Here is a 56,333-nt window from a genome sequence, read left to right on the forward strand (position 1 = left end):
GAGCGAGCAACCGCTCCGCAAGCTCCTTCTGATCGATGATCTCTCCCGTCACAGGATCGATCATCACCCCTGTCATTGCGGTCGTGGACTCTGACACGGCCGTCTCCTTTCGGATCAGGCCGGACCTCACACACCGTTATTCAGACAGTCCCCGCCGCCGTCGTACAAGTGCAGGAGGGTCGCCCGAAAAGCCCATACGAGTGAGCGAGCATCGGGGAAAAGCGCCCCAAAGGTGAGCGAGCGTCGGGCGGCGGGGCCGGCCGGTCCAAGCGCTTTTTGGATAATGCAGACGTAAAATTGGAGTGTTCGCAATAGGTGGATGGAGGGCATAAATGACTACCGCAACCCCACATGCACATGGTGTTCACTTTGGACGGACGGACATCCAGAACATCGGCATGGGTGTAGGTATTCTGATGGCGCTGGTGGGCCTTCTCGGATTCATTCCGGGCATCACCATGCGGTACGGGGAATTGCAGTTCTTCGGGCCAAATTCGCACGCAATGCTCCTGGGTGTGTTCCAAGTGTCCCTGCTGCTCAACATTGTGCAGCTCGCCATCGGTGGAACCAGCTGGGCAATGTCCCGCACGGGCGGCCATAGCGCACGTAATATCCTGATGAGCTTCGGGGCCTTGTACATCGTGTTCAGCGTGTACGGGTTGAGTGTCGGGGTTGATTCGGCGGCCAACTTCCTGTCGCTGAACACTCTCGACAACTGGACGTTCATGGTTCTGGGCATTCTGATGGCTGCCGCGGGCTGGATGTTTTCACGGCATCTGGCCGACGACGCAAAATAGCCCTATTCAAAGCCCGGATTGAGTTAGCCCGGGATTACAGGAGCCGCCAATGGGTAGGATCTATAGCTAAATCTGAATAGTCATACAAGCGGTTGGTGCAGTTCTTCCGGTGAAGATGCCAGGAGCTGTGCCAACCTTCTTTGTGCCCGACGCCGTCAGATCCACTTGGGTGCCGGCGGCACCGGTCCAGCGCCAGCCCTCACCACGCCGCCAGTCCCGCGCCCGGTGGCCCATTGGACGACGCCGGGTAGCGGCCCGGTGATCACGACGGCGGCGTCCGGGTCCCCGAAGACCAGGCCGGTGCCGGCGACTCTGACCAGCAACCCGGCATCGGTGCCGCGTGTGGACCAAGCGGACGTGATGTCGCGCAGCAGCCGTTCCAGAACGGGCGCCGGGATATCGGCGAAGGCCGCCCCGTTGTCCAGGTCGACGGCGTGAACCCAGACCTCGCGCGAACGCATCCAAACCGTTTCCGATGCCCGGACGTCCCTGCCCTGTATGGTCCGGACGGTGTGCTCCCAGGCGTCGTCGGGCAGGTCGCGCCATTCCACGCTGAGGTGCACGGCGGAGTGGTCGAAGAGGTTCCGCAGCGCGATGGGAGAAAGGGTGGCGCCGAAGGAAATCTCCCCATCCCGCACCGCGACGGAGGCATACATGGGCGTCTCCACCCCGGTCGCGGCCCACTCGACCAAACGGGCGATCGCACGGGCGTTGTAGCCGATGTGTGCTACAACGTGGCGGCGAGTCCAGCTYGGCAGCAGCGAACCGCCGTCGAGCTCTGCATCGCTGAGTTCGTTGAGCTTGCGGGCGAAGAACGCGGTCCCGCGCCGGGCCTGCAGGAGCTGTTGCTGCAGGCCCGGGTCTGTGGTGAGGTCGCGGCGGGCGGCCATCAGGCTTCCTTGACCACGCGGTTGTTCAGCTGGCCCAGGCCTTCGATGGTGGTGACCAGGAGCTGGCCTTCCTGCAGGTACCGCTTGGGGTTCTGGGCGTGGCCCACGCCGCCGGGCGTGCCGGTCGCGATGACGTCGCCCGGGTTCAGCGTGATGATCGTGGAGATGTAGGAGACCAGGAATTCCGGGGTGAACACGAGGTCCCCGGTGGGGGTCTGCTGCTGGATCTCGCCGTCCACCGCGGAAGTCATGAGCGGGCCTGCGGTGAATTCGTCCTTGGTGACCAGGGCCGGCCCGAACGGCGTCGACTTCTCCCAGGTCTTGCCTTGCAGCCACTGGACGGTGCGGAACTGGTAGTCGCGCATGCTGATGTCGTTCAGCACGGCGTACCCGGCGATGTGGTCGGCCGCGTCGGCTTCGCTGATGCGCCGGCCCTTCTTGCCGATCACGACGGCGAGCTCGGCCTCCCAGTCCACCGTGTCCGATTCCTGCGGCAACGCGAGGTCGTCGTTGGGACCAATCAGCGATTCCTGGTACTTCGCGAACAGGGTGGGGTACTCGGGGATTTCCCGGCCCATTTCCTTGATGTGGTTGCGGTAGTTGTGCCCGACGCAGATGATCTTCCCCGGTGAGGGCACGACGGCGGCGAGGTCCGCGCCGTCGTACGCGTGGGTTGCGCCGTTGGCCGCCTCCGCGATGTTCACCCAATCGGGGTCCTGCAGGAGGGCCCCGACATCGGAGAAGCCGTCGATCTCGGTCAGGGTGTTCCCGTCCTGGCGGACAGCCGTCGTCGTTCCGGCGGAAGTGCGGAGGGTGAGGAGTCTCATTTGGTGCGTCCTTCGATGTACGTGCGGTTGAAGTTCAGTCGTTCGAAAATGGGGGCGTCGCTGAAGCGGAACAGGTCAAACTCCGTTTGAGAGTCAGCCTCCGCCTGCAGCGACCACAAAGCCCAGGAGGGGACCACGAACAAGTCGCCCTTCTCCAGGAACTTCGTTTCCCCGTTCAACACCACGGTGCCGCGTCCTTCGAAGACCTGCCAGACGCTCGAACCGACTTCACGCAGCGGCTCGGTGGAGGCGCCGGCGCGGAGGCGGTGGAATTCGGCGCGGATGGTGGGCATCACGTCCCCGCCGGTGGTCGGGTTCGAATACCGGATGGCGGCGTGGCCCTGAGACACGGTGGCGGGGTGGCCCTCGTCTTCGAGGAGCAACTGTTCGCGGAGGGCTGCGTCGGTGTGTTCCCAACGGTAGGCCGCGATGGGCGAGTTGGTGGTGTCGTCCAGCCCGGAAAGCGGCCGGAGGCCCGGGTGGGCCCAGAGCCGCTCGGAGCGGGAGATGTCCGGGGTGGCCTCGTCCGTGACCCGCTCCGTGCCGAATTCGAAGAACCCGGCGTCGGCGTAGTGCACGAACGGGATGTCTAGGCCGTCGATCCACGCCATCGGCTGATCGGTGTCGTTGTGGTGGCCGTGGAAGTTCCAGCCTGGAGTCAACAGGAAATCACCGCGGCGCATCGCCACCGGATCCCCGTTCACGACGGTCCAGACGCCTTCGCCCTCGACGACGAAACGGAAGGCGTTCTGCGAGTGGCGGTGCTCCGGGGCCGTTTCATGCGCGCCCAGATACTGGATCGCGGCCCACAGCGTCGGGGTCGCATACGGGGTGCCAGCCAGGCCGGGGTTGGCCAGGGCGATGGCCCGGCGTTCCCCGCCGCGGCCCACGGGCACCAGGTCCCCGGCACGCGCAGCCAACGGGTACAGATCGTTCCAGCGCCACACGTGCGGCACGGCCTTCGGGGACGGAACCATCGGCATCAGGTCCGCGATCTCCGTCCAGAGCGGAATCAAGTTCCCGGCGTCGAAGTCGCGGTACAGCTGCTCCAGCTGGGCCGATTCCTCGGGCGTCGGTTCCGGAGCCGCGTGCGCAGTGCCAGCGGAATGATCGGTGGCAACTGATTCATGTGTTGTGCTATCGGCGCTGATGGACACAGGGGCCTCCTCGGGGGTACAGGACAGTTTTGGCGTACTCCAGACCCTAGGGAAGCCCCCAAGTGATCTCCAGCATATTCTGCTAGACAGAATACGCTGGCCCAACTGACTAGCAGTAGGTGTCGTTATGGGCCCTCAAAACGACATCAACTGCGAGTCAGTTGGGTGGGTTACAGCTCGGGCTCCGCCGGATTGGCCGCAATATCTATCTCCAATTGGCGTTGGGTTTCCCGCAAGATGCCCACTAGTCCGCCGTCGAAGAGCCTTCGAAACCTTGCCACCGGAGTCGCGACGCTCAGGGCACCCACCGCAACGCCGTGCTTGTTGTGGAGGGCCACCCCCAAGGCGCTGATCCCTTCCTCGGTGCCCTCGAAATTCGCGGCGAATCCGTTGCTCCGGATCGTCTCGAGCTCGCGGAGGAAAGCCGGATATTCGGCGTCGGGAATATTGTCCCCGCCGATCTCCGCATTGTGGCTGCGGAACAACTGCTCAATCATGGCGGGCTCCAGTTCGGCCAGCAGCGCCTTGCCGCCGGAGGCCTTGTTCGCGGGCAGTACGGTTCCCTGCCTGTCTCCTACCCGCAGGGCGTTGGTCCCCTCCACCGTGGCAAGGAACCTCACCTTTGTCCCCACGCGAACCATGAGATTGACAGTTTCGTTGATCCGGCCGCTCAGGAGTTCCATGTGCGGCTGAGCCACGGTGCGCAGCAAGCGGGTCCAACTGAGGCCGGCCGGACCAACCCCCATGGCCGGTCCGGGAACGTACCGGCGGGTCTCGTCCTGGACGGCGAACCCTCGGTACACCAGCATGGCCAGCAGCCGATGGGCGGTGGAGGGAGCAACACCCAACTCCTCGGCGGCATCCTTGAGCCGAAGACTACCGCCGTCGCGCAAGAGCTGGAGGAGTTGCAGGGCGTTGTCCACGGCCTCGATGGAGTAGGCCGGTTTCTTGCGGGCTGGAAGATTCTGCACCACAGAATTCTATTGGCCCTGGCAAGCCGCGGCCACACAGTGGTGGGATGAATCACATACCTTCCGCTGCAGCGCCGGAGCGGACCCAACGGCACCACTTTCCCGAAGCCACCAGCCGGTTCTCCAGGCGTTCCGCAGCTGCGGTACTCGTCTGCTGGTTGCTGGTGGTTTTCGACGGCTATGACCTCATCGTCTACGGCACCGTGCAATCGTCCCTCATTACCGACACAGGCTGGGGGCTCACCAAAGCCACGGCCGGCACGGTCGGTTCGATGGCGTTCCTCGGCATGATGATCGGAGCCATCTTCGCCGGCAGGATCTCGGACAGCTGGGGCCGCCGCCGGACCATCATCGCCTGTGCCGCACTGTTTTCGCTCTTCACCATCCTGTGCGCCTTCGCCCCAAACGCGTTCGTCTTCGGCGGTTTGCGCTTGCTGGCCGGCATCGGCCTAGGCGGACTTGTTCCCTCGGCAAATGCCTTGGTCGCGGAACTGGTCCCGGCCAAATGGCGGTCCACGATTGCCACGCTGATGATGTCCGGAGTGCCGATCGGCGGCTCGATTGCCGCGTTGGCGGGCATCCCCCTGATTCCAGCTTTCGGCTGGCCAGTCATGTTCCTTGTCGCCGCTGTGGCCCTGCTCGTGGTGGTTCCGCTGGCCATGCGCTTCCTCCCGGAGACGCTGCGTGAGATGCAGCCGCCCGCAAAGGAGGCGAAACAAACCGTGGGTTTCAGGTCACTGCTTCGTGCACCGCACCTCGGGATGAGCCTCCTGTTCGCGATCTCCACCCTCGTCACCCTCTTTGCCTGGTACGGCCTGGGCACCTGGCTGCCGAACTTGATGCAATTGGCCGGTTACAACCTCGGATCGGCACTGACGTTCGCCCTGGCACTCAACCTTGGCGCCGTCGTCGGTTCGGTAGCCACCGCTTGGGCGGGTACCCGTTTCGGTCCGGTCCCGACGGCGATAGCGGCAGCCGCCGTCGCCGCCGTCGCGCTTGCCGTGCTGGTTATGGGCCCGCCAGTGGTGCTCGTTTACCTCATGCTGGTGTTGGCCGGGGTAGGCACGCACGGAACGCAATGCCTCATCATCGCGGCAGTGGCCAGCCACTACCCCGCACACCTCAGGGGCACCGCACTCGGCTGGGCTCTCGGCGTCGGCCGCATTGGCGCGGTGGCCGCACCCCAGGTAGGCGGGCTGCTGCTGGCGGCCGGGCTGGGCGTCAACTCGAACTTCCTGGCATTTGCCGGGGCCGCCGCCGTCGCGGCCATCCTGCTCGCCGCCATCGGCACCAAAATCAAGACCGCCAACATCGATTCCAAAAACACCATGTCTGTAGGAGCTAGCAATGTCTGACCGCAATCCGTCCACTGAAGTACTCGTCGTCGGCGGAGGAATGGCCGGCCTGGCCGGTGCTCTGGCCCTCCGTGCCAACGGCGCCGAGGTGACCCTGGTCGAACGGGCCCCCGAATTCGGCGAGGTCGGGGCGGGCCTGCAGATGGCCCCCAACGCGTCCCGTGTCCTGAAGCGTTGGGGCCTCTTGGAGAAGGCGTTGGAAATCGGAGTCCGGCCGAAGCACTTGGTGTTCCGCGACGCCCTGACCGGTGAGGAGCTCACGCGCCAGACCCTCGGGGCCGAATTCGAAGAACGGTACGGTGCGCCGTACGTCGTGATCCACCGCAGTGACCTGCACCAGATCCTGTTGGAGGCCTGCCAGGACGCCGGCGTCCGCTTGGTGAACGACGTCGTCGTGGAGGACGTGAGGACCGTCAACGCGCGCGGCGTAGCACACACCGCGAACGGCGACGTCTACGAGGCCGACGTCGTGATCGGCGCCGACGGCCTCAAGTCCACGCTCCGTGCCAGCGTCGTGCAGGACGGCCCAGTGTCGTCGTCGTACGTCGCCTATCGCGGAACCGTTCCTATCACGGCGGACACCCCGGCGGCCGATCTCGAAGACGTCATCGTCTACCTTGGCCCGGACTGCCACCTGGTGCAGTACCCGCTCCGCAAGGGCGAACTGCTCAACACGGTGGCCGTTTTCAAGTCGCCGTCGTTCGAGCGCGGGGAAGAGCAATACGGTGGCGTGGACGAACTCGCGGCCGCTTACAAGGACTGCATTCCGGCAGTGCAGGCAGCGCTGCAGAACCTTGCAACCGGTATCCGCTGGCCCATGTACGATCGCGATCCCATCGAGAACTGGATCGACGGTCGTCTGGTTTTGATGGGCGACGCCGCCCACCCCATGCTCCAGTACTTGGCCCAGGGAGCCTGCCAAGCGCTTGAAGACGCAGCTGTGCTTCAGGACTCCACCGTCGGTTCAGTGTTCACCGACGACGGCGTGGACACCGCTGCCTGGGACCGCGCCATCAGCGACTTCAACTTAGCCCGGGCTGCCCGCACGGCCCGTGTCCAGCGCACGGCCCGTGTCTGGGGCGAGTCCTGGCACGTGTCCGGCGTCGCGCGCGTCTTACGTAACCTGCTGTTCAAGAGCCGCAAGGACGGCGACTTCCAGTACAACGACTGGCTTTACGGACAAGCGGCCGACGGCGTCCCGGCAGTCCCAGCGGAAGCTGCGGAGAGGATTGAGTCGCTAGCGGGAACGCACGCTTAGGAGCATCCGTTGTGTCAATTGTAAGTAAACAAATTGCTGGACTCCTGGAGCAGACCGAAGCAGACTGACTACACGAGCCGCTTGGGTGCTTGCCGTTGAAAGGACAGTCATGTTCGACCTCGTTGCTTATCTCCCCATTCTTGTCACCGTATTGGGGATAGTTGTCGCCGTCGCCGTCATCAGGCTTCTCATCAAAATGATGTGGAAGGTGGCTGAACCAAACGAGGCACTCATCATTTCCGGCCTGACCCGGGGAAGTGTGGACACCAGGGACGGAATGGATTTCAAAATCGTCACCGGTAAGGGTGCCTTGGTGGTTCCAGGGCTCCAAACCGTGAGGACTTTGTCCCTGACACTGAATGAAACGGAGCTTCAGGTCAACTGTGTGACCTCGCAAGGTATCCAGGTGATTGTGGAGGGCGTGGTTATTTACAAGATCGGTGACGCTGCGCCTTTCATTGCGAACGCCGCGAGGAGGTTTCTCGGCCAGCAGCCCAAAATGGAAAGCCAGGTCTACAACGTTTTTGAAGGGCACTTACGCTCGATCATTGGCAGCATGACCATGGAAGAGATCATCCGCGAGCGCGACAAACTCGCTTCGCTTGTCCGCAGCGCGAGCGGCATAGAAATGGAAAAGCTCGGCCTGGTGGTTGATTCCCTCCAAATAAAGGACCTCCAGGACCCCACGGGCTACATCCAAAACCTGGCGAAACCGCACATTGCGCAGGTCAAAATGGAGGCCCGCATCGCCGAAGCCACCAGGAACCGCGAGGCAGCCGAGAAGGAAGCCGAGGCAGCTGCCCAGATCGCGGACGCCCAGAGCCTTTCGGCGATCAAGCAATCAGCGGCCCAAGCCAATGCCGAGACCGCCAGGGCCAACGCCGCCCAGGCAGGTCCGTTGGCCGACGCCACGGCACGCCAGCAAGTGGTGGTCCAGGAAACCGAGGTGGCAAAGCTGGAGGCGGACCGCGAGGAGCAGAAGCTCCAGACGTCCATCCGCAAGCCCGCAGACGCCAAGGCCTACGCCCAGCGCACCGAGGCAGAAGCCCAAAAGGCTGCCGACATCAGCGCGTCCGAGGCGCGCGCCCGGCGTACAGAACTCGAAGCCCAGGCGAACGCCCGCAAGGTGGAAGTCGAAGCGCAAGCCAACGCCACCGCTGCGGCCGCGATTGCGGGAGCAACCAAGATCACCGGCGAGGCCGAGGCGGCAGCCACCAAAGCCCGCGGTGATGCCGCAGCCTCCGCCATCAAGGCCAAGTCCTTGGCGGAAGCCGACGGCATCAAGGCGCGCGCTGAAGCACTCGGAACCAACCAAGAGGCCGTTATCTCCCAGCAGCTTGCAGAGAACATGCCCGCGATCGTCGCGGCCGCGGCTGAACCATTTGCCCATGTGGGGCAACTGACGGTCCTTAATGGCGGCGAAGGGCTCAACAGCATGGTGGGAGGAATCCTGTCCCAGGTGGGCAACTTCCTGCCATCGATCACAGCTGCCCTCAAGAACGGGCAGGTACCTCCCAAGCGGGCGCCCACCAAAGCCCCTGATGCGTAGCGAAACCGATGCACAAAGAGGTTGATCGGAGCCTGACCGGCAAGATTGGGCGGGTTACGGGGCGAATCGGGCCAGGCACCGTGGGGGAAGTCATGCTGCCGTTCCACGGCGGCACGAGCGCCTTCCATGCGTATCCCTTCGACAAGACCAGTGTTTTCAACGTTGGTGATGAAGTGCTTGTCATCTACTACGAACCACCCGGGACAGTATTCGTTGACGAGCTGCCAGACGTACTGAGGGCGGCTAAATAGATAGCCGCCCTCAGCGTTCGTTTCAGATGTTCAGTTGCTCACCCCAGTGGCGGGGCTCCCACGCTGTCATACATCGCGTAGTCGTCCGTGATGAGGGTTCCGTTGTTGAACAGGCTCAGCCCGAAACTGATGGCAGTGGCCCCCGCGGGGAGTGCCGGCGTCGTGAGGCTGGCCTGCGTGTAGGTGCTCGTGGCTGGCAGCCACGGTCCGGAGGTCCAGTACACCCAGTTGCCGGAGGCGTCGCGGTAGTACAGCGCGAACTGCGTGACTGCGGTTGACGTGTACCACGCCCGAAGCGAGTAGGTATGTCCCGCTACGGCCGCAGGTGGGCAAGTACTGGTGTCCAGGGTCGGAAGCAGTTTCGCGTCACCACTGGAGTAGCCCGTGATGGTGAGCTTCTCCGCTTTGGTGCCGGTGTGGGCAGTAGCTACGGTGCTGAACACGGCCGTGTTGGTACCGAATCCACCTGCCTGCCAGCACTGCGGGAAGGCGCCCGCTCCTGCCGTTTCAAGGCTGGGGTTTTGCACGAGGTTGGACCCAGCTGGCGGTGGTGGCGGAGGCGGTGGAGGGTTGCCGACGTCGAACATCTCGTAGTCGTCCGTGGTCAGCGTGCCGTTGCTGAACAGGTTCAACCCGAAGCTGATGCCGCTGGCGCCGGCCGGAAGGGCCGGAGTGGTCCAGGTGGCCTTCTGATAGGTTGTAGCGGCCGCGAACCACGGGCTGGAAGTCCAATACGTCCATGAACCGAGTCCAGTGCGGTAATACAGCTCGAACTGGGTATTGGTGGTGGACTTGTACCAGGCACCCAGCGAATAGGTGTGTCCCGCAGTGGCCGTTGGAGAACAACCACCCAGGTCCAGGGTCGGCAACAGTTTCGCGTCACCGTCCACATATCCGCTGACGACCAACCGTTCGGCGACGTTCCCCGTGTGCCCGGGCCTAACTGTGGAGAAGGTAGGCGTGTTCGTGCCGTAGCCTCCGGCTGCCCAACATTGCGGCGCGCCGTTCACCAAAGTTTCGAGACTCGGGTTCTTGACCAGGTTTCCGGTGCCCTGCGGCGGGGCCGGCGGCCCTGAAACCAGCGGTTTGACGGTGCCGCCGATCACTTGGGCCACCGTCTTGACGCTCGTGGTTGCAGGGCGGGCCTTGAGCCACGTGGCGAACTGGTTGAACAGAGTCGGCGTGATGTTCAGCGCGTCAGTGCTGGTGGCTGAAATGTGGTGGAAGGTCAATTGCACCCATCCGCCTGCGGGTTCGGCCTGCGTGACAGATTTCTGCAGGTCGGCAAGCGTCCAGGTTTTGTCCACCTCGTCCGGGGCAGCCGTGTTATACGGGTTCGCGGGCGGAATGGTCTCCGCGAGGGCACAGCCGTTGCAGCTGAACCGCGTCTTGATGTCCCCAAGGTTGCGAGCACTATTGAAGCCGCAGTTCTTCACTATGGTCTCAAGAGAAGCGTTCTCAGCGGCAAAGGGATAGGCGAAGTCGGTGACTGTGAAGCCCCAATTGCTGAGGTTGACTCTGTCATTGCAGATCTGCCGAGCGGCCTCATCCGACGTCACGGTGGTCAGATCCGGGTGGGTCACGGTGTGGCCGGCAATCTCATTGCCGTTCGCCACCAGACCCTGCATGTCCGCCACGGTCATGTACCCCGGGTTGTTAACGAATCCGGAAGGAGTGAAGAAGGTACCCACCAGGCCCAAGCTCTGCAGGGTCTGCGCGGCGGTGAGTTGATCTGCATTTGCATCATCGAAAGTCAGGGTTACGACGGTGGGATTGGCAGCCAGGGCTGCAGGGGCGGTGACGCCGGCGGTAAAGCCGGCGCATGCAAGTACCACCACAACGGTGGAGAACCAGGTAAACCATTTGCCCCGGATCGTCCCTCTAAACGTCCGGTGCTGGTCATTACGGTTGAAGAGTTTCATAAGGTCTGGCTCGATTCTAGGCAGCGGCCTGGCCGGACATGCGGGCGGCGGGGTGATAACAGGACAAGCCCCAGTCATGGCCACGAAGTTCACTATGGCCTCACCGTAATTCGGGCCCGTAGCGGCGGATAAGAGTAAGTCCTACCCGTCTTTCAGCTCCGTAATTACTTAGATTGGCGCATTTTCCGTCGCTCAAGGCCCTCCACTCGGGAAAGCAACATCAATTTGTTAACCAAACCTTCCCCCCAGCGTCACGCCCATTCCCCCGCTTCGCCAACCGCCGAGCACACCGTGGAGGGGTGAGGATCGCTATCGTTGCCGAATCATTCCTGCCGCTCATGAACGGGGTCACCCACTCCATCCTGCGGGTGCTGGAGCATCTGCAAGAGCGCGGCGACGAAGTGATGGTGATTGCGCCGTCGACGTCGGACACTGCTGTCTCGGACGTCGTGAACGGCGCATTTGTCCACCGTCTCCCCTCCGTGCCGCTGGCCGGATACACAAATGTGCGGGTGGCGTTGGGCGGTGTGAGCCGGGTCAAGAGAATCCTTGCCGACTACGCACCGGACGTCGTCCACCTCGCATCCCCTTTCGTCCTCGGTTGGCGGGCTGTGCAGGCCGCGCACCAGCTCGGCATCCCCACGGTGGCCATCTACCAAACCGAGGTCCCCAGCTACGCCGCGCGGTATGGCGTGCCCATCCTGGAAAACTGGGCATGGAACCGGGTGGACAACATCCATCTCCTTGCAGACCGCACATTGGTCCCGTCCACGTTCGCGCTCAACCAGTTGCGCGGCCGCGGGATCTTGAGGGTGGGCATGTGGCGGCGCGGTGTGGATACCGCGCGGTTCTCCCCCGCCAAGCGCTCGACGGCGTGGCGAGCCTCCGTGGCGCCCGACGGCGAGCGCATCATCGGCTATGTTGGCCGGCTCGCGGTGGAAAAGCAGGTGGAAGATCTTGCCGTGCTGGCCGACCTGCCGGGAGCCAAGGTGGTCGTCGTGGGCGACGGTCCGCAACGCGCGGCCCTCGAAGCAGCGCTGCCAAACGCAGTCTTCACGGGGTTCCTGGGCGGCGACGAACTGGCCCAGGTTGTTGCGGGCTTTGATCTCTTCGTCCATCCTGGCGAGTTCGAAACGTTCTGCCAGACCATCCAGGAGGCCATGGCATCGGGTGTTCCCGTTGTGGCCACCGGCCGGGGCGGTCCCCTCGACCTCGTGGAAAACTCGCGTACCGGTTGGCTCTACGAGCCGGGTGACCTTGCCCAGTTGCGCGGCTACGTGCAGGATCTGGTGGGCGACGACGCCAAGCGCCGCGCGTTCGGAAAGGCAGCATTCGCATCGGTCCAAGGACGGACGTGGCCGGTGTTGAGTGCCCAACTCGTACAGCACTACGAGGCCGTGATCGCCGGTGATGTTCTGGTTGAGCCGGCCGTTGCGCATGTCCATCCGGCCGAGCTTCAGGCGGCTGAGCTTCAGGCGGCCGAGCCCGCCATCGTTTCCGTGACTTCCAGTAAAGGACTCTCAGCATGAAAATCTCCGTTGTCGGCTGCGGCTACCTTGGCGCAGTACATGCCGCGACGCTCGCGTCGATGGGCCACACCGTGGTGGGCATCGACGTCGACGCCCAGAAGGTTGCCCACCTGAACAAGGGTTTCGCGCCTTTCCACGAACCCGGCCTCGATGAACTTCTGCGGGATGGCTTCGCCACCAAACGGCTCACGTTTTCCACTGATTTTGCTGATGCCGCCGACGCCCAGACGCACTTCCTCTGCGTGGGCACCCCGCAGTCGAAGACGTCGGACATGGCGGACCTCTCCTACGTGATCGCAGCGACGAAGAGCCTCCTCCCCCATCTGGCGAGGGGCGCCGCCGTCGTGGGCAAATCCACCGTCCCTGTGGGAACGGTGGACATGCTCCGCGGCATCCTTGCCCGCAGGCCGGACATCCTGCTCGGCTGGAACCCCGAGTTCCTTCGCCAGGGGACGGCTGTGAAGGATTCGTTGGTACCCGATCGCTTGGTGTACGGCGTGCCGGGCGGCAAGGATTCTGGCGCCGGTGCCCCGGTAACAGCCGTGCTCGACGCCGTGTACGAACCGCTGGTTTCCGCCGGTATCCCGCGGCTGGTCTGCAACTTTGCGACGGCCGAGCTCATCAAGTCCGCTTCCAATGCCTATCTCGCCACGAAGCTGAGCTTCATCAACGCCATGGCTGAACTCTGCGACGCCTCGGGTGCCGATGTCACTGAACTCAGCGAGGCAATGGGCCTGGATCCGCGCATCGGCAACCGGTATCTCCACGCTGGCCTGGGTTTCGGCGGCGGCTGCTTGCCGAAGGACATTCGCTCGTTCCGGGCACAGGCACAAGCGCTGTCCGTGCCTTCCCTTGATGAGTGGATGGGGGTGGTCGATTCCATCAATCTGGGCCAGCGCGCCCGCGCCGTGGACGTCGCCCGTGAAATGTGCAAGGGCTTCCTGTCCGGCCGCACCGTCACGGTGCTGGGCGCGGCCTTCAAACCGGACACCGACGACATCCGTGACTCCCCCGCCCTCGACGTCGCACTCCAGCTCGCAGCGGCCGGTGCCCATGTGACCGTGACCGACCCCAAGGCCATCAACAACGCATGGATGCGCTACCCGCAGCTCCGCTTCGAAGCGTCCACGACCCGCGCGCTGGAAGACGCTGAGTTGGTGCTGCTGCTGACCGAATGGGATGAGTACCGCACTCTCTCACCCGCCGCTGTCGGTTCGCTCGTACGACGCCGGATGGTGCTGGACGCGCGGAACGTCTTGGACGCTGGGGTATGGAAAGCGCAAGGCTGGACTGTTCGCGGGCTCGGAACCGGCTCCTCCGCTCAGCCTGCGGAGACCGTTGCCGACGCAAAGCCGCCTGTCCTCCCCGCCGAACCGGTCAACACGAGGCCGTTCATCGTGGGCTCGCCTACCAAGGCGACGTCAACGCGTCGGTGACCTTCTCCGCCGCACACCTAGACCGGCCCCCACGTCCACCTAGATCCAGCAATTTCACCCCTAAAAGACCGCTCAGGCACACTGGTTTTGCCCTGATCAACACCTAGACGCCCTATTTCATCGAGACAATCTGAACGGTGGATGGCTCTTCTTAAGACAGAGTCGCCGTTCTTCAAGGCCAGGTCTGCGTTGGCCGATCGTCTCGAGAGAAGGGGTTGGAGTGGAATCAGCAACGACGCGAGCAGCTGGGCTTCACGCCGGGACTGCGGCTGCGGTGGCTTCGGTTGGAATCTTCGGCGCAAGCCTGGCCGTTTCATCGATGGTGGGATCGGCCGGTATCCCTGAAGCAGCGGCATCCCAGATCAGGAGAGCCATCGACGTCGGAGGCTGGGCACTTGTTGTCCTCGGCGCTGTGTTCGGGGCCGGAATCACCAGCGCCTTGATCACAACAGTCCGGAACCTCCTCTTCCGCGCTTGCCCGACACAATCAGTCGCCGCCTCATGACAGCTCATCTCCACGGGCTTCTTCTGCGGGTCCGCTGCTTCCCGAAGGCCGCGATATTCGCTGTCGCTGAATTGTCTCACGCAGCGGCACTTGGCCCGGAGATCGGCGTCCCATTCCAGCGACCGACGTCGGTAATAGCCTCCGTCTGCGCGCCCGGCCTGGCGGTCCTCACCATTGTGGCGTTCATGGACTCGATCCGCCGGAAGCTTCCCGAGGAAGCGTAGCCGAGAAAAGTGGCTGAGTAGTTTCCATCCGCACACCCAATTCATGGATCAAGACCACTCAATGCGAGGTAGTCCACCACCTATCGGGTGATTGCAGACCTTACGGTGCTTCTACTCGTTCCCGCGTCCTGCTCAATGCAGTGGTTGCAGAAAGGAAGGAGTTGCAGATAGGAGGACTCATGCTTACGGACGAACCCGGAAGACGGCACGATGCCGTGGCGTTGGGCGCCGAGAGTCATTGGCACCGCCGGACGAATCGGTACCCCGGATGCTCCTGCCCCGAATGGCGCTATCACCCCCTCTATCCAAAGCCCACGGATCCTGATTGCAGCGAACACGGAATGAACCAGGCATGAGGTTCAACGCGCGAGATTCAACATCACCGAATCAATGGGCGGCCGGCCACGCTCAGCGCGGCCGGCCGTCGACTCTGTCGGGTCTCAGACGACAGAGGTCCGTGCCTGCAGCTGCTGGGGCTGACAGTGGCACGCCATCGTGAGGGGTAGCCCCTCCCTCAAAAGGCTATGGCCCGGAAAGTCCACTGAGTGTTGATCTCACTGAAAATGAGCGGTGCAAACCTGGCAGATTAGGTGTTGGGGGCCAGAGAAGGCTCTCAACACCTAATCCGCTGATCTTTGCCACTCAATCGAATGAATATGAACACCTAGAACCGGCCGCCACGCCTACCGTAATTCTTAGTTTCGACCGGAAACGCGGAAAGGTATTCGGAAATTGATGTCCATAGATGTTCGCAGTGAGTCAAATGGCCCAGCGGTGAAGGCGTTTGTCGAATTCGTCGATGCCATGCACGCTTGGGGACAAGGAACTATTCGGTGATCGCGCCCTTGCTAGAGAAGCGGAAGGTCGCGATGAAGGAAGTGGATGATGCGAGAGGCGAGCTCGCGAGAATCTTCGAGAAGCACTTGGTTCCCGGTAGGTGCGACCGTCGACGAATGGATTCCAACGGGATAGGGTATCCGCCCACGTACGATGCTGACCGTGATGTCATCAAATTGGAAAAGGCACTGTCCGGCGAAGTGACATTCCGGTACGTGCAGGCAACCCGGCCCAAATCGAAATTGCGGTTCACCGTGAAGCGGGTTGCCGATGGATGGCGTGTGCACAATGGCGAGATCTTCGACGCGAGGCGCTCGAAATGGCTCACATTCGTGGTCTAGCCGAAAGGCCCAGCCGGGGAGCGTCAGGAGGCGTCAAGCCGCGACGTTCCCAGGCTATACATCCCACCAACGTGCCCTGGACTCAGATGGACTATCGCATCGCATTCGTCCCAAACGCTGCCCGACGCGGAGCTGGCCTTCACTTGCATGGCACTGACGATCTCCCCACCGTGCACGACGTCCTCTTCCCGGACAACGTAGCTCAAATGAAGCTCCGTGCTTTCACCCGGCGCTAGGGAATCTGCGATCGTCCCGGGACCTTCCGGCGCGTTGTCGTAAGCGAGATTCTCCAAGTTCGCGTTGGTGAACGAACGCCGGATGAGGGAAACCCCTGTCAGGTACTCCCGCGAGTCATTGAGGATCCATGCTGTGTAGGAGATGGTTTCCCCAACTGCGGCTGTAAAGCGGTCGGCGAAGTGGATCAACGCGATCGACGGCTCGCCGACTCCATGTGATTTGCTCCGCTTCCCATTGGCGGACGAGCCAGCACGTTGGGCAATCCAGTTGCGGATGCGTTCCATGACTCTCCTAACGTTCTCCCGCACCGATTTCACCCCCGAACCCGCCATGTGGGATTAGCTTCTGGTCTCGTCCGATATCTGGTCCTCGCCCTCGTCTGTCATAGCAGTCGCCCGTCGACGCCCAGCCGGTCTATTCGTCAATCGGGCAGGGTCCAGGATGAACAGCGCAATGAGGGCCAGGCCGGCCCCGATGGCTATAACAGTTCCGTTCCTGGATTGAAGGAACTCGGCTAGGTATCCAAGAGCAACGACGTGCCACACGTACTTGCCCGCAGTCTTGACCTTGTAGGGCTCCGGATCCTCTTTGGAGTTGGCGTCTCCCTTGAGGGTGTATTCGTAAGTGCCCGGTGCGGTCTCAACTGACTTAACCAGGCGGTGTGTGACCAGTCCAAGGTTCCGCGGTCGGTCCACCGTGACGACGGTGCCCTCCTGGATTTCCCCTGCGGCTGTTTGGGCTGAGAAAACCACCGATCCGACGGGAATAGTTGGTTCCATGGAGCCGGAGACGACTACCAGAGGTCGGACACCAAAAAGGAGTGAGACTCCGAACGTGAGGATGGACGCGACCCCGAGAATGGCCCCCAGGGTCAGCACGGTGGAGCGGAACGCCCCATAGATCCGCATCGCGGGGTGCATCCGGGTTTTCGCTTGGGCCGCCTCGTCCACGGTCACTTCTTCGGCTTCCCAAACACCGTCTGGGAGAGTCACGGCGCAGCAGAAACAGCGTCGAATCGAACAGCAATTGCTGTCTGACCGCCGTTGTAGTTCTCGACTCCGGGGCCGTCCACATACTTGATGGTGAGATTCAACTTCTTCAGGGAACCATCGGCAGCCGGACTGAATTGATCTCCCTGCTTAAGGACAGCACCCCATCGCGGCTCGAGAACTCCTAGGGCTCCCTTAGCCTGATCCCATGTGACGTCGGTGAAGATGACTTTGTTGGCCTCATCCGTCGCGCTAAACCTAAGGAACGGCAGGATATTGGGTACCCCGGCAGAAACCCTCCCGTCTCCGTTCCGGAGCGCGATCTGGAAGCTCGTGTCCGCCTTGAGGTTCGACGTGTTATTGAACACGGGAATGGTAGTTGCCACTGACTTGCCGGGCACAAGGTCCGTTGCACCGGAAACTGCCCAATCGAAGCCACCGTCTTTGTCTGCCTGCTCCACGGTGCCGTTGTCCCGCACCACTCCGATATCAAACCGAGGGGATTCAACCAGGCTCTCGCCAACGAAATTCAGCCGGGCGAAATCTGTTGCGGCGGCACTGGTCCCGGCGACCGTGGCTGCCGCGAGGACGCCCGCCGCAAGCACCAGCTTGAAGCGGCCGGCACGCGGAATGGTCCATCCCTGCAGGATTCGATTCATTGTCAGCTTCCTCATTTCGCCACGATTCCGAGATTCCACGAGACCAACCGGTTTGTAGAAAAATGTCCAATGGGCAGTCCGATCGATCCTTGAGGGTTGTATCCACGGCCCCAGAACGTCCCATCGGATTTCTGCCAGAGGTAGAAGCCTTGACCGGATCCGTACTGGACCACATTGCTGTCGATCCGGGTCGGCATCTGGGGGAACTTGCCGTAGTCGTCACTGGCCCCGTAGCCCCAAAGCTCTCCCGCCTTGTTCATCATGGCAACCCCCGTAAAGCCGAACTGCATGGAGGAGATGTTGGACAACGTGGGCACGACGCCGGGAGTACGTGGTGTAAGTGTCGGTCCCCTGCCGGTTCGGGTCGAGTCCGAGCCCCAACTGACTACCTGACCGTTGGACAGAAGCGCCGCACCCATGCCGATTCCGCCGTCGACGGCTACGACGTACGGCGCGCCGGGGGCGACGTTGCGCTGGAACCACGGGGAAAGCGGGGCAAGCAAGCGGGGGTTGGCGTCTGTGTTCTGGAGTCCTGACGGGAGGCTGTTTCCGCCGATGCCGCCCCAGTAATACACGTCCCCGTTCTCCAAGATCACAAAGAAGTTGGTGTACGCGCCTTTAAGGTAGACCGGGCGGTTGCCAGCAACAGAGGGATCGGGAAGGCCCGCGAGCTGACTTGCTCCCACGCTGGCGTTTCCGCCGTAGCCGGTTGGATATCCCCAGTGCCAGATGGTGCCATCGCTGCGTATTCCGGCACCGGCATACTCAGTCGACGAGATCTTGATGATCTTGTCCAGAATCGGGCCGGGGCCGTTCCATGCGCTATTGATCCGGACTTGCTTCGCATTGCCGTTGGGTTTGGCAGCGTCCGTGCCGTCGCGGAAGTTGTATGATCCCCATCCCCATACGGTTCCGTCTTTATCGAGCGCGTTGGCGTTGTAGATCTGACCGGTCATCTGCCGCGCTATGCCCTCGGGAATGCCTGCAACCTTCTGTGGCGGTTTCTGCCACCCGGACGTGGGGACGTCTCCGTTGATCTCGTAGTACGTGAGTCCCCAAACGTAGACGTTTCCGTCATTTCCAAGGCCCAGGCCGGTGTCGACCATTCTGGCGTTCGCTATGCCCACCATGAACGGCGGCGCTGCGACGGCCGGTATGGCGTCCGAGCGGGCGTGGGTGCGGTCTTTGTACGCTGCACTGGTGGGAACCGTGGTTGCGGCCGATCCGAAAAGTGCGCTGAGGCCAAGGAGCCCGGTCGCGGCCAGGTACTCCCTGCGGCGAAGGAATGGAAGGTTACTCATGTGAGGAGTCCTTTCGACGAACGAGGACGAAGCCTAGGCCAAGGACAAGCAGCGCGACGGCCGCAATTCCTACGGGAAGCAGGTTGTTCATGCCGGTATTGGCCAGGTTTGGCCCGGAGATCGGCGAGACGGGCGTGACGGCAGGCTTATCGAGGCTGGTCACGAAACGGAACTTGAGGTTGCCGCTGGCGCCTTGATAAGAATTACCTGCTTCCCTGGGGAGCGTGACTGAGCCGACGAGGTCATAGGTCTTGCCGACTTGAAGTTCAGGCAGCTGCAGCGACTGGCCAAGCACCTTTCCTACCGGAACACGCTCGACGACGGTCACGCCGTCGGCCGCTTTTATGCTGAGTTCCATGGGTGTCGCCCCGGAAAACAGGACGTTTGATGCGCCCGTAATCTCGAGGCCAAGGGGCAACGCGGAATCAACCGAGTTGCTGACTGACATCTTCCAGGTCTGGGTCTCGCCTGGCGCTGGAGCGTCTATCGCAACGGACGTAGGAGTGGCGTTGATGAGGTCCGACGTGACTGCCGATGCTCCTACGGACTGCAAAAGGAGGAGCAGCCCGGCTCCCATCAGGGCGATCAACGTTCGGCCGCGACGCAGGGCGATCATTTGCTTTCTCCATTAGTGAGTACGCCAAGCTGTGTGGACTTGCCGGTTACCTGCGCTCCGCTATTCTTGGCGAGAACCACCGAGAGCTTGACGCGATGTTCTTGGCCCGGGGCCACGTCCTTGAAGATCAGGCCGGCCTGGTTCACTTGGGCCGCCGTCGCATTGTTGATGGCCGGTGTCGCTGAACCGTCAAGGTAGACCGAGAACACGAGGCTTTCGAAGAGGTCGCTGTTCTGGGGGTCCGGGTCGTAGACGGAGACAGAGAGATCTCCGATGATGCCGGGCTGCCGGTTCGCGACCGTCATGTCGAACTGCACTGCTTTGGTCTCCGAGAACTCGGTCCCGGAGGACAGTGGAAGCACCACGGCCGTTGCTTTTGTGTCGGCGTCGCGAAGGATCCCGCCAGCGTCTTTCACCGCGATATCAAATTTGTTCGGATTTCCGATACCGGAATTGGCGGCGCCGGTGCCAAGGTTGACGACGGCAAAGTCGGTGTACGCGGCCGCCGTCACGCCGACCCCGAGGACCAAAGCGGAGGCGCCGAGAGCGAGCGCGAATCGCTTCCGCCCGCTTGCCTTGAACGGACTCGTTCTCACAGGTTCACCGCCTCGAAATTGAATTGGATGTCGGTTGAGGCCTGCTGCCACCGGTTGTCCACCGAAGACGGCATCTCGATCCGAACATCCAGCAGCTTGTGTTCTCCTGAGCGCAGGGGATCCGGCCAACTGATGCTGCTTAGCCGATCTGCGGGGACTCGATCGAGCAGGACTTTGCCACCGTCTGCCACAGTGAAGACAAGCTGGTCAAAAAGTTCAAGGTACGTGCCGGTCACGGGATTCTTGGCATCACCGCGTGGTTGTGGATCCAGGATCTTGAGGCTCAGATGACCAGCGAGACGAGGGCTGTTATTTTTCGCGGCGATGCGCAGGTCAAGGGCGCTACCGGGCGCCATGGTGTAACCGCTGCCATCGCCAGTCAAAGCAACTCGAAACGCCTTGGGATTCGCTTGAACCCAATCGGAGTCTCTAGGCAGCCAGGAGCTGTCAGCTTTCCCCGTGGCCACGATGTCGAAGGTGTTTCGTGAGCCATCGATGTTGACGTCGACATCGGCGTAGTCCGTAAATGTGGCGGCCGTGATGAGCGCGCCCGCAGCAACCAAGGTCCCGGTTGCAAGCGCTACCCGCATTCGACCGCGGCGTTGAGTCCTCATACTGTTCTGTCCTTCATGGATCCAGCTTTTGGCTTGTTGAGGCAGGCGATGGGTGCTGGTGGAGGCTCATGGGGAACCTCCACCAGCGGTTCAAATCGACTACGGCTTGACGGAAGTCGCGTCGAAGTGTGCCTGAACGTATGAGATCAGGCCCTGCATCGCGTTGTTGGCCGCGGGGCTGCCCTGGTCAGGAAGGGTGACGCTCACGCCGAGGACTCCCTTGGCGCCCTTGGCGTAGGTACCCAGGTTGAGGGCATCCACCGAGGACTTCGGAACGTTGGTAACAAGCGCGGTACCATCCAGGGTGACCGTGTAGCGAAGGGCGGCATCCAGGGCGGGGCTGGACGTGTAGCCGGCCCGGTCCTTCAGGGAGAAGGAGATGCTGGCGCTGAGTTCAGGGCTCTCGTTGCGGAACGGGATGTCCACCGAGACGGTGTCGCCCGGGGTGATGAGGTCCGCACCGGGGATCTTGATGTTCACACCAGCAGCCGTGTTTGCTTCCTGCCACGTTCCTGCCACCGGGACGCCACTAGCGTTGGTGCCAACAACCTGGATGTTGAAGCGGTTGTTGCCGCCGAATCCTGAGTCATCCGTGCCGTTGCCGAGGTTGAGGTTGGCAAAGTCGGTGAACGAAGCCGCGGTCAGGAGCGCGGTCACTCCCAGGAGTGCGCCTCCTGCCAGGAAAGTGCGCTTGCGGCCCGAGCTAAGTTTTGTCTTCAAAATGGTTCCTTTCACGATAAGCCGACGCGTTGCCGGCTGGGTCGAGGGCAGTGCATCGGCAAAGGAACTAAAGCGCTTCCCCCATATACGCCGTGCAACCAAAAGGAGACTATGGTTGGCCGAAGCCCACTGAGTGGTGGAAAAGCCATTTTGAGTGGTGGAAACGGGCCTACTAGGTGTTTACAAAAAATCTCACAGACCCAGAGAGCGATCCCTCCAGCTGAAAGCCGCTTCTATCGGAAGGGAGACGAATCCCGGACAAGGTCAAAGAGGGCAGCGCGGGTCGGGCTTCCGGTCTTTCGGAGCGCGTTGGAAATGTGGTTTTCCACAGTCCTGATGCTGATTCCCAGATGCTCGGCGATCTCAGGGTTGGAACGATGACCGGCCAGGGCTGCTATCTCAATTTCCCGGACGGTCAGTGGCGAGTAGCTTCCGGAATTGAATGCCATGGGCTCATCTACCGACGGGAATCGAGTCGCGAAAATGGAGTACGCCCGGTCCATCTCGGCGGCTCCCACGGTGTCGTCCACAAAGGCATACCGCTTGAACGCACCTCGGAGCAGCATCCGTACCTGGTAAAGATCAGAGTCTGGCTCGTAATGCTTGAGAAGCACCTCAAGCAATTGGTGGTCTTCCTCCACCACCGCAGCTGCAATTGCTACAAGCTGATCGTGTGCGGTGAAGGCACGTTCCTTCAAGGTATGCCGGAGGAATTCGAGGACCTTGCGACCAGGGAGAAGGCAGGTGAAGAAGAGTGCGGAGTACGTCGCTTCCAGAACATAGCCGCGTTCCAACTGCCGCCGAATGAGGCGGGCGGCTTTCCTGTCGAACACAGCGGGGATGAGTGGGCGCCCGGCGACGAGTTCGTAGACTCCCTTTGCGGTTCCCGGGAGTGGGCCGATGTCTTCAGCCTCGCGCCGCGCCTGTGTTGCAAGCGTCGCGGTGGGCAATATCGCCGACGTCGCTGCCCTCAGTCCGGCGAGCCGCAACATGGCGTCGTGGAGGGAATCCACCAGGAAACCCGGCCGTCCCATGGCAAAGGCGCTGCCCATCAGGTATTCGGCCTCGTCGAAATGGCCGCTGTAGACAAGTGCCTGGGCAGCGACGTAGGTGTTTGACACCATCCCGAATTGATCCAGGTTGCGGCGAGCTTCTGCGCGTTGGTCGAGTGCAAAGACAATTGCCTCCTCGATCCTTCCGGAGCTGAACAATGCCAGTCCCCGGATGAACGGTTCGATGCGTGGAAAGCCCCTGAATCCGCCTGAGGAGTCGATGGCGTTGAGCGCCGCGGAAGGGTTGAGGCGGTAGAGTTCCAGCATCCCCCGGACGCAGGCTACGACTCCGCTCCCGGGATGGCGATCGTGTAGACGTGCCAAGGTGTCGTCGAGATTGTGCGGCATTCGGTCGTATGACGCCACAAGGAAGACTTCTACGGCTTCCGCCTCGGCCGACCATTCGGGGCGTTCCTTCCGAAAGCTGCTGAGGGTGTGCGCCGCATTATCCAGTCCCTTGCCTGAGTGGATCGCCCAAAGCGCTTTGGTAACTGCCAAGAAGAGGAGGTCGCACGTGTCTCCTTCCGAGCTCAAAGTCTGGGAAAGCACACGCTCAATTCTCGATGCGTCAATCGGCGAACCCCAGTACACGCTTAGCAGTGCCACGGCGTTCGATACCGATTTTTCGTCATCCCACAAGTCATAGCGGTGGCGTTCGAGAACCGAGACTTGCTCATGAAAATGGCGTGCCGCGGCCGCGTCGTCTGTACTCCGTTCAAGGCGCAACGCGGTCAGCACCCTCATCAGGGAATCGGCTGGCGTGACGTCCACATGGGGTTCCTGTGGCAAGGCGCTCAAGGTCCGGGTGATTCGATTCTTCAGGACCCGTCGGCTCGTCAGCACTCTTTGAGCACGGAAATAGTCGGCTAGCACCGGTGGGGTGATCGCAGCGCTGATGTTGGTGTCGGGATCATCCATGACCGAGATCAAACCGTGCTGTTCGAGCCTGTCCAAAACGTCAGCGGGGACTACTTGTTGCAGCACATCGATGGGCGCCGTGCCTGCGATGGCCATGGTCTGAAGGCCCGTGAGCTCGTCGGACTCGAGTCCTTCAAGGAGGGACTCCACGGTGCCGTGGAGGTGCTCATTCCACAGGGTGTCGCCTGTCATGTGCCATTGACCATCGCTCAGGGCAAGCAGATTACTGAGCGAGGCTGTTTCCGCGATCCTGGCCACGAGCCTGGGGTTCCCCGCCGATTTCGTGAGGATGCGGGCAGTAGTGTCAGCGTCCGCGGGTGCCCCCAAAACGTCGGTGATGAGCTCGCTCACGTGCTCATAGCGAAGCGGATTCAAGTGGACCCTGGCTTCAGGGCCAGGACTGAGAACGGCCGGGCGCCCCTTTGCGTAAAGGGAAGAGTCAGTCATTGTCACGATAATGGGTCGCTTCGTCCTGCGCCGGACGGCATCCAGGACCGCCAAGGTCTCGGTGTCGACGAATTCCAGGTCATCGACTACAAGCACACGCTCGCCCGGCCTGGCGAGTCGTCCTGCCAGTGTGTCAACCACACCCAACACGCCCAATTGACCTATTCGAATATCAAGTCCCAGACCGTATATTCCACCAAACGGTATTTCGCGATGTGAGCGAAGGGCCGAAATAGAGTAAACCGTAGCCCCGGTTTTCTCGAGATCGGCTATAGCCTTTTGCACGACGCTCGTACGGCCGCTTCCAGGCGCACCGACAATTCGAACCATCATGCCGCGAGCAACATAGTCCAGCGTTCGCCGAACTTCCTGTTCGAACACTCGCGATCCAACTTTCTCTGATGCGCTAATCCAGCACTCTCCGGCTCCTAGGAGGTGCATGTCCAGGTCATCCGGCGGCTTCCCGCCCAAGGATGGCCGTTTTGCCGGGTGGATTCCCATGCAAGCCGAGGAACCCCCAAGGCTCTTCCACGAGCCCCTTTCCCATGGGAACCATAGATTCCGAAACAGTCGTCTAGGTGGTCTGATGGCGAATCTCCGTGTGCCCAAGCAAGCGTCTAGGTACAGCGACCTGCGGTTTTGTTAGGCATCTGAGTGTGCTCCCGCGAAAACTAGGTGGTCCCCTGACTACTACGGAGACGGGGTTCGGCGATATCAGGTTCTTCATGGTTCTCCTGGTGGTGGTCTCTTGCTTGAACGCTACGGAGACTTCGTGACCACCTCTAGGTGGAATCTCGCGCATGTGGATATTTGTTCGAATCAAGATTTCTTCGATCGAAGATACATTCGATAATCAAATACGCCCCCGCCTCACCCAGGCCAAGTCAAGGGGCTTCTTCACTCATGTGAACAACTTCTTCTTTTCTCGCATTTCGGATGCTAGAATCTGCTGACATTTGCATCAAAACAATTTCATGGGGGCAATAAATGAATACTCGCGCGCCGAAAAATAACGAGACAGCAAATCACGCGCCGCATGACTTCTTGAAATCTCGGAAGGCAACCATTCGGCTCTTCGCGATCGTCGCGTCAGCGGCCGCAGCACTCTCGCTGACTGCATGCGGCGGAGCCGGCTCCACAATCTCGCACGCGGGCGCCACGCAGTCGGCTTCATCTTCAGCTTCAGCTTCGCCAACTCCCACTGCGACTCCTACCGCGCCGAAATCCGCGTCCTGCGTGACGGAGAACGCCACTGAGAACTACCCACCTAAGGAATTCATTTGCACGAAGTCCGACGCGGGAGTCCTGCTCTGGATGGAACGATCAGAGTCCAAGAAAGTAACGGACGCGCGTGCCGCAACGGCAGCAGCGGCGAAGGCTGCGGCAGAAAAGGCGGCGGCGGACAAAGCGGCGGCAGAAAAGGCGGCCGCAGACCAAGCAGCAGCAGACAGGGCTGCAGCCGACGCCGCTGCACAGGCAGCTGCCGCAAGGGCAGCTCAAGAAGCCGCAGCACAGGCGGCCGCCAAGCAAGCGGCTCCCGCAGCGCCGTCGGGCTGCGACCCCAACTATGCATGGGCGTGCGTTCCCATTGCTTCAGACGTCGACTGCGCGGGCGGGAAAGGCAATGGGCCCGCGTATGTGCGTGGGCCCGTCAAAGTTATCGGAACTGACATCTACGGCCTCGACAGCGACGGCGATGGTATCGGCTGCGAGAAATAGGCACAAAAAAGCAGGGCCGGTCATTGACCGGCCCTGCTTTTTGAAATCCGAAGCTTAGAGAGCCTGGATGTTTACTGCCTGGGGACCCTTGGGGCCCTGCTCTACGTCGAAGGAAACCTTCTGGTTCTCTTCGAGGGAGCGGTAGCCGCCCGAGTTAATTGCAGAGTAGTGAGCGAAAACGTCCTGGCTGCCATCTTCCGGGGAGATGAAGCCGAAGCCCTTTTCGGAGTTGAACCACTTGACGATACCTGTAGCCATTTTTTCAGTTTCCTTACTGAAGGTGGAGGTTGTCCCGACTGTCGGGCCTCCGGTGTGGGGTGTTCTCCACCGTTACTTCAGAAGGTCGCGGTTGATGAACCGCGGGAACTGCCTGAACTACCAAATGCCAAACACAACAACAGCTACTAGCATACAGGGGTTTGGACGGATCGCTAGTATTTGCCAAAATTCTTCATCTACTGCCCGCCGCCCACCGGGCGAACGCGGAACCGGTGAATACCGTACTCGGCGGCATCAATCCGGTCGATGTTGCTCGCTCTGACCTGATGTGCGCGGCCACCCTTCCTGGCCGCTTGCGAAGTGCTGACGCGATCCATCTCGCAACAGCCATCAGGCTCCAGGCGGATCTGATGATCGCTTACGACGTCGACCTCCTTGCCGCGGTCGTCGATGCCGGTGTCGCTGTCCTGTCGCCCGGAAAATAGCCCGCCTCCCCCTCCTTTGGCGCACCAATCGGCGTAGAGTTCCGCCATGGAGCCGATTCGGGTGGTTCTTCTTCCAGGGAGCGTTCTTCCAGCCCAACCCGCTTATGGCGCGCTGATCGAGGCGTTGGGGCCCGACGTCGACGCCGTCGCGAAGGACCTGGAGCTGTACGACGGCGATGAGCCGCCGCCGGGCTGGAGCCTGGACACTGAGATCGACGGCGTGCTCCGCGAGGCGGACGCGCGAGGGTGGGAGACGTTCCATCTGCTTGGCTATTCGGGAGGCGGAGCCGCCACTTTGGCGTTCACTGCCAAGCACCCCGAGCGCCTACTTAGCCTCACGCTTCTGGAGCCCGCTTGGGCCGGCAGTTGGGACTGGAGTCCGGCGCACGCCGAGCTCTGGAAGGAGTATGAGGCGCTGGAGTCGCTGCCACCTGCGCAGTTCATGGCCGCGTTCATGAGGCTGGGAGTGAAGCCCGACGTCACCCTTCCGCCTCCGCCCGAAGGTGGACCGCCGCCGTGGATGGCCAAGCGGCCCGGTGGGATCAGGGCGTTCTTGCGGGACTTCAAGATTTACGATYTGGACCGGGCTCGGCTGGTCGCGTTCAATCGGCCGGTGTTCTTCGTCCTCGGCGGCCTAAGCAATCCAGACGACTATGGCGAGGTTGCCGAGCGGCTGTCGACGGTATTCCCGGACTTCCGACTTGAGGTGTTCCCGGACCGCCACCACTTCGATCCCCCGCACCGGATCGAGCCCGACCGGCTGGGCGCATTGCTGCGCGAACACTGGGAACGCGCGGATCGCGTCGTTTGACGTGGTCGAGCCGCGGCCAAGCAAGCTATTCCTGCGAGCTATTGCTGCGCTTGTTACACTGGATGATGAATCCATAAAACAGTAAAGCAAGTGTTATTTGTGTTGGGCAGGGAGACAGGCATGGAAGAGTTCTCGGATTTCCGGGCACCGCTGTACGAGGTGAAGGCCAATCTGTTCAAAGGACTGGCCCACCCGGTGCGAATCCGGGTACTGGAGCTGCTGTCGGCGGCGCCCGAGGTGTCGGTGACGGAGCTTCTGGCCGCGACGGGGCTGGAGGCCTCGCATCTGTCCCAGCACCTGGCGGTGCTGCGCCGGTATCACCTTGTCAAGGGAGAGCGGCGGGCGCTGCAGATGTTCTACACGCTGGCGTACCCGCAGGTCGCGGAGCTCCTTTCCGTGGCGAGACTGCTGCTCAATGAGATACTGCGTACCACCAGGGAACAGCTTGAGTCCTCAGAGGCGGCCCTTCCAGCAGCAACAACGGCCAGCACACGGTGAAAATCCTGGTCGCGGCCCGGGCATTCTTGCCCGGTCGGCAGGACTACGTGCTTATGCCGCGTACCTGGAAAGGGGATCTGGTTGCCGGTGTCACCGTCGGTATCGTCGCGCTGCCGTTGGCTCTGGCGTTCGGTGTCAGCTCGGGCGCGGGTGCGGCAAGCGGGCTGATCACCGCCGTTATCGCCGGCGTGATCGCGGCCGTATTCGGCGGCTCCAACATTCAGGTTTCCGGACCCACCGGAGCCATGGTGGTGGTTCTGGGGCCGGTGATCGCCGCCCACGGGCTCGGTGCGCTGGCCGCGGTCTCGGTCCTTGCCGGGGTGATCGTGGTTGTCGCCGGGCTGCTCAAACTCGGGCGGGTCGTGACGTTCTTGCCGTGGCCGGTGATTGAGGGCTTCACGGTCGGAATCGCGGTGATCATCTTCCTGCAACAGGTTCCTGCCGCGTTCGGCGTCAAGCCGGGGCCAAGCAGTAATGCTGTCGTCTCAGCCGTGCAGGGCCTCGGAACCGCGTCCCTGGCCTCGATTCTTGCCCCGGTTGCCGTGGTGGGCTTGGTGGCGGTGATCATGGTAGCTGCGCCGCGGATCCACCCTCGGCTCCCGGGCTCGCTCATCGCGATCATCATCGCCAGTGTGGCCGCGCAGCTGCTGGATCTACCTGTGGCCAGGATCGGGGCCCTGCCCGATTCCCTGCCTGCCCCGCTGATGCCTGCCCTGGACCTGCCGACGATCACGGCGCTGGCCGGGTCTGCGGGAACGATCGCGGCCCTTGCAGCGATCGAGTCGCTGCTCTCGGCACGCGTCGCGGCGTCGATCTCCGATACCGGCCCCTATGACGCGGATCGTGAACTCCTGGGCCAGGGCTTGGCGTCCGTTGCTTCCGGGTTCTTCGGCGGCATGCCAGCCACAGGGGCCATCGCCCGCACCGCAGTGAATATCCGCTCGGGCGGCAGGACCCGTTTGGCCGCCATCACCCATGCACTGGTCCTTCTGGCCGTGGTGTACCTGGCCACGGGGCCGGTTTCCCGCATCCCGCTTGCCGCCCTGGCCGGGGTGCTGATGGTCACCGCGACACGCATGGTTTCTTTCAGGACTCTGCGCAGCGTAATCGGTTCAACCCGGGCCGACACGGTCGTGTTCTTCGTTACCGCTCTCATCACTGTGTCCTTCGACCTGATCGAAGCCGTGGAAATCGGGATCGCCGTCGCCGCTTTCTTCGCCCTGCGCGCCCTGGTCCGTTCCAGCGGCGTTCACCGGGAAGAAATCCCCGGCCCGGTCCACGAAGGAGATGAGCACATCGCCGTCTTCCGGCTCGACGGGGCACTGTTCTTCGCCGCGGCCGAGCGCGTCCTGGAGCGGGTCAGCGCCATCCGGAACGTCGACGTCGTGATCATCCGCATGTCACAGCTGCAGATCCTGGACGCAACCGGAGCCAGAACCATCACAGACATCATCCAGGCCCTGGAACGCCGAGGAATCACCGTGCTGATCAAAGGAATCCAGGACCGCCACCTTCGACTCGTCACCCAAGTGGGGGTCCTGGACTCCCTTCGCCACCACAAGCATCTCTTCACCGAACTTGCCCCCGCCGTGGAACACGCCCGCAGCCACGTGGCCCGCGCAGCCACCGCGCGAGCTGGACAAGGTCCCGAGCTAAACCCGGCACCGCGTCCCGCCATCGGTTCCGACACCACCGAGGAATGAATCTGATGGAACCTCTGAGAACCATCCGCGTCCCGTTGACCGACCCCCGCGCTTGAAAGAAAACAAATGCCTTCCTTGAATGAAACCTTCGCCCGGATCCGGGCCGCCCACCTGCTCGTGCGCTCCGTCGAGGAATGGGACACCCTCGCTGATGAGTTGCTCCGCGCTTACGACCTCAAAGACAATGAGAAATTCGAAATGCTCCGCGAATCTTTCGTTGCCGCCTGGAAGTCGGTCACTCGCAACCTCCTCACCGACACGATGAACGCCATCGGCATTACAGTCTCCCCCGCGAACCATCCGTGGGGCGTCGCCACCTTGGAAGTAGAGGGGCGCAGCTGCGAGCCGCTCTTGTGCTCCCCCGAAGAACTAGCTGCTCCCTCCGAGGCAGGCGACCTTTACGGCTGGCCGCGCTTACGGAGCTTCGAGGCGGTCATGGCCGGCTACGACCGGTGTCTAATTTCACTGCTCTGGCAGTCCGAGCCTGACTTCAATTCGGCGTATGAAACCAACAAGTGGTCCTAGCTGGGACTTTGATGCGTTGCGCCGATCGGCAGGTGCCGAATGGACGTGACTCGATCCTGCCACGGTGGACATGCTTGCCAGCAAAAGGGTCCGCTGCTCTGAAGTAACGGACCCCTTGCACCTCCCACAAATCCTGAGCGCGAAGTCTCGACCATGATCGGCCGCAAAATTACTGTCGGCGGCGAATGCGAACTAAGACGATTATGGCAACTACTGCCGCTATCAAGATGAGTGGTAAATGTGCGCAAACTGAGTGCTCATCCGGCTAGGTTTAAGTGGCAAACGGCCGCTGCCGTGCACACCTGCGGACTCTCACGAAAGATCAAGCTCCCGCATATAGACTCGTCGCAACGGTGCCCTGCCATGTGGCGGGCTCGGCCACCCTGAGGGGGATGCGGTCTCGATGAGTGAAGTGAATATGCCGGCACAACCGCCGGTTTTGGACATCAGCGGCTTGCGCGTCGCCTATGGCGAGCGGACCGTCGTCGACGGCGTGAGTTTTCAGATTCACCGCGGTGAGATCTTCGGCCTGCTTGGCCCCAACGGTGCAGGGAAAACGAGCACACTCAGTGCCATCGAGGGGCTGGTTAGCCCGAAGTCCGGCCAGCTGCTGGTGGACGGACTCGATGTTCGACAAGAGCCTTTGGAAGCGAAAGCGCGTCTCGGAGTCCAATTGCAGTCTTCCAGCTTCCAGGCCGAGCTCACTATTCAGCAGATCGCAAGACTCTATGGCGGCCTCTATGGGGTGAAGCTCTCGCGGGAGCAGATCCGCGAGAGCATGCGGACTATCGGGCTTGAGCAAGAACTGGGCAAGAGATTCAAACAGTTGTCGGGCGGCCAGCAGCAACGGCTCGCGTTGTTCATCGCCACCATTCACAACCCCCTTCTTTTGCTCCTGGACGAGCCGACGGCGGGGCTGGACCCGCAGTCGCGCCGCGGACTGTGGCGTCGCATCGAGGAGCTTCGCGGTGCGGGCAACAGCATCCTCCTCACTACCCACTCAATGGAGGAAGCGCAGGCCGTGTGTGATCGGGTGGCGATCATCGACCACGGGGTGCTCCTCACGATCGGAAGACCATCGGAGCTGATCGACAAACATCGCGACGATCCACGTGTGCTTTCAGTCGCCCACGGCGCGCCCACCCTGGAAGACGTCTTCATCGGACTGACAGGAAGTGAGATCCGTGACTAACACCGGCGTCGACACTGCCCGCCCCCCGCGCGGCCCTGCCATGAACTCGCTGCTTCGCGCGGACTCCATCGTCATGCTCAACAGCAAGACCTCGCTCGTCTTGAGCGCCCTCCTGCCGATCGTCATCCTCGTGGTCACAAGCTTCGGCAAGGGACAATCACGGCTCGGCGGATCAAGCCTCCTCGTCAGTTTGGCCTTGACACTGGGCCTTCTCACCTCGTGCCTCCTCGGATACACCTTGGCCCTCGCCCACGACCGTGAGATCGGTGTGCTGCAAAGGCTCCGGGTCACGCCAGCTCCCAACTGGATGATCATGACCAGCCGCCTCGTCGTGCAGGTGGCCACGAACCTTCTCGCTTCCATCATTGTGGTCATCGTCGGCGCTATCGTTCATGGGCTGACGCTCAACGTTGGCCAGTATCTCTTGGTGATCGCCATCGCGGTCATCGGAGCAGCCATGTTCCTGGCCATCGGGCAAGCCCTGGTCGGCTTGGTTCAGTCCGCCAACGCCATTAGTGCGATCGGCCGGCTGCTCATGATCTTCCTGCTGCTCCTCGGCCTCCTCGGAAGCAGCGGCATCCTGGGCGACACGATGAAAACCATCGCCGACTGGTCCCCCGTCGGGGCCCTCCTGACACTCTTCTCCGACCTTCTGAACCAGTCTGTCTGGAGCGGTCAGGACACCGGATCGCTTCTGGCTTGCGTCGGATACATCGTCGTGTTCACCTCCATCGGAATCCGCTGGTTCCGATGGAACTCGCGTTAACGCCCGACGGCGGTTCTGCCCGGCCAGCGGTCTGCGGCACCACTTCGGCACCTAGCCCGCGGGAACGGAGCGCACTCACCGAGGCCGCGAGCGCTACCCAATTTCGCCTCCGCAGCACCCATTTCGGGAGAATCGTCCACCTAGTTGCGTCTTTGAACGGTAGCCTTCAGGAACAAACAAGGGGAATCATGATTCGACTCAACCCGAGCGGTACCAATCTGTCCGTGATGCTGACTTCATCTGATCCGGTTAACCCGGGCGCCAGCTCCTGGGCTACTCCTGTTCTCGGACTCGTCTATTTGGCCTTCGTCATCGTCGCACTCGCTCTTCTGGTGGCATCGAAGCGGATTTCTCCGCCAGTCAAAGTAGTACTAGCGGTGACCGTTCTTGCGTTGCCGTTTGCTGGTGCAGTCGCATCGATCACCTACTCGCTCGTCCGGCAGCGGAGCACTAGAAAACAGTACGTGGACTCCTAGACTGCCCTCACTCGACTGGCTGCGGCACCCTGTCCTAGGCACCGTACGGGGGCTATGCTCTGACCATTGGGGGGCGCAGGTGCTCCTGCACACCAGAAGGAGCGCTTCGGATGAGTGACTACCAGCGGCCCGACTACCAGCCCGACCAGCGCCCGTGGCCGCCCCAGCCAACCGCGCACTACGAGACACAGCCAAGTCCGTGGCCCGATCTGCGGCAGGCCTATCCCCCACCGACTCGACGCACCGAACCGCTGGCCATTGCCTCCCTCGTCTGCTCTTTCGTGATTAGCCTGCTAGGCATTGTCTTCGGGCACATCGCCCTCGCGCGGATCAGGCGGAGCGGCGACGGCGGCCGAGGCCTCGCCGTCGCCGGTTTGGTTGTCGGATACATAGGCCTTGCGGGCGGCGTGCTCGCGGCCGTGCTCGCACTGACGCTCGTGTCCACCGGGTTCACCATGACCGCCGGGCAGTGGATCGGAAGCGGGCCGATCGGAAGCCGCCCCTCGGCCACTCCCCTACTCCAACTCCCCGATCGGGGGCCGAGCCCGGCGAACATGAACGCCAACGGCGGGATCACCCTGGCCGCGGGAGGCAAAGTGGTGCCTGTCGCGGCGTCCACCGTCGATACCACCACGCTCCCGTCGCCGGATCCTCTCGCGACGCCGAACGAACAGCCCGCGCATGCGCCAGGCGTCGAGGCCGCACCGAAAGGGCAGCCGGCCAAGGTGGTCGTGTACTTGGACTTCATGTGCCCGTACTGCGCCGACTTTCACAGCTCCTACGGGCCCAGTCTCGACCGCTTGCGCAACGAGGGAAAGATCACCGTGGAATACCGTCCCGTCACCTACCTCGACCGCCAGTCCACCAATAGGTACTCGTCACGTGCGGCCGCCGCGGCAGCGTGCGTCGCCGATGCCCACCCGGATAGGTATGCGGACTTCCTTTCCCAGTTGTATGCCCACCAGCCGGCCCAAGGGTCCTCGGGCCTGAGCGACCAGGAGCTGAAGTCCCTCGTGGCGGCGGCGGGCGCCGATGCGGCCAAGTGCATCGACAGTGGCACGTTCCTCGCGTGGGCGCGGTACTCCAACAGGCTCGCCGTGGACAGCGGGATCAACGGCATCCCGACGGCATTCGTCGACGGCAAGCAGTGGGGCGGCGGCACGTCGACCGGATTGGACTTTATCCAGTTCCTCCAGGTCAATCTCAACGCCCGCGCGAGCGCCGGGACCTAGCGGGCCTGCGCTGACGTCTTGCACGGATCACACTGATGAGGCCTCCCATGCGAAGCCGTCCGGATCTGTGAACGGGCCGACGTCGCTGCTGATCGCGAGTCGGTGCGATCCGTTGCCGTCGGGAGAGACGCCGGCGTCCTTGGCGAGGGCGCGGCGCCCGTAGAGCCCCAGCTTGACGGGACTCGACGGCATGGCGAACTCGACGTATTTACCGAAGCTCTTCCCTACGGCGAGGCCGCGGTCAACGTAGAAGCGTTTGCTCGCGGCAACATCCGCGGCCGCCATCAGGAGCACGATCTTGTCGACTTCCCGGGTAGCCGGATCGGTGTCCTTCTTCGCCGACGTCGCGACCTTCCAGATCGCGCCATCCGGAGCCTGCACGACGCCGCCGTAGCCCCACAACGACTTCTCGGCCGGCTTCAGCGTGGTCGCGCCGGCTTCCACAGCGGAGTCGATCAGGCTGCTGACGGTGGACGGCTGCGCTACTACGAGCGACAGGGTGAACCCACGGAACCCGGTAGTAGGGGCGTCCGAGGCCCGGACGCGCACCCGCGGACCCAATCCGAAGGCGGCGTCGTAGAAGGCGGTGGCGGCCGCGGGGTCAGGAACTTCGAGGGTGACTGATTCGATGGAGGTCATGGCAGGTCCTTCAGTGAGTTGGGCAGCTTCGTACTTTTGACTTTATTCCGCGGCTTCCCGGATCGCTTCTCCGATCCTGACCGATCCGTTCCGTACCTAAGATGGCGACGACGGGTGGCGGACACCGCCCCGGTGATCGCAATCGCGACGACGGCGAGGATCCCAAACCCGGACACTCCCTGTTCCACCCAGCCGGCCCAGAGAGCAGCGCTCGGCAGCATGGCCATCGCAGGGATCGCGGACGCGGCCAGCGCCGCAACGTTGACCGCCAACCTCGCCCGTCTTCCCGTCCTCTGTTCATGTTGGACCGCCCCGTGCCTCCAGTCCTCCGCGATGGCCCTGGGTACCCGTGCCGCATAGGCGGCGACGTGGACGAGGATGAGCGCCAGCCAGGCCAGGAAGCTGATCACATGGATCCGCAGCAGGACCGCAGGAGCCGGCCCGGTGGCCGCGAGCGCGACGCCGCTTGCGATCACGGCCAAGGTGGAGGCCAGCAGGAGCGGTGACAGAACCCGCATCGCGGGGCGGGGCGGTCCCTTGCGCCGGTACGCCGGATCGCGGGCGTAGTAGCGCAGGAACCGCCAGCCCGTGCTGGCGGTTTTGACTGCCACGGGTCCGATGAGCAGCACGCCGACGAGAAAGTGGACAGGCATCAGGCCACGCAGCAGGACCACAGTGACGATCTCCACCGCGAACAACACCAGCAATACGGCACCGGTCAGCGCAGTGAGGCGCTCGTTGCCGGTCACACCGGAGTCACCGAGGGCTTGGGCTTCCGGGTCCTCACAGGGCGAGAGGGAATCCATTGGCATGACGGTTCCACCTCCCTGTCACGCGTTGATGTCCTCTCACGCGTTGATGTCTTGCCGCGGGAGAACGAGGGCGCTGGCCGCGGCAAAGCCGGCAATCCACAGGACACTCGCGAGCAAGGCCGCCGGATATCCCTGGGCAGGGGCAGGGCCAACCAACGGCACCGTGGCTCCGACGATGGTGTTGAACACCCGGCCGGGAAACCATTGGGACACCTGCGGCGCCACCACGGCGATGATCCCCTCGAGCACCAGGATGTAGGCCAGGGCGATCCCCACAGCGGCAACGACCGAACGGGTCAGCACTGCGATGAGCATTCCCAGGGCGCTGACGCCGATGAGGCAGAGCACTTCGTTGCCGAGGAACTCCAGGAAGATGCGCAGCCCTTCGGCTGAGGTCCAGGCCGCGGTCTGGATGCCCTGTCCCTGGGCGAGGATGARCACGAAGGCGCCGCTGACCATCAGGGTGAGCAGCATCGAGAGCAGAACGAAGAGCACGACGGCGAGCATCTTTCCCGCCAGCCACCGCAGGCGATGCGGCTCACGCACCAGCAGGTTGCGCAGGGTCCCCTGGGTCCATTCCGCCGCGAGGTTTGCGCTGACCAGAACGAGCGCAATGGCGATGATCAGGGATCGTGCCTGGCCTATGATGGCGACCAGTCCTTGGGGTGTGTGGAATGCCGCAATGAGGCCGGCCATCTCTTTGCCCGTGGCTCCGGAAGCGATCTGGTGGAAGGTCAGGTAGGCGATGAAAGTGCTCACTGCCACCATCGCCCCGGCACCGGCGAGGACACTCCAGCGCCGGAATTTCAGGACTTCGCTGAGAAACGCTCGGATGACGGAGGTCATGGACGGTCTCCTTTCACGAGAGCGAGGAACAGTTCTTCGAGACTGCCCTCTTTGACCCGGATGGCCAGATCAGTCACGCCGGCTTCGCTGGCCTTCCGGTTCAGGGTCTCGGCGAAGCTTGCGGGGCAGGCGATGCGCAAGGTGCGCTCGTCCCCGGTGACGGTATAACCGGTGCCCTCTGCGATCTGGACCACCAGTTCACGTCGGACAGGGTCTTCGGCTTCGACCGCGAGCTCGACGCGCTGGGCCAGCAGGTCCCGGGCCGGGCCGCAGAACAGCGCTTTCCCCTCGTGGAGGATGACCAACCAGTCCGCGACCTGTTCCAGTTCTCCGAGCAGGTGGCTGCTGAGCAGGATGGTCTTCCCTTGGTCGCGCAGGTGGCGCAGCAGGTCACGTATCCAGATGACGCCCAGGGGATCAAGGCCATTGGCGGGCTCGTCGAGAAAGAGCAGATCCGGATCGGGCAGCAGGGCCATCGCCACACCGAGCCGCTGCTTCATTCCCAACGAATACGTTCCGACCCGATCGCGCGCCCGATCGGAGAGTCCCACCATCTCCAGCATTTCGCCGACGCGGGAACGGGAATAGCCGCCGAGGCGGGCGAGCACCCCCAGGTTGGTGCGCCCCGACAGGCTCGGGTAGAAGGCCGGGGCCTCGACTAACGCCCCTACGCGTGCAAGGTAACCGTCAGGCTCAGTCAGGGGCGAGCCCAGGATAGCCGCGCTGCCCGCATCGGCCCGCACGAGTCCCAGGAGAAGACGGAGGGTGGTGGTCTTCCCAGCCCCGTTGGGGCCGATGAAGCCCGCGATGGACCCTGCAGGAATGGACATGGTCAGGCCATCGACGGCGGCACGCTTGCCGAAGTGCTTGCTCAGGCCCTGCGTCTCGATGGCATTCATGGGACATCTCTTCTTTTCGGACGATTGGCGATCCCGTCGAAGAAGATGCTGACCAGAGAGACTGCCCGATCGGGCGTCTGCAAGCCCTTCGCCCCCCGCATCATGCCCATGTAGAGGCCGACCAGAACGTTGACCGGCAGATCAGGGCGCACCTCGCCCGCCTCCTGCGCTTCTTCAAAGAGACCGGTGACGCGTCGCTTGATCCGGTCGAGCAAGGACAGGATCACCTGCTGGTGCTCCGGGTCTTTGAGATGTTCCCTGGCGTCGCGCAGCAGCACACTCAAACGATCATCCAGAGGCAGGGCGAGGAGTGCGGTGGTGAGCTTGGTCAACCGTTCCCGGGCGCCCTGAGCCCCGGCAAGGGCCTGATCAATCCCGCCCACGCCCTCGTCCACGAACACCGTCCGGATCATCGTGATGAAGAGCTCTTCCTTCCCTTTGGGAAAGTGGTAATACAAGGCCGCGGACGTGACCTCGACCGCTTCGGCAAGCAGTTTCATGGACACCCCCTTGTAGCCCCTTGCCAGGAAGAGATCCGCCGCTTTGCTCAGGATCTGGCGCCGCATCTTCTGGTCCCCCGGATAAGCAGGATGATGCGTCTCCTGCTGCAATGCGCCCGCCATGATGCCCGATTCACCCGCTGTTTACTAATCGATCAGTAAGTACGCGCAGAGTAACACGCGTGGACGGGGCGGGGAAGGCCCGTGTCACTTGGTGGTGGAGTCTTCGACGGCGATGTAGCGCATGACGGTTGGTACGGGCCGGAGGGGTTTCCGTCCGTCCACGGGGCCTTGCACGTAGTCTTCTTCGGTGGCAAGAATGCGCCCTGAGGTGGGGTCGATGACGAGGATGTTTCTGGAGGTCCCGTAGCGTTCGTCCTGGGTCTCGATGCTGAGCGCGATCCCGTGACGCCCGAGCCGGTCGGTGACCTCGCCGAGGACCTTCACACCGGGAAGCTTGGCGACGGCGCCTAGGACGGCGTGTTCTTGGGCGCCGGAGAGGTTCCAATACCCGAGGAAGAACCCGATGGTCTGGAACACACCTTGGGGGCCTTCGTTGACCATCGCCGAGGAACGGACCTGGTAGTCGGCGATGTAGGCGGCCATGCCGGCGTCGTCGGTCGGTACCGGTTGGGGCAGCGGCAGGGCGGGGAACTGCCCTGGCCCGAAGGTCTCCTGTTTGCTCTGCCCGGGCTGGACGTCCATCGGCCAGCCGACGGCCTGGAACTTCACATCCGATCGGGTTGGGGAGAAGGGCTGACCCACCGCCAGGGTCCGGGTACCAGACCCGTCGGCCTCCCGTCGAGTCTCGATCGTCACTGGGAGGGCGACGTCCATAGCCGGGGAGTTATCAGGGGTTTGCATGATCCCGGCTTCCCAGTGGTGGATCGTGAAATAGCCGGGCCTGTACCCCGGCCCGTCGGGAGTCTGGAGTTTCTGGCGGGCCTCCTCAAGCACGGTGGCGGCGTCCTTTGCGATGGGCTTGGGGTCGAGCATCGCCGGTGTTGCGGCGAGGACGGGTTCCGGGATCGGGGTGCCCTGCGCGTTCGGCGCGCCGGGGGTGGCTGCCTTGGTGGCCAGGACGACGCTGGCGGCCGCAGCGGCGGCAGCGGTGCCAGCGGCGAGGAGGAGAGTCCGGCGGTGGAGGCTTCGCGGTCCGCCAGTTCCGACGGTGGCCGTGTGTCCAAGGATGGCCGCCAGATCGTGTTCAGCGCGTTCGTCCAGCGACCGACGGGCGTCAACCGGTGTGGGGTTGGCGCGGCAAATGAGGTCTTCAAGAGTTTCCATGCGAGTGTCCTTTCCGCTGCAAGATGTGCTGGAGTGCCTTCCGGGCTCGGCTCAGGCGTTTCCAGGCGGTGGCTTCGGAGCATCCGAGCACCGCCGAGAGATGAGCGGCACTGAGTTCTTCCCAGTAGGTGAGGTAAAGAATGTCCCGGTCCTTGTCCCGGAGTTCGAGTAGTGCCTCTCGCACTAGGCCCCCGTCCGTCTGGACGGGGCCGGCAGCCAGCCCATCTCCGACGCGGCGCAGCAAGGCCTGTTCCCTGAACTGGCGCCGGTACTCGTTACCTAGGAGATTCCGGGCGATCCGGTAGAGCCAGGCGAGCTCGTGGGCTCCGCGCTGGTGCATCTTTGACCACGCGATGCGGAAGGTGTCCGCTGCGACTTCGCGCGCCGTCCCCCCTTGCTCAGGATTACCTTCCCATGACACTGGCTTTATTTCCGGCCGGCTCCGCATCCTGACACATGCATGAAAAAACCTTCCGGCAGCACCGAACCGACGCCCGCAGCCAGCGCCTCCGGCGAAAGTGGCGCCTGCCGCTAGGACCACGGAGAGGACTCCTATGCCAGCTGCCCGGTATCTCGTAGACTCAGGGGAATCCAGGGGGTGGGGCGATGAAGCTCAGGGTTCTGATTGCACTTGGGAGCACGCTGGCGCTGATTGCGGTGGAAATCCGCGAGGCCTTCTCGTCGGTGGCCGGAGCGGCAGATAGATACCAGTCATTCCTTCTAGGCCGGCCGACCATGGATGAGAGTGTCGAGGAAGCGGCCCAGCACACCATCACGGACAAGTTCACCACCGGCGAGTGATCTCTCGCCTGAGCGATGGTGAAGGGGAGAAGGGATCGAATCATGGAGACTGACCCGCTCGGACCCGCACCGGACAACCACGCGCGAAAAGTCGACACCCTTATAGTCGGCGGAGGCCAAGCGGGACTGGCCACGAGCTACTTCCTCAGCCGGGCCGGCGTCGGGCATTATGTCCTTGAACGGCGAGCCGCGCTGGGCGGCGCGTGGCAGGATCGCTGGGACGCGTTCGTGATGAACACCCCGAACTTCTCGCTGGACTTGCCCGGCATGCCGTACGCCGGCGCGGAGCCGGGGGCGTTCATGGCGCGGGACGACGTCGTGGACTATTTCCGGGATTACGCACAGAGGATCGAAGCCCCTGTCCGGACCGACATGGATGTCACGCGGATTTCGACGTCGGACGGCGGTTTCAGCGTTGAAACGTCAGGCGGTAGCTGGCGGGCACGCAATGTGGTGCTGGCGACCGGCGCGTATCAGGAACCGAAAATCCCGGCCCTTGCCGCCGGGCTTCCAAAGAGCGTCCTGCAGCTTCACACTCACGACTACCGCAATCCGGAGCAACTGCCGGACGGCGCGGTGTTGATTGTCGGGACCGGGCAGTCGGGCGGGCAGATCGCGGAGGACCTGCTCGCTGCCGGCCGTGAGGTACACCTTGCGGTGGCCACCTGTCCGGAGGCGCCGCGCCGCTACCGCGGGCACGACATCATCTACTGGATCCTGCGGGCCGGCATCCACGGACCGGAGTACGGGCTCAACACCCTGACGGTGGGGCAGTTGCCCTCCCCCGCGGCCCGGTTCGCCTGCAACCCCCTGCTCTCGGGCACCGACGGCGGCCACACCATCCACCTCCGCGAACTCGGCCGCCAGGGCATCCGGCTGCACGGGCACCTGGAGGCAGCCGACGACGGCGAACTCACGTTCACGGACGACCTCGCCGAACGCCTGGCAGCAGTCGAGGCCGGGTTCGGCCAGCGCATGGGTCGGGCGCTCGACGCCTACATCGCTGCCGCGGGGATCGACGCACCTGAACACCAGCCGGCACCGGCGGACGACTGGCTCCCCGTTTCCCCGCCCCGGGTCAACCTGGCCGCCGAGAACATCACCTCGGTGCTTTGGGCCACCGGCTACAAGCTGGACCTCAGCTTTGTGGACATCCCCGTTCTGGACGCATGGAGCTATCCACGCCACGTCCGCGGGGTCACCGAGCAGCCGGGGCTGTATGTGGTCGGGCTGCCGTGGTTGACGGGACACTACTCGTCGATCCTCGGCGGCGTGGGCGTGGATGCGGAGTATGTCGCGGGGTGCGTCGCGGGGTGCGTAGCGGGGCGGTGAGCCTGCCATACCCGAAGGTCTTTGGCCAGTATTCCACCGGCGAGCACATCGAGATTGAACGAGAAGTCTGAACTCACTTGGCGCCTGCAGGCACCTAGTATCGTCCTTTTCGACACTCATTTTCAGTCTTTTGGCACTCATTTTACGACTTTCACCACCTAGCTGCCGATTCTGGTCATAGCATTTGCCCACGGAAACTGTGGGTCTCGCTGGGACTTGTCACTGCGAGCCGGTCGCCGTGTGACAGCAAGGAAAATGACACGGCACGAGAGCGCCTTCTGAGTATCGTGCCCACGTCTGAACCTAAACCACTCATAGGGGGATTGAATGCAAGGAAAGACAAAAGCCGGACGAGCAGTCGCAGCCGGCATTATTGCACTTGGGTTGTGCCTCGCCCAGCCCACCGGTGCATTTGCAGCTTCACCCACATTGGAAGACGCTAACAACCGTGAAGCAGGGCAACGCCAAGGACTCGGCGGCCAATGTCGTCCCCACGACATTGGAAATTAGCTCTACTACCATCACCCAAAAGGCACAGCCGACGAGTGCAACGGTGTATCCGCTCGTCATGGCCGCTCCGTCGTGGGTGTACAACTTCGAGTTCCCGCTAGGCCACGGCAACAATGTAGAGCCATTTAATCTGCTCCGAACCTGTTTCAATTGCTATTTCCCGATCAACGGCGCAACATCAACCTACCCCTATGTCGGACAGGTCTTGAATCTAAAAATCCTGGTTGCCGGCGCAATTGAAGTCCCAGCACCGGTGAAGATTGGGTATGCGGGAGACTTTTATTTCCAATTCACGGCACTGGCAGGACATTTCGACGGCGAAGGATCCGTCATCAACTTCGCATCGATCCCCAAGCCCAACGGCGAGAGGGCATTGAACGTCAACGCGGCCATCGTCATTGACCGCGGGGTGTGGAACGCCGGGAACCAACTCGCCGCGCATGGCCAGTGGTACCAATTTGCCAGCAACATGTGCATGGGGCTTTGGAGGACGAATGCGTCAGCCTGCAACTGGCCTGCATTCTATCCGCCCTACTAACTAATAGGCCGTGGTTGGGGAGCCTATCGGGACTCCCCAACCACTGTCCTCTCCCGAGGCCACGCCAGTCCACCAATAACAGCTGCAACACCCGCCGGAACAAGATGCGTCCACCATGGCCACTTTGAATCCGAAACCGACGCCAAAGCCACAAGGATCAGCAAAGTCGAAGCCCCGGCAATCAAGGCCGCAATGGCCTTTTCACGGTCACGTCGAATTCTGGTCAGCCGACCGATGCCAAGGGCCAACGCAGCGATGATACAACCTGACACGGCACCGACCAGCGCGCCACCTAGCCCGCTGAGTATCGCCAAGCCCGGGCCACTGGACCCGCCCAAGAGAAGAACCACCAGCGCGTAGGCGCATCCGAACCCGGCCCCGAAGAATAACCCCCTGCTTACTGGACTGTTCAACGTTTTCTCCATCTCTGGCGGGTGTTCTGAATGCGGCAATAGTCAAAGTCTATTGCTGGCGCCACCCAAGTCGGCGCTGCACGATATCGGAATGGCAGACTCTGAAATAGTTGGGCTCTTCCCCGGCGTGGTGACGGGCGGCCCGTGCTGCGATGTGGACAAGACCGGGATTAGACAATTGTCGATCAAATCCCAGTTGGTGGCCCCGAGGACTCCGTGGGGATGGTTGTGCTTTTTTCGTGGCGTTGGTGTCACGTCGGCGGACAAAGAAGCAGTCGGGACTAGCCCGACGGGCGTCGAGGACTTCCCCCGAAACGCTCAGGGCACAATGCCTTGACGCTGGCAGCCCACATCCCGCCGTCGTATGCTTCAGGCAGTCTAGGCTTTCGATCCCCTACCCCGGAGCAGGCACATGCAGATCCCCAAACCGTCCGACGCCGACAAAGACCGCTTCCGCGCGGTGGTGCCAGACAACCCCGAAGTGGCCGTCAAGCCGATGTTCGGCAACCTGGGCGCCTTCGTGAACGGGAACATGTTCGCCGGGCTGTTCGGCCCGATGATCGGCGTCAGGCTTTCCGACGCCGACAAAGCGGCGCTGGAGGCCGAGCACCAAACGCTTCCGTTCGGCCCGGAAGGTCGTGCCATGGGCGGCTACGTCGGCCTGCCCGAAGCCTGGAGCGACAACGAAGAGCAAACGGCGGAATGGGTCGAGAAGGCCTTCGAATACGTCGCAACTCTTCCTCCGAAAGCCGCGAAACCGCGCTCGTCGAAGAAGTGATCGCCACGTTCGGCGACCGTCAGGTGCATCCGGCGCTGTCTACCCAAATAATCAGTTCGCCAGGACCCTCAGCGGATTGGCGATGCGGAGCTGCCCGCGTTCAATCAGCCAGGTGATGGATTCCCGGACAGCTTGTTCGGGCTCGTACCGGGGAGCGTAGCCCAACAGGGACTTGGCCTTTTCGATCGTGAAGCAATGGCTGCGGTAGAGGTGGTCCCAGCTCGACTCGGCATACTCCGGTGTGGTCGATTCCCGGAAGTGTTCCCACGTGACCGTCGCCAAGGTGGCGGACTGGCCGAACCAAGCGGCGGCGATGTCGGCGTATCCGCGGACGTTGAGGGCAGTGGGGGCGACGATGTTGAAGTCCTCGCCGGCTGCCGCGTCGCGGTTCTGGATGGCTTTCTCGAACGCCTGGGCGACGTCGTCCGCGTGCACGTGGTGCATCAGTTCAGCGCCGCTTCCGGGGACTTGCAGCGGCTGGCCGGCAGAGAGTGTGTACCAAACGGCGGGGTCGAGGTTCCCGAGCGGACTGATCGGGTGCCAACCGGGCCCGACAATATGGCCAGGGTGCACGGACGTGGTGACCAGACCGCCGTCGTCGGTCTCCTCTTTCAGCATCCGCGCGATCCGGTCCTTCTGAATGCCGTACTCGCCGAACGGGGCTGCCGCCGATCCGGAACCCTCGGCGATCGGCAGCTTGAGGCTCTGGCCGTACCGCCACACCGAGCCGCAGTGCAGTAGGTGCCCGGCCTCCCCGCGGAGCCGGTTGACCAGCGAGCTCGCCGACTCGAACGTGAAACAGACCAGATCGACGACGACGTCGGCCTGCAGTGCCGCAACCCTGTCACCGAACGTGCCGTCCCGGTCTTCCTGCTGCCGGTCGGCGACGACCTGACGCACCTGCTGCCACTCGGGCGCCTCGCCAAAGCTTTTGTGGGTGCCACGGCTGATGTTGATGACTTCATGACCGGCGCGCACCAGCCGGGGGACGAGGAAGGATCCGATGTGACCGCTGCCGCCGATGACGATGACCTTCATTGCTCTCCAGTGCTTCGTGATGATTTAGCTGTGAGTGTTTGGTTCTGGGCGCCTGTTTGGGGCTGGGCGGGGTGACCGGACGACGGCGGCGAGGGCCTTCGCGCGGCAAGCTGGTCGTTAGTGGCGGCCCAGCTGGCGAGGAGCGCCAACTTCTCCGCGGATTCGCTACCCTCCTCGACGCTGTAGATCCCGATCCAGAGCCCCTTCTCCCCCGGCATCTCAAAGACGTCGTAGGTGACGTCCACGACCCCCACCACCGGGTGGTTGAACAGCTTCCGACCGGTGCGGTGCTCGTGCACGTCGCGCTCAGCCCAGTTCGAACGGAACTCCGGGCTGCGGGTGGAGAGCTCCCCGATCAATGCGGTCAGCTCGGCGTTCAGCGGATCGCGTCCCGCTTCCATGCGTAGCATTGCCGCTGTCATCTGCTTGGCCAGCGGCCAGTCCACGTAATAGTCCTTCGCCCGGGGGTCTAGGAAGATAAACCTCGCGAGGTTTGGACTGTCGGATTCGAACTGCGGTGAGTACAGCGCCCGCCCCATGAGGTTCGAGGCGACGAGGTCATGTTGACGGTTCCACACCACGGCCGGAACACTCATGCTGTCCAAAACCCGTTGCACCGATTCGCGCACTACCGGCTTCTTCTGCCCTGCCCGGGCAGGGGCGGCGGTCGTGGCGGTGCGGGCGAGTCCGAAGAGGTATTCCCGTTCGAGCTCGTTGAGCTGCAGGGCATTGGCGAGGGCGTTCAGTACATGCTCTGACGCCCCGCGGAGGTTCCCCCGTTCAAGGCGGGTGTAGTAGTCGAGGCTAACCCCTGCAAGGATGGCCACTTCTGAGCGTCGGAGGCCGGGTACGCGGCGCTGCCCGCCGAAATCCTGCAGATCGGTCTGGGCTGGGGTGATGTTTGCGCGGCGGGACATCAGAAAAGCTCGCACTTCATCTTTCGAACTCATACCTTCCACGGTAGGGGTTGGACCGGCAACAGTGGGAGGCCCTGTCGGGGCCCCCTTTTGGGCCTGGGTGGGGGGTCCTCAGGGGGCCTCTCAGTGTGCGCCTCGATTCGGATACCGTGAATTTGACCCTCCCCCATCCTCAGCACGCCTCGGGCGTTGCCTTCTGTGTTCCCCAAGAAAGTGGTGCCTCAAAGCATGTCATCAACGGATCTGAAAACGGCCGGGTTGAAAAGGGCCGGGCATTCACGCGGTGGACTGCCTCCGGTGGTGTTCGTTCTCACTGCCGGGACGTTTCTGATGCAGACAACCGAGTTCTTCATTGCCGGTCTGCTGCCAGAGCTGGCGAGCGACCTCGGGGTCAGTGTTCCTCATGCGGGCCTCCTCATCACCATCTTCGCCGTGGGGATGATCATCGGTTCCCCGGCGATGATCATTCTGACCCTGCGCCTCCAACGTCGGCTGACCTTGATGCTCTCGCTACTTCTGTTCGCGGTTGGCCACGTCCTGGTCGCCGTCAGCCCGAGCTTCGAAGTCATCTTCGCAGCCCGTTTCGTCACAGCCTGTGCCACGGGCGCTTTCTGGTCCGTCGCCGTCGTGGTGGCGACCCGCGCGGCAGGCCCCGCGGCCGGATCGCGCGCGCTCGGCGTCGTCATGGGTGGAGGAAGCCTGGCGACAGTGGTTGGCGTCCCGCTCGGGGCGTTCGCGGGGCAGATCGCCGGGTGGCGGGCGCCTTTCTGGGCCTTGGCCATCCTCGCGGCCGCCGCGGCGGTGTTCATCGTCCGCTTCGTCCCGCACGAAGAGCCCAACGGGGCGACGCCGTCCCTGAGCTCGGAGTTCGCAGCGCTCCGGTCTGGACGATTGTGGCTGGCCCTAGCGTCCTGCGCCTTGATCATGGGAGGCGTCTTGGCGACCTATAGCTATATCGCGCCCCTGTTGACGGACCGTGCCGGCGTCCCGTCTGCGATGCTGCCGTGGGTGCTGTGCTGCTTCGGCGTAGGTGCGCTCCTCGGCAACTACACGGGAGGCAAGCTCGGAGACCACCGGCCGTACGCCACCACGATCACCGCCGCCGTTGCGGCCACGGTTTTCCTGCTCGCATTGTGCGTGTTCTCCGAGCAGGCCCTACCTGCTGTCATCCTGATCACTCTGGCAGGCTTTGCAGGCTTTGTGGTGAATCCCGTCGCGTTCGCACTTGCGGTCAAGTTCGCGGGGAAGGCCCCGACGCTTGCCTCCGCGCTGACCACAGCCTCGTTCAACTTCGGCATTGCCGCTGGCTCGTGGGCGGCAGGCCTCGCCCTCAGCTCCGCGGCAGGCGAGACCGGGCCACCGGCAGTTGGAGCGGCGATTGCGTCTTTGACCATCGTTTCGCTCGGGATGCTGGCGGCGAAGCAGCGACCTTCGGCATCGCTGTCCGGCGGGAACGCTGGCAGCGAGCCATCCGAGGAAACGCCGGAAGCTGTTGGCTCGTCGCGGTAATCATTCGGGCCACCGAACTCACCTTTCACGGACGACTTCCCAGAACGTCTGGCATCAGTCGAGGCCGGGTTCGGCCAGCGCATGGGGCGGGAGCGCAAACCTAACCGACAACGTGTACGTGACGTCTACACTGAATGCAGCCGACTGCACAGTTGGCGGCCCAGCGCAAGCGGGAATTGCTTTCTCTTACGAGGCAAATCGTGGTGGAAGTATCGCTAACGTGTCTGTTGGTTGGGGTTTCTTGAACATTGGATACAACAACCAGGGCGATGTCCGGCGAAAGTCTCTCAACCAATCTATGGAGCTCTCTAACTTGGATCTTACTCTGACGCTATTCGTGCCGATGATCTTTGCTGCGATATTCCTGTACGTCCTCTATGGTGTCATTTATCGTGCCGTAAAGAATGCAATCAGGGACGCTCGACGCGAACTTGATCAAACAGAACTGCCCGGTCATGATTCCGGCGGTAACGAATTGTAGGGTCTAGTGAGAAACGCATGAGTAGCAGTAATAGCAATGGCGATTCTGGCTTTGCCCCTTGTAGGCGCAGTCACCTGGATCGCTTACTGGCTGGTCCGGCGGCGTAATACGGTAAAGCAGCGCGAATCCCGAGCCCAAAGCCTTCGGTGAAGTTCGCACAGCCAGGAAGCGCCTCGGTGCATCCGAAAACTACGCCGCTACCTTCCGTCGCCTGCGGGCTGGAAGCCTTGGACGCACCGGACGCCCCGGGACAACCGCGACAACAGCCGCGCTGAAGCGGGAGGCGCGGCGGGAGATGTGGTGCGTATCCGGCCGACGACGGACAGGCGTGGGAATCTCCGGAAGCTGCTGCGCCGCCCGGGCGAAGAACCACTGCTTGGCGAATTCCACCATGACCATGTAAACAACGATCATTCCCAGTACCGCCAGGAAGAACGGGACCGGCAACGGGTCGAAGCCGAGCACGCCCGCCAGCGGTGACAACGGCAGGAAGATCCCCGCGGCCACGACGCCCAGGGATGCACTCAACAGGCCGGCCGAGGGACGGCTGCGGAAGAAGGGAACACGTCGGGTCCTGATGGCGAAAATGATGAGGGTCTGCGTGGCGATGGATTCGATGAACCAGCCGGCCCGGAACTCCCCTGGGACGGCGTTGAAGACGAACAGCATGAGCGCGAAGGTCGCAAAATCGAAGATCGAGCTGATCGGCCCGAAGAGGAACATGAACCGCCTGATGAATGCGATGTTCCAGTGCGACGGTGCCAGCAGCTGTTCCTTGTCCACGCGGTCACCGGGGATGGCCAGCTGGCCGCTGTCGTAGAGCAGGTTGTTGAGCAGGATCTGCCCCGGCAGCATGGGCAGGAAGCTCAGGACCACCGACGCCGTGGCCGCGCTGAACATGTTGCCGAAGTTGCTGGACGTTCCCATCAGCACGTATTTGATGGTGTTCGCGAAGATCCTCCGGCCCTCCATCACGCCTTCGGCCAGGACGCCCAGGTCTTTTTCCAAGAGCACGACGTCGGCCGCGTCCTTGGCGACGTCGGTTGCGCTGTCCACGGAGATGCCGATGTCCGCTTTGTGAAGGGCCAGGGCGTCGTTGACGCCGTCGCCCATGAAACCCACGGCCCCGCCGCTTTGGCGCAGCAGCCTGATGATGCGGGCTTTCTGCTCGGGTGAGACGCGGGCGAAGATGGTGGCTTCCCGGGCGGTGGCGGCCAGCTCGGTATCCGATAGGGCGTCCACGTCCGCGCCGGTGAGGGTTCCGCCGGAGAGTACGCCGAGCTCGGAGCATACTTTTTCGGCGACTTTGGCGTTGTCCCCGGTGGCGATTTTCACGGAGATGCCTAGCGTGGCCAGCCGTTCGAGGGACTCTTTCGCGTTTGCCTTGGGCCGGTCGAGGAAGATGAGGAAGCCGGCCAGGACCAGGTCCTTTTCGTCATCGGGAGTGATGCGGCTCAGCCCGGCGGCTGGGCGGGTGGCCACCGCGACGACGCGCGATCCGGCGTCGAACTGTTCGTCCAGCATTGCCTGCACGGCGGGCGACGTCGGCCCGCAGAGGGCAAGGACGTCCTCGGGGGCACCCTTGGTGACCAGGCGCGCCGGGCCGCCGGCCTCCCGCACCAGCACGCTGGTGCGACGGCGCTGGTGGTCGAAGTCGATCAGGTCGAGGCGCTCGAAGCGGGCGGGATCGAAGGCGGCCGCCCCGGCGCTTTCCCAGAGTGCGGCGTCGAGCGGGTTTTGCCCGGCCGTGGATTGTTTGGCCTCGGAGTAGTCGGTTTCGGTGGCCAGCAAACCCAAGGTGAGGAGTTCGGCGTCGGACACTTCCGGTGAGGCGGGCAGCGCGCCGGTGAAGCTGATCCGCCCCTCCGTGAGGGTGCCGGTCTTGTCGGTGACCAGGATGTCCATGTCGCCCAGGTCCTCGATGCAGACCAGTCGTTTCACGAGGACTTTCCGCCGGGCGAGCTGACGCGTGCCGGTGGCGAGGCTGGTGCTCACGACGGCGGGCAGCAGCTGCGGCGTGATACCGACGGCGATTGCCAGGGAGAAAAGCAGCGACTCGATCAGCGGGCGGTGCAGCAGCAGGTTGGCGATGAAGATCAGCGTGGTGAGCCCGATGGCCACCTGCAAAAGAAGGAACGAGAACCGCTTCAGCCCGAGCTGGAATTCGGTTTGCGGCTGCCGTTCTCCTAGGCCCAGCGCGATGCGGCCGAATTCGGCGCGGCCGCCGGTGGCCACCACCACGCCGGTGCAGCCGCCGGACTGGACGACGGTTCCCATGAAGACACAGGATGCGAGGTCGCCCAGGGACGAGCCGGTCGCCACCGCGGCCGGATCCTTGCCGGCCGGGAGGGACTCCCCCGTCAAGATGCTTTCGTCGCAGAGGAGGTTCTTGGTGCTGAGGAGTCGGATGTCGGCGGGGATGATGGCGCCCAGACTCAGGTGCACGACGTCGCCAGGCACCAAGGCGGTCACGTCGACATCCTGCGTGGTTCCGTCGCGGAGCACGACGGCGCGGTGGGTCACCCGGGAATGCAAGGCTTCGGAGGCCCGTTCGGCACGGAATTCGTTGGTGAAGCCCAACCCCACGCTGACCAGCAGGATCACGCCGATCACGATCGAATTCGTGGCATCGCCCAGGAAGAGGGACAGCCCGGCCGTAATGATCAGCAAGATCAGGATGGGGCTGGCGAACTGCCGGCCCAACACCGCCCACCCGTTGGCCCGGTGGGTCCGCACGGCGTTCGGGCCGAGTTCTTCCAGTCGTTCCGCGGCTTCTTGGTTTGTCAGGCCCGCCGGGCTGGAGCCGAGGTGATCCAGTACTTCGTCCGGTTGGAGGCACGCGGCCTCGGTGATCGGCAGCTGCGTGGAGTGCCGCTCCTGGACGTTGAGATCTGACATGCCGTATCCGTTCGAATGCGTCGCCTGAGGGAGTCGCCCTTGGGATAAGGGTACGGCTTGGGGCTGGGTGGGTGGGGTGGAAGGGTGTCATGGGTTGGGATGGGTGGGAGGGTGTCATGGGTTGGGATGGGTGGAGCGGTTGGGAGCGACCGACGACTGCGGACTCGGCCTCTCAGATGCGGTAGGACCCTAAGCGACGGCGGATGAAGGTCGGCACCAACACTCGGACACGCAGCATACTCATCAGGCTCTTGAACGCCACCTAATTTCGCCTCCGCACCACTCATTTCGGGGGCTTTCTCCACCTAGTTGCCAATTTGAACCATAGCCTCTCTCGCACGGAGACACTGTCTTTCGTCTGAATCCGAGTCCGTTGGGAGAAGACATGGCGATATCTGAAACCAGGCCAGCGCGTAGTCCCAAAGCTTTGGTCTGGAATTGCCGGCCAATCAGTAATCGTCGTTGCCTTATTTGCCGAAGCCGGAGGCATCCTTCCTGGCGGCCCGCTGGTCGCCCTCGGCATCTTGGCCGTGACCTGGCCAATCGTTCATGCGACCGTCTCCATCGCCTCCGCGGAGAAGAACATCGTCGTATTGGAGCCGCAAACCGCCGATGGATCATCTCCGCGCCCCATCCCGAGGAGGTCGCGTCAACAATTCGAGATCAAATGACAACTAAGTGAACAACTGCACTGTCTAAGAAGATGAATCAATTCGAACCATCTGGGGGAACGAAATGAAGTTCAGAGGAAAACTGTTATCGACCGCGATGCTACTAGCCGCAGGGCTTTTCGTGTCCGCTCTTCCTTCCACGGCGGCCGAGCGGCCTTCGGATCAATCGGCGAGAGCGCTCAGTGCATTGGAACGAGCCGTCAAGCATTCCGGGATCGCACACCAAAACTCAAGCACGAGTTCCGCGCCTCTGTCATCTGTCGAGGGAAAGCGCGATGTCGGCTCGCAGTCGGCTCTTGGGCGCTCAATTCGTCTCGTTGATCGAGGAACGGAAGCCGATCTGCCGGGTGGCACGCTCCAGATCCGCTTCCGCGACGATTCCGTTCAGGACGCCGATGCCAGCAATGGGACCTTGACCGTATTCGGATCGAAGTCCTCGGATTACAACTACGCGGCAGGTTCCGTGGACGGTCGGCTCGCGGGATACACCATCATCAACTCTGCTAATAAGAGCGGATTCGAATACGAATTTATTGTCAACGGAGCTCCAGCCGTCCTCGAGCCGCGAAGCAATGGCGGTGTCGCGGTCTACTCCGTCGACGGCGTACTGGTCAACGCGATACTCCCGGCCTGGGCCGTGGATGCCACTGGCAAGAATCTGCCTACGTCTTACTCCGTCAAAGGAAACATCCTCCGACAGGACGTCAATTTGCACGGGGCGACTTTCCCGGTGGTTGCCGACCCACAGACGGCCTGTGACCTCTGGTTTTGCACAGTGGAGTTCAATAGATCCGAAACCAAGACCATCGCGGACAATGGATGGCAGGCGACTGGGGTAATCTCCCTCGGGTGCGGGCTGCTGACGCCGGGAATGGCCGTGCTGTGCGGGGCCATTGGAGGGGCCGTCACAATTACAGCGTCGCAGGCATACAACCAAGGCGAATGCATAGGCATCCGGGCGCCTCGGTTTGCTAGTCAGGCTGCCTTCCCTGTCATCTACAATGGCAGAAACTGCAGGTAATCAGGGGCAAAGGAGCCGTGAAATGATCACCGCAGAACAAGCCCGACACGTCATGCTTCACGGTTGGAGCGGCTGGCTGACGCTCGCAATAGCGCTCTTGGGCGTAGCCATGATTTTCATTAGCCCCCTTCGCGAGTTGCTTGGACCACTCTGGACGGGATATCCGGCGATAGCGTTTGGGTACATCTTTCTTGGCGTCCCGGCGATTCACCGATACCGGTTAGGAAAAGCCGGTCAGAGCCGCTCTCTTTAGGGCTATCTACTGGCAAAGACACAGCAAACCGGCTGTCGCTCTGAGCCCCAAGAAGCAGCTTACTCAACCCGGAGCGGCCACCCTTGCCTCTACTGCTAATTCGCGGGCAACGATCACCACCGCAGGCTAGTCGGGCCGGTCCTGCTGGCAAGGGGGGTTCGCCATGGGAGGCTATTCGGCTGCGACTGGGGCGATCTGCGGGGCCGTCGGGGCGTTCAGTCTCGGCATTGGATGGGTAACATGCGCCGGATTCGGAGCATTCGGCGCGGGAATAAACTGGAATGACGCTTGCAGATAAGACGGGAGCCGCAGAATGTCGGCCAGACCTAAGTTAACGACCCCAAAGACCGTGTGGGGACGAATTTATGTCTACCTCGCTTCGGTGGGCGGTATGTGGGCAGCGCAATGGTTTCTTTACTGGGCCACCTCTGGTTGGACACCCAAGCCGACTCTAACCAGCTTGGTAATGTTCAGCATCATCTTCCTGTTCTTCGTCCGTGCCATCAAACCAGGAGTTCCTTGGTTCCCGACAAGAAGGAAGTAGGCAGGTTAGTTCGGTCGGGCGAGTAAGTCCTGGACTAGGACTGTAGGCGCTTTACTACCCGGTACTGATTATCGCGGACCGGTCAGTCGCTTGTAGATCCGAGTGACCTGTGAGCGGCTGACCGGCAGGTCGCGTGATGAGTAAGTCTGGCTCGCTGACTCGGGTCGAATCTAAAGCGTCGCCCGGCACCAGAGCGGTCACGTCCACGTCCTGCGTGGTTCCGTCGCGGAGCACAACGGCGCGGTGGGTCACCCGGGAGTGCAGGGCTTCGGAGGCGCGTTCGGCGCGGACTTCGTTGGTGAAGCCCAAGCCCACGCTGACCAGGAGGATCACGCCGATCACGATCGAATTCGTGGCATCGCCCAGGAAGAGGGACAGCCCAGCCGTGATGATCAGCAGGATCAGGATGGGGCTGGCGAACTGCCGGCCCAACACCGCCCACCCGTTGGCCCGGTGGGTCCGCACGGCGTTCGGGCCGAGTTCTTCCAGGCGTTCCGCGGCTTCTTGGTTTGTCAGGCCTGATGGGCTGGAGCCGAGGTGTTCGAGCACTTGGTCCGGCTGAAGGCATGCGGCTTCGGTGATCGGCCGCTGTGTGGAGTGCCGCTCCTGGACGTTGAGATCTGACATGCCGTATCCGTTCGAATGCAAGCCTGAGGGAGTCGCCCTTGGGATAAGGGTACGGCTTGGGGCTGGGCGGGTGGGGTGGGGCGGGAGAGTGTTGTGGGCTGGGTTGCGTGGGGCGGTTGGAAGTGGTGGGGCGACGGCGGACTCGGGTTCACGGATCAGCTCGCCTTTCAGCACGGAGTTTCGTTCGTCCAGCACTCAATTTCGATGGAAACGACACCTAAATCGGCCCGGATCGACACCTACTTGGGGCGAGGGCGCCTTATTTTGCTCTTGATGAAATTTCTAACTCTCTCAGCGGCGGTCACCTCCTTGATCGTCGCCATCATTGCGTTCTTCCTCAACAACCTGGCCATGGGGGTCTTATCCATGGCTGCGGCGGGGGCGAGTCTTGCGACGTGGTTTGTCTACAAGAAGCAAGCAAAGTGAGACTGCGCTGCTTCGCCGTTGCAGCTTCGGTATACAGATTGGAGCCGGACCATTGTCGGTCAAATCAAAATTGCAGACGCCGAGGACCCTGCGGGGACGGCTGTACGTACTTGCGGCCTCGGCGGGAGGGCTGTGGGGAGTGCAATGGCTCGCTTTCTGGGCCACGTCTGGTTGGATACCCAGGCCGACAGTCGCGAGCCTGGAGATGTTCAGCATCATCTTCTTGTTCTTCGTCGTTAGCCTCAAACCAGGCGTTCCTTGGTTCCCGCCGCGAAGGGATTAGGCAGGGTATGTAGCGGCACCAACCCAGCCCGTTCCTTACGATTCCTCAACAGAAAATTGCCGCTCGAATCCGCTGTGTAGCCGAACGTTTGGCGTTACGATCTGCCTAACGGGGCACGTCGCATGCGGCACAAATTGAGCCGCTTTCTTTGGGTGCACGATGTTGGAACTGAACCGCATCTATTGGACCCGCAAGTCGCTCCACCTCGGCATGCTCCGCGCAGTTGCGTGGTTCTTTGCCGCCGGCATCCTTGCCGTTACTCATTCTCCGATTAGCCAGCGACCCACCTCACTTATCGATATCCTGCGTCCGATTTTCGACGCCGCTCTTGCTGCGGTCGCCGTACCGTGCCTGATCTTCGTTGCCCTCGTTGCGGTTTCCGCCGTCATTCGTGGCAGCGTCGTCCGGCGTCGCGACCCTCTAGGTCGCGTCCTCCCGTCCGCATCGACGTCAAAGGGCAACGCGTGATAAGGATGAGTCATGTACCCGGTCTCAAGCCCTGAGCTGTCAAAAATCCTTCCGGTCGGAACAACATTCTGGACGCCGAAAGGATCTGACATCGATGAAGAAGGCTTTGGCTATTTTAGAGATGTCTTTGATCTGAGGGGTACGAGTGCCAAGGAAGCTCGGTCGTATCTGAGAGCTCACCAGCGCGTGTTGCATTTCGTTTGTGATCACGCTAGATCCGACGAAGAATTCGACAAATATGCGCAAGCTTTCGAAGCTGGCGAGGCGGCCGATGTCGGCTTGTCTGGAATTGTCGCCGATCAAATCGATGATCTTATCAATTCAGAAGACTGTGATCTCGGAGGTTTGGAGCTTGGAGTCGGAGCTCTGGCCTATGCACTCTCCGCAGCCAAAACGTTTCCGGCTGCTAGCTGCAGGAGCCATATTGAGCGAACTTGGTCACCTTTTCCGGTTCTGTATCTTGCAGCTAACCAGCCACGATCGCTTCTTCTGGAAGAACTCGTCGGAGAAACGAACTGCGGATTCGTTCAGGACACGAACCGCCCCGATTTCATCGTCATTGCAGCCCCATCTCTGCAGAGCATCTTGGACCTCGCCCAAGCTCTCGTGGACCATCTGGCCAGATTCAAAGCCCTGACAGCTCGAAAGCAGACCACCCGAAGGGTTGGAACAAAATATGTTCAGCCATCGATGCTGGACGGCTGATGTTCCCCGCGGCCCCAAAGATGTTGACAAGCAAACTTCGCCGTCGCCGCCAGCTAGTATCCAAAGGACCGAGCATCCTTATCGGCACGAACTACGACTGGGGGGTCAGTGACAACCGAGCAAATCCTTCCGCCGGATCCGCATCTCATGGAATCCATGCGCGCCGTCGGATACACACTTCAGACAGCCGTTGCCGACCTCATCGATAACTCGATATCCGCCGGGGCCACTAACGTCGACATATTCTTTGGCGATCAGCCTGATCCGTACGTCGCCTTGGTCGACGACGGCAAAGGGATGACGGCCGAGGATGCCATTAAAGCGATGCGCCTAGCGGGTGCCAGCCCGATGAATACAAGAAATCCGAAGGACTTGGGACGCTTTGGTCTCGGACTGAAAACTGCGTCGTTGTCGCAGTGCCGAGACTTGGTCGTCGTTTCCAAACGTGACGGCGTCTTGTGCGGCTTCGAATGGAACATCGATCATATGATCGGACAGCAAACCTGGAGCCTCCTCGTCCTTGCTGAAGAAGAACTGCCGAGTCTCCCCAGATTCAACGAACTTGCCGGGCTCGCCTCAGGGACACTCGTCGTTTGGCGAAATCTTGACAGGCTAGCAGCGACCGTTGGGGACCTCAGCTCGTCGTTCGATGCCGCCATGATGGACGTCAAAGCCCATTTGGCCCTCGTATTCCACAGATTTCTTGCCGGTGAACCTGGCCAACGCTTTGGCATCTCGCTGAACCGCGCCCCTGTACAAGGCTCCGATCCTTTCCTAGAGTCCAACAAGGCGACCCAACTCGGGCCATCCGAGTCTTTCACCGTCGACGGGGAACGGATTGACGTCCAGCCGTACACGCTGCCGCATCTAAACCGAATGACGACCGCAGAAAAGAAACGGGCTCAAGTCGCGGGCCGGGTCCGCGACAGCCAAGGCTTCTATATTTATCGCGGAAAACGCTTGGTCATTTGGGGCACGTGGTTCCGTATAGCACCCAAGGACGACCTGGGGAAACTCGCCAGAGTCAAAGTCGATATCCCGAACACGTTGGATCACCTGTGGTCTTTGGACATTAAGAAGGCTTCAGCGGCCCCACCACCGCAGATTCGGGACAATCTTCGCCGGATCGCAGGGCGAATCGTAGAGCCAAGCAGACGTGTCCACCTCTACCGTGGCCGCATCGTCCAGGAACAGTCCCGCACGAGTCCCGTGTGGAACGTGGTCGATGACCGTGGCACCTTCAGATATGAAATCAATCGGCAGCACCCAGTTTTGGAGATGTTGGCCGATCAGATCAGTCCCGACGATGTGGCGCAGATGTCGATGGTTTTGTCGCTTCTGGAATCAACATTCCCAGTTGAGGATGCATACAACAGACTCGGCCAAGACGAGAGCCACTCGCCGCAGCAACCATCTGCTCCAGAACTCGAAGCCTTGGCATCGGGCCTTTGGAAGGCCCACAACGCCAGCGGAGGGGATCCAGAGCAGTTTGTCTCTTCCATGGCTTCGATTG

Annotated in this window: 57 protein-coding genes (1 of these 57 running past the window's edge); 30 read left to right on the forward strand and 27 right to left on the reverse strand. The window is 62.3% G+C overall.

Going from position 1 to position 56,333, the window contains the following annotated elements; all coding sequences use genetic code 11:
* Positions 1-332: 332 nt before the first annotated feature.
* Positions 333-797 (forward strand): DUF4383 domain-containing protein, encoded by a 465-nt coding sequence (locus AC1DLO_RS17985; protein ID WP_476891108.1) that lies wholly within the window; start codon positions 333-335, stop codon positions 795-797.
* A 155-nt stretch (positions 798-952) separates the two neighbouring features.
* Here the strand turns inward: AC1DLO_RS17985 and AC1DLO_RS17990 are convergent, their stop codons facing one another.
* The 4 genes from AC1DLO_RS17990 to AC1DLO_RS18005 form a co-directional block, all read right to left on the reverse strand.
* Positions 953-1,687, reverse strand: coding sequence for a maleylpyruvate isomerase family mycothiol-dependent enzyme (locus tag AC1DLO_RS17990; protein WP_476891109.1), 735 nt, complete (start codon positions 1,685-1,687; stop codon positions 953-955).
* Positions 1,687-2,514 carry a fumarylacetoacetate hydrolase family protein gene (locus AC1DLO_RS17995; protein ID WP_476891110.1) on the reverse strand — a complete coding sequence of 276 codons (828 nt, stop codon included), beginning with the start codon at positions 2,512-2,514 and terminating at the stop codon, positions 1,687-1,689. Before AC1DLO_RS17995 ends, AC1DLO_RS17990 begins: the two co-directional genes overlap by 1 nt.
* Positions 2,511-3,671, reverse strand: a complete 1,161-nt coding sequence (locus AC1DLO_RS18000) for a cupin domain-containing protein (protein ID WP_476891111.1) — start codon at positions 3,669-3,671, stop codon at positions 2,511-2,513. The genes AC1DLO_RS17995 and AC1DLO_RS18000 overlap by 4 nt, the downstream gene beginning before the upstream one ends.
* 170 nt (positions 3,672-3,841) lie before the next feature.
* The gene (locus AC1DLO_RS18005) at positions 3,842-4,642 is read right to left on the reverse strand and encodes an IclR family transcriptional regulator (protein WP_476891112.1); all 801 of its coding nucleotides are present in this window, start codon (positions 4,640-4,642) and stop codon (positions 3,842-3,844) included.
* A 47-nt stretch (positions 4,643-4,689) separates the two neighbouring features.
* On the opposite strand from AC1DLO_RS18005, the gene AC1DLO_RS18010 reads away from it, so the two are divergent.
* The 4 genes from AC1DLO_RS18010 to AC1DLO_RS18025 all read left to right on the forward strand — a co-directional run bounded on the left by AC1DLO_RS18010 (position 4,690) and on the right by AC1DLO_RS18025 (position 9,055).
* Complete coding sequence (locus tag AC1DLO_RS18010; protein ID WP_476891113.1) at positions 4,690-5,997, forward strand: MFS transporter; 1,308 nt, start codon at positions 4,690-4,692, stop codon at positions 5,995-5,997.
* Positions 5,990-7,255, forward strand: coding sequence for an FAD-dependent oxidoreductase (locus tag AC1DLO_RS18015; RefSeq protein WP_476891114.1), 1,266 nt, complete (start codon positions 5,990-5,992; stop codon positions 7,253-7,255). The genes AC1DLO_RS18010 and AC1DLO_RS18015 overlap by 8 nt, the downstream gene beginning before the upstream one ends.
* Positions 7,256-7,364: 109 nt before the next feature.
* The gene (locus AC1DLO_RS18020) at positions 7,365-8,804 is read left to right on the forward strand and encodes a flotillin family protein (RefSeq protein ID WP_476891115.1); all 1,440 of its coding nucleotides are present in this window, start codon (positions 7,365-7,367) and stop codon (positions 8,802-8,804) included.
* A gap of 8 nt (positions 8,805-8,812) precedes the next feature.
* Positions 8,813-9,055 (forward strand): hypothetical protein, encoded by a 243-nt coding sequence (locus AC1DLO_RS18025; protein WP_184736644.1) that lies wholly within the window; start codon positions 8,813-8,815, stop codon positions 9,053-9,055.
* 38 nt (positions 9,056-9,093) lie between these two features.
* On the opposite strand, the gene AC1DLO_RS18030 is transcribed toward AC1DLO_RS18025, so the two are convergent.
* A complete protein-coding gene (locus AC1DLO_RS18030) occupies positions 9,094-10,977 on the reverse strand; it encodes a polysaccharide deacetylase family protein (protein WP_476891116.1) in 1,884 nt (627 codons plus the stop codon).
* A 299-nt stretch (positions 10,978-11,276) separates the two neighbouring features.
* On the opposite strand from AC1DLO_RS18030, the gene AC1DLO_RS18035 reads away from it, so the two are divergent.
* The 5 genes from AC1DLO_RS18035 to AC1DLO_RS18055 all read left to right on the forward strand — a co-directional run bounded on the left by AC1DLO_RS18035 (position 11,277) and on the right by AC1DLO_RS18055 (position 15,849).
* The gene (locus AC1DLO_RS18035) at positions 11,277-12,506 is read left to right on the forward strand and encodes a glycosyltransferase family 4 protein (protein ID WP_476891117.1); all 1,230 of its coding nucleotides are present in this window, start codon (positions 11,277-11,279) and stop codon (positions 12,504-12,506) included.
* On the forward strand, positions 12,503-13,942 hold the full coding sequence (locus AC1DLO_RS18040; RefSeq protein ID WP_476891118.1) for a UDP-glucose dehydrogenase family protein: 1,440 nt from the start codon (positions 12,503-12,505) through the stop codon (positions 13,940-13,942). Before AC1DLO_RS18035 ends, AC1DLO_RS18040 begins: the two co-directional genes overlap by 4 nt.
* Before the next feature lie 220 nt (positions 13,943-14,162).
* Entirely contained in the window at positions 14,163-14,447 is a 285-nt protein-coding gene (locus AC1DLO_RS18045; RefSeq protein ID WP_476891119.1) for a hypothetical protein, read from the forward strand.
* Entirely contained in the window at positions 14,444-14,671 is a 228-nt protein-coding gene (locus AC1DLO_RS18050; RefSeq protein WP_476891120.1) for a hypothetical protein, read from the forward strand. The genes AC1DLO_RS18045 and AC1DLO_RS18050 overlap by 4 nt, the downstream gene beginning before the upstream one ends.
* Positions 14,672-15,504: 833 nt before the next feature.
* Complete coding sequence (locus AC1DLO_RS18055) at positions 15,505-15,849, forward strand: NTF2 fold immunity protein (RefSeq protein ID WP_476891121.1); 345 nt, start codon at positions 15,505-15,507, stop codon at positions 15,847-15,849.
* 23 nt (positions 15,850-15,872) lie between these two features.
* Here AC1DLO_RS18055 and AC1DLO_RS18060 read toward each other — a convergent pair whose 3' ends face one another.
* The 9 genes from AC1DLO_RS18060 to AC1DLO_RS18100 all read right to left on the reverse strand — a co-directional run bounded on the left by AC1DLO_RS18060 (position 15,873) and on the right by AC1DLO_RS18100 (position 24,139).
* Positions 15,873-16,370 (reverse strand): DUF7507 domain-containing protein, encoded by a 498-nt coding sequence (locus AC1DLO_RS18060; protein ID WP_476891122.1) that lies wholly within the window; start codon positions 16,368-16,370, stop codon positions 15,873-15,875.
* Between the two features lie 54 nt (positions 16,371-16,424).
* A complete protein-coding gene (locus AC1DLO_RS18065) occupies positions 16,425-17,078 on the reverse strand; it encodes a signal peptidase I (RefSeq protein ID WP_476891123.1) in 654 nt (217 codons plus the stop codon).
* The gene (locus AC1DLO_RS18070; protein WP_476891124.1) at positions 17,075-17,734 is read right to left on the reverse strand and encodes a hypothetical protein; all 660 of its coding nucleotides are present in this window, start codon (positions 17,732-17,734) and stop codon (positions 17,075-17,077) included. Before AC1DLO_RS18070 ends, AC1DLO_RS18065 begins: the two co-directional genes overlap by 4 nt.
* A gap of 11 nt (positions 17,735-17,745) precedes the next feature.
* The gene (locus AC1DLO_RS18075) at positions 17,746-19,035 is read right to left on the reverse strand and encodes an RCC1 domain-containing protein (protein ID WP_476891125.1); all 1,290 of its coding nucleotides are present in this window, start codon (positions 19,033-19,035) and stop codon (positions 17,746-17,748) included.
* Positions 19,028-19,651 carry an LPXTG cell wall anchor domain-containing protein gene (locus AC1DLO_RS18080; protein ID WP_476891126.1) on the reverse strand — a complete coding sequence of 208 codons (624 nt, stop codon included), beginning with the start codon at positions 19,649-19,651 and terminating at the stop codon, positions 19,028-19,030. Before AC1DLO_RS18080 ends, AC1DLO_RS18075 begins: the two co-directional genes overlap by 8 nt.
* Positions 19,648-20,247, reverse strand: a complete 600-nt coding sequence (locus AC1DLO_RS18085; RefSeq protein WP_476891127.1) for a hypothetical protein — start codon at positions 20,245-20,247, stop codon at positions 19,648-19,650. The genes AC1DLO_RS18080 and AC1DLO_RS18085 overlap by 4 nt, the downstream gene beginning before the upstream one ends.
* On the reverse strand, positions 20,244-20,861 hold the full coding sequence (locus tag AC1DLO_RS18090) for a hypothetical protein (RefSeq protein ID WP_184736668.1): 618 nt from the start codon (positions 20,859-20,861) through the stop codon (positions 20,244-20,246). The genes AC1DLO_RS18085 and AC1DLO_RS18090 overlap by 4 nt, the downstream gene beginning before the upstream one ends.
* Before the next feature lie 99 nt (positions 20,862-20,960).
* A complete protein-coding gene (locus tag AC1DLO_RS18095; protein ID WP_476891128.1) occupies positions 20,961-21,581 on the reverse strand; it encodes a hypothetical protein in 621 nt (206 codons plus the stop codon).
* Between the two features lie 233 nt (positions 21,582-21,814).
* Positions 21,815-24,139 carry a helix-turn-helix transcriptional regulator gene (locus AC1DLO_RS18100; RefSeq protein WP_476891129.1) on the reverse strand — a complete coding sequence of 775 codons (2,325 nt, stop codon included), beginning with the start codon at positions 24,137-24,139 and terminating at the stop codon, positions 21,815-21,817.
* Between the two features lie 903 nt (positions 24,140-25,042).
* Here AC1DLO_RS18100 and AC1DLO_RS18105 point away from each other — a divergent pair.
* Positions 25,043-25,717, forward strand: a complete 675-nt coding sequence (locus AC1DLO_RS18105; protein ID WP_476891130.1) for a hypothetical protein — start codon at positions 25,043-25,045, stop codon at positions 25,715-25,717.
* Positions 25,718-25,771: 54 nt separating this feature from the next.
* On the opposite strand, the gene cspE is transcribed toward AC1DLO_RS18105, so the two are convergent.
* Both cspE and AC1DLO_RS18115 read right to left on the reverse strand, forming a co-directional pair.
* Positions 25,772-25,975 (reverse strand): transcription antiterminator/RNA stability regulator CspE, encoded by a 204-nt coding sequence (gene cspE / locus AC1DLO_RS18110; RefSeq protein ID WP_028266315.1) that lies wholly within the window; start codon positions 25,973-25,975, stop codon positions 25,772-25,774.
* 197 nt (positions 25,976-26,172) lie between these two features.
* Positions 26,173-26,469, reverse strand: coding sequence for a hypothetical protein (locus AC1DLO_RS18115; RefSeq protein ID WP_476891131.1), 297 nt, complete (start codon positions 26,467-26,469; stop codon positions 26,173-26,175).
* Between AC1DLO_RS18115 and AC1DLO_RS18120 the strand changes: the two genes are divergently transcribed.
* The 8 genes from AC1DLO_RS18120 (at position 26,468) to AC1DLO_RS18155 (ending at position 33,624) form a co-directional block, all read left to right on the forward strand.
* Entirely contained in the window at positions 26,468-27,232 is a 765-nt protein-coding gene (locus AC1DLO_RS18120) for an alpha/beta fold hydrolase (RefSeq protein WP_476891132.1), read from the forward strand. The two genes, AC1DLO_RS18115 and AC1DLO_RS18120, sit on opposite strands and share 2 nt — an antisense overlap.
* A gap of 120 nt (positions 27,233-27,352) precedes the next feature.
* On the forward strand, positions 27,353-27,730 hold the full coding sequence (locus AC1DLO_RS18125) for an ArsR/SmtB family transcription factor (protein WP_476891133.1): 378 nt from the start codon (positions 27,353-27,355) through the stop codon (positions 27,728-27,730).
* Between the two features lie 53 nt (positions 27,731-27,783).
* On the forward strand, positions 27,784-29,433 hold the full coding sequence (locus AC1DLO_RS18130; protein WP_476891134.1) for a SulP family inorganic anion transporter: 1,650 nt from the start codon (positions 27,784-27,786) through the stop codon (positions 29,431-29,433).
* A 66-nt stretch (positions 29,434-29,499) separates the two neighbouring features.
* Positions 29,500-29,958 (forward strand): hypothetical protein, encoded by a 459-nt coding sequence (locus tag AC1DLO_RS18135; protein ID WP_476891135.1) that lies wholly within the window; start codon positions 29,500-29,502, stop codon positions 29,956-29,958.
* Positions 29,959-30,361: 403 nt separating this feature from the next.
* Positions 30,362-31,150, forward strand: a complete 789-nt coding sequence (locus AC1DLO_RS18140; protein WP_476891136.1) for an ABC transporter ATP-binding protein — start codon at positions 30,362-30,364, stop codon at positions 31,148-31,150.
* Positions 31,143-31,916, forward strand: a complete 774-nt coding sequence (locus tag AC1DLO_RS18145; RefSeq protein WP_476891137.1) for an ABC transporter permease — start codon at positions 31,143-31,145, stop codon at positions 31,914-31,916. Before AC1DLO_RS18140 ends, AC1DLO_RS18145 begins: the two co-directional genes overlap by 8 nt.
* Before the next feature lie 188 nt (positions 31,917-32,104).
* Complete coding sequence (locus AC1DLO_RS18150) at positions 32,105-32,392, forward strand: hypothetical protein (protein ID WP_476891138.1); 288 nt, start codon at positions 32,105-32,107, stop codon at positions 32,390-32,392.
* A gap of 110 nt (positions 32,393-32,502) precedes the next feature.
* The gene (locus tag AC1DLO_RS18155; RefSeq protein ID WP_476891139.1) at positions 32,503-33,624 is read left to right on the forward strand and encodes a thioredoxin domain-containing protein; all 1,122 of its coding nucleotides are present in this window, start codon (positions 32,503-32,505) and stop codon (positions 33,622-33,624) included.
* 27 nt (positions 33,625-33,651) lie between these two features.
* Here AC1DLO_RS18155 and AC1DLO_RS18160 read toward each other — a convergent pair whose 3' ends face one another.
* The 7 genes from AC1DLO_RS18160 to AC1DLO_RS18190 form a co-directional block, all read right to left on the reverse strand.
* Positions 33,652-34,263 (reverse strand): VOC family protein, encoded by a 612-nt coding sequence (locus tag AC1DLO_RS18160; protein WP_476891140.1) that lies wholly within the window; start codon positions 34,261-34,263, stop codon positions 33,652-33,654.
* A complete protein-coding gene (locus AC1DLO_RS18165) occupies positions 34,260-35,075 on the reverse strand; it encodes a hypothetical protein (RefSeq protein WP_476891141.1) in 816 nt (271 codons plus the stop codon). The genes AC1DLO_RS18160 and AC1DLO_RS18165 overlap by 4 nt, the downstream gene beginning before the upstream one ends.
* Before the next feature lie 36 nt (positions 35,076-35,111).
* Complete coding sequence (locus AC1DLO_RS18170; RefSeq protein WP_476914553.1) at positions 35,112-35,921, reverse strand: ABC transporter permease; 810 nt, start codon at positions 35,919-35,921, stop codon at positions 35,112-35,114.
* Entirely contained in the window at positions 35,918-36,820 is a 903-nt protein-coding gene (locus AC1DLO_RS18175) for an ATP-binding cassette domain-containing protein (protein ID WP_476891143.1), read from the reverse strand. The genes AC1DLO_RS18170 and AC1DLO_RS18175 overlap by 4 nt, the downstream gene beginning before the upstream one ends.
* Positions 36,817-37,443, reverse strand: a complete 627-nt coding sequence (locus AC1DLO_RS18180; RefSeq protein WP_476891144.1) for a TetR/AcrR family transcriptional regulator — start codon at positions 37,441-37,443, stop codon at positions 36,817-36,819. Before AC1DLO_RS18180 ends, AC1DLO_RS18175 begins: the two co-directional genes overlap by 4 nt.
* An 84-nt stretch (positions 37,444-37,527) precedes the next feature.
* Positions 37,528-38,607, reverse strand: a complete 1,080-nt coding sequence (locus tag AC1DLO_RS18185; RefSeq protein ID WP_476891145.1) for a CU044_5270 family protein — start codon at positions 38,605-38,607, stop codon at positions 37,528-37,530.
* Entirely contained in the window at positions 38,594-39,028 is a 435-nt protein-coding gene (locus AC1DLO_RS18190; protein ID WP_476891146.1) for an RNA polymerase sigma factor, read from the reverse strand. Before AC1DLO_RS18190 ends, AC1DLO_RS18185 begins: the two co-directional genes overlap by 14 nt.
* Positions 39,029-39,213: 185 nt before the next feature.
* Between AC1DLO_RS18190 and AC1DLO_RS18195 the strand changes: the two genes are divergently transcribed.
* The 4 genes from AC1DLO_RS18195 to AC1DLO_RS18210 all read left to right on the forward strand — a co-directional run bounded on the left by AC1DLO_RS18195 (position 39,214) and on the right by AC1DLO_RS18210 (position 42,979).
* Positions 39,214-39,408, forward strand: coding sequence for a hypothetical protein (locus tag AC1DLO_RS18195; RefSeq protein WP_476891147.1), 195 nt, complete (start codon positions 39,214-39,216; stop codon positions 39,406-39,408).
* A gap of 42 nt (positions 39,409-39,450) precedes the next feature.
* Positions 39,451-40,740 carry a flavin-containing monooxygenase gene (locus AC1DLO_RS18200; RefSeq protein ID WP_476914554.1) on the forward strand — a complete coding sequence of 430 codons (1,290 nt, stop codon included), beginning with the start codon at positions 39,451-39,453 and terminating at the stop codon, positions 40,738-40,740.
* 448 nt (positions 40,741-41,188) lie between these two features.
* The gene (locus AC1DLO_RS18205; protein WP_184737538.1) at positions 41,189-41,788 is read left to right on the forward strand and encodes a hypothetical protein; all 600 of its coding nucleotides are present in this window, start codon (positions 41,189-41,191) and stop codon (positions 41,786-41,788) included.
* An 825-nt stretch (positions 41,789-42,613) separates the two neighbouring features.
* Positions 42,614-42,979: a TfoX/Sxy family protein gene (locus tag AC1DLO_RS18210; protein WP_184737540.1), complete on the forward strand. Its 366-nt coding sequence runs from the start codon at positions 42,614-42,616 to the stop codon at positions 42,977-42,979.
* A 51-nt stretch (positions 42,980-43,030) separates the two neighbouring features.
* Here AC1DLO_RS18210 and AC1DLO_RS18215 read toward each other — a convergent pair whose 3' ends face one another.
* Both AC1DLO_RS18215 and AC1DLO_RS18220 read right to left on the reverse strand, forming a co-directional pair.
* The gene (locus AC1DLO_RS18215) at positions 43,031-44,017 is read right to left on the reverse strand and encodes an NAD-dependent epimerase/dehydratase family protein (protein ID WP_476891149.1); all 987 of its coding nucleotides are present in this window, start codon (positions 44,015-44,017) and stop codon (positions 43,031-43,033) included.
* On the reverse strand, positions 44,014-44,967 hold the full coding sequence (locus tag AC1DLO_RS18220) for a helix-turn-helix transcriptional regulator (protein ID WP_476891150.1): 954 nt from the start codon (positions 44,965-44,967) through the stop codon (positions 44,014-44,016). Before AC1DLO_RS18220 ends, AC1DLO_RS18215 begins: the two co-directional genes overlap by 4 nt.
* A gap of 195 nt (positions 44,968-45,162) precedes the next feature.
* Here AC1DLO_RS18220 and AC1DLO_RS18225 point away from each other — a divergent pair, with 195 nt between their 5' ends.
* Positions 45,163-46,443 (forward strand): MFS transporter, encoded by a 1,281-nt coding sequence (locus AC1DLO_RS18225; protein WP_476891151.1) that lies wholly within the window; start codon positions 45,163-45,165, stop codon positions 46,441-46,443.
* A 118-nt stretch (positions 46,444-46,561) separates the two neighbouring features.
* Entirely contained in the window at positions 46,562-46,924 is a 363-nt protein-coding gene (locus AC1DLO_RS18230) for a hypothetical protein (RefSeq protein ID WP_476891152.1), read from the forward strand.
* Positions 46,925-47,113: 189 nt separating this feature from the next.
* On the opposite strand, the gene mgtA is transcribed toward AC1DLO_RS18230, so the two are convergent.
* Entirely contained in the window at positions 47,114-49,822 is a 2,709-nt protein-coding gene (mgtA, locus tag AC1DLO_RS18235; protein ID WP_476891153.1) for a magnesium-translocating P-type ATPase, read from the reverse strand.
* A gap of 792 nt (positions 49,823-50,614) precedes the next feature.
* Here mgtA and AC1DLO_RS18240 point away from each other — a divergent pair.
* Positions 50,615-51,514: a hypothetical protein gene (locus tag AC1DLO_RS18240; protein WP_476891154.1), complete on the forward strand. Its 900-nt coding sequence runs from the start codon at positions 50,615-50,617 to the stop codon at positions 51,512-51,514.
* A gap of 851 nt (positions 51,515-52,365) precedes the next feature.
* Here the strand turns inward: AC1DLO_RS18240 and AC1DLO_RS18245 are convergent.
* On the reverse strand, positions 52,366-52,938 hold the full coding sequence (locus tag AC1DLO_RS18245; RefSeq protein WP_476891155.1) for a cation-transporting P-type ATPase: 573 nt from the start codon (positions 52,936-52,938) through the stop codon (positions 52,366-52,368).
* A gap of 273 nt (positions 52,939-53,211) precedes the next feature.
* Here AC1DLO_RS18245 and AC1DLO_RS18250 point away from each other — a divergent pair, with 273 nt between their 5' ends.
* From AC1DLO_RS18250 to AC1DLO_RS18265, 4 genes are all read left to right on the forward strand, one after another.
* On the forward strand, positions 53,212-53,364 hold the full coding sequence (locus AC1DLO_RS18250) for a hypothetical protein (protein WP_476891156.1): 153 nt from the start codon (positions 53,212-53,214) through the stop codon (positions 53,362-53,364).
* Between the two features lie 442 nt (positions 53,365-53,806).
* Positions 53,807-54,115: a hypothetical protein gene (locus AC1DLO_RS18255; protein WP_476891157.1), complete on the forward strand. Its 309-nt coding sequence runs from the start codon at positions 53,807-53,809 to the stop codon at positions 54,113-54,115.
* 12 nt (positions 54,116-54,127) lie between these two features.
* Positions 54,128-54,820: a hypothetical protein gene (locus tag AC1DLO_RS18260; protein WP_476891158.1), complete on the forward strand. Its 693-nt coding sequence runs from the start codon at positions 54,128-54,130 to the stop codon at positions 54,818-54,820.
* A 108-nt stretch (positions 54,821-54,928) separates the two neighbouring features.
* Positions 54,929-56,333: the 5' portion of an ATP-binding protein gene (locus AC1DLO_RS18265; protein WP_476891159.1), read on the forward strand. Its footprint extends 62 nt past the window's final position; only the first 1,405 of its 1,467 coding nucleotides appear in the window; its start codon is at positions 54,929-54,931; the stop codon falls past the right edge of the window.

The sequence above is a fragment of the Arthrobacter sp. 01T419 genome, assembly GCF_056398865.1.

Coding starts and splice junctions, on each gene's coding strand:
- AC1DLO_RS17985 (WP_476891108.1), top strand. CDS start 333: ATGACTACCGCAACCCCACATGCACATGGTGTTCACTTTGGACGGACG.
- AC1DLO_RS17995 (WP_476891110.1), bottom strand. CDS start 2,514: ATGAGACTCCTCACCCTCCGCACTTCCGCCGGAACGACGACGGCTGTC.
- AC1DLO_RS18010 (WP_476891113.1), top strand. CDS start 4,690: ATGAATCACATACCTTCCGCTGCAGCGCCGGAGCGGACCCAACGGCAC.
- AC1DLO_RS18015 (WP_476891114.1), top strand. CDS start 5,990: ATGTCTGACCGCAATCCGTCCACTGAAGTACTCGTCGTCGGCGGAGGA.
- AC1DLO_RS18020 (WP_476891115.1), top strand. CDS start 7,365: ATGTTCGACCTCGTTGCTTATCTCCCCATTCTTGTCACCGTATTGGGG.
- AC1DLO_RS18025 (WP_184736644.1), top strand. CDS start 8,813: ATGCACAAAGAGGTTGATCGGAGCCTGACCGGCAAGATTGGGCGGGTT.
- AC1DLO_RS18030 (WP_476891116.1), bottom strand. CDS start 10,977: ATGAAACTCTTCAACCGTAATGACCAGCACCGGACGTTTAGAGGGACG.
- AC1DLO_RS18040 (WP_476891118.1), top strand. CDS start 12,503: ATGAAAATCTCCGTTGTCGGCTGCGGCTACCTTGGCGCAGTACATGCC.
- AC1DLO_RS18050 (WP_476891120.1), top strand. CDS start 14,444: ATGACAGCTCATCTCCACGGGCTTCTTCTGCGGGTCCGCTGCTTCCCG.
- AC1DLO_RS18060 (WP_476891122.1), bottom strand. CDS start 16,370: ATGGAACGCATCCGCAACTGGATTGCCCAACGTGCTGGCTCGTCCGCC.
- AC1DLO_RS18070 (WP_476891124.1), bottom strand. CDS start 17,734: ATGAATCGAATCCTGCAGGGATGGACCATTCCGCGTGCCGGCCGCTTC.
- AC1DLO_RS18075 (WP_476891125.1), bottom strand. CDS start 19,035: ATGAGTAACCTTCCATTCCTTCGCCGCAGGGAGTACCTGGCCGCGACC.
- AC1DLO_RS18080 (WP_476891126.1), bottom strand. CDS start 19,651: ATGATCGCCCTGCGTCGCGGCCGAACGTTGATCGCCCTGATGGGAGCC.
- AC1DLO_RS18090 (WP_184736668.1), bottom strand. CDS start 20,861: ATGAGGACTCAACGCCGCGGTCGAATGCGGGTAGCGCTTGCAACCGGG.
- cspE (WP_028266315.1), bottom strand. CDS start 25,975: ATGGCTACAGGTATCGTCAAGTGGTTCAACTCCGAAAAGGGCTTCGGC.
- AC1DLO_RS18115 (WP_476891131.1), bottom strand. CDS start 26,469: ATGGCGGAACTCTACGCCGATTGGTGCGCCAAAGGAGGGGGAGGCGGG.
- AC1DLO_RS18125 (WP_476891133.1), top strand. CDS start 27,353: ATGGAAGAGTTCTCGGATTTCCGGGCACCGCTGTACGAGGTGAAGGCC.
- AC1DLO_RS18130 (WP_476891134.1), top strand. CDS start 27,784: ATGCCGCGTACCTGGAAAGGGGATCTGGTTGCCGGTGTCACCGTCGGT.
- AC1DLO_RS18135 (WP_476891135.1), top strand. CDS start 29,500: ATGCCTTCCTTGAATGAAACCTTCGCCCGGATCCGGGCCGCCCACCTG.
- AC1DLO_RS18140 (WP_476891136.1), top strand. CDS start 30,362: ATGAGTGAAGTGAATATGCCGGCACAACCGCCGGTTTTGGACATCAGC.
- AC1DLO_RS18150 (WP_476891138.1), top strand. CDS start 32,105: ATGATTCGACTCAACCCGAGCGGTACCAATCTGTCCGTGATGCTGACT.
- AC1DLO_RS18155 (WP_476891139.1), top strand. CDS start 32,503: ATGAGTGACTACCAGCGGCCCGACTACCAGCCCGACCAGCGCCCGTGG.
- AC1DLO_RS18160 (WP_476891140.1), bottom strand. CDS start 34,263: ATGACCTCCATCGAATCAGTCACCCTCGAAGTTCCTGACCCCGCGGCC.
- AC1DLO_RS18165 (WP_476891141.1), bottom strand. CDS start 35,075: ATGCCAATGGATTCCCTCTCGCCCTGTGAGGACCCGGAAGCCCAAGCC.
- AC1DLO_RS18175 (WP_476891143.1), bottom strand. CDS start 36,820: ATGAATGCCATCGAGACGCAGGGCCTGAGCAAGCACTTCGGCAAGCGT.
- AC1DLO_RS18180 (WP_476891144.1), bottom strand. CDS start 37,443: ATGGCGGGCGCATTGCAGCAGGAGACGCATCATCCTGCTTATCCGGGG.
- AC1DLO_RS18185 (WP_476891145.1), bottom strand. CDS start 38,607: ATGGAAACTCTTGAAGACCTCATTTGCCGCGCCAACCCCACACCGGTT.
- AC1DLO_RS18195 (WP_476891147.1), top strand. CDS start 39,214: ATGAAGCTCAGGGTTCTGATTGCACTTGGGAGCACGCTGGCGCTGATT.
- AC1DLO_RS18200 (WP_476914554.1), top strand. CDS start 39,451: ATGGAGACTGACCCGCTCGGACCCGCACCGGACAACCACGCGCGAAAA.
- AC1DLO_RS18210 (WP_184737540.1), top strand. CDS start 42,614: ATGCAGATCCCCAAACCGTCCGACGCCGACAAAGACCGCTTCCGCGCG.
- AC1DLO_RS18215 (WP_476891149.1), bottom strand. CDS start 44,017: ATGAAGGTCATCGTCATCGGCGGCAGCGGTCACATCGGATCCTTCCTC.
- AC1DLO_RS18220 (WP_476891150.1), bottom strand. CDS start 44,967: ATGAGTTCGAAAGATGAAGTGCGAGCTTTTCTGATGTCCCGCCGCGCA.
- AC1DLO_RS18225 (WP_476891151.1), top strand. CDS start 45,163: ATGTCATCAACGGATCTGAAAACGGCCGGGTTGAAAAGGGCCGGGCAT.
- mgtA (WP_476891153.1), bottom strand. CDS start 49,822: ATGTCAGATCTCAACGTCCAGGAGCGGCACTCCACGCAGCTGCCGATC.
- AC1DLO_RS18245 (WP_476891155.1), bottom strand. CDS start 52,938: ATGTCAGATCTCAACGTCCAGGAGCGGCACTCCACACAGCGGCCGATC.
- AC1DLO_RS18250 (WP_476891156.1), top strand. CDS start 53,212: ATGAAATTTCTAACTCTCTCAGCGGCGGTCACCTCCTTGATCGTCGCC.
- AC1DLO_RS18255 (WP_476891157.1), top strand. CDS start 53,807: ATGTTGGAACTGAACCGCATCTATTGGACCCGCAAGTCGCTCCACCTC.
- AC1DLO_RS18260 (WP_476891158.1), top strand. CDS start 54,128: ATGTACCCGGTCTCAAGCCCTGAGCTGTCAAAAATCCTTCCGGTCGGA.